The sequence below is a fragment of the Bartonella sp. AA168HLJHH genome (assembly GCF_042197365.1).
GTDB lineage: Bacteria > Pseudomonadota > Alphaproteobacteria > Rhizobiales > Rhizobiaceae > Bartonella.
Genome location: NZ_JBHIRS010000003.1, coordinates 115,343 through 173,013, shown reverse-complemented (window position 1 = coordinate 173,013; position 57,671 = coordinate 115,343). Strand labels below are relative to the sequence as shown.

Below are 57,671 nucleotides of genomic sequence, written 5' to 3'. Positions count from 1 at the left end.
AGTTGAAAAAGGTTCTTATGCAAGGTCGCTCAAATATGTGGCAATTGGAATATGAACGTGATGGTATGTATATTCGCCAATTTATTCGTTGAGGTTTTTTTTGAAGAAAGATTTTTTTACTTCGTCGTTTGATTTTCAAGTTAATAAAAATCAGCCACTTGCAGAAAGAATGCGTCCTTGTTCTCTCAATGATGTTGTGGGACAAAAGCATTTGATTGGAGAGGATGGTTTGCTTTCACGTATGGCGGCAACAGGCTCAATTGGATCGATGATTTTTTGGGGACCTCCAGGGACGGGAAAAACGACTGTTGCACGTTTGTTAGCCCTTGAAACAAATTTCGTGTTTGAACAGGTTTCTGCTATTTTTACAGGAGTTTCTGAACTTAAAAAGATTTTTGAAGTTGCGCAGAGGCGTTTTATATCTGGGGATAAAACACTTCTCTTTGTTGATGAAATTCATCGGTTTAATCGTGCACAGCAGGATAGTTTTCTTTCTGTAATGGAAGAGGGTACTGTGGTACTTATAGGTGCAACAACCGAAAATCCTTCTTTTGAGCTGAATGCTGCCCTTCTTTCGCGTGCACGTGTTTTAACATTTCTTTCTCATGATCATGAAAGTTTGGACATGCTTTTGAGGCGTGCTGAAGAAGTGGAGGGAAAAACTCTTCCCTTGGATAATGATGCCAGAGACGTTTTGATAGAGATGTCTGATGGTGATGCGCGGGTTGCGTTAACATTGGCAGAGGAAGTTTGGTCTATTGCACCATTGGGAGAGATTCTTGATGTTGTTGCTTTGCAAAAAGTTATTCAGCGTCGTGCGCCTATTTATGATAAAGGACGAGATGGGCATTATAATCTCATTTCAGCGTTGCATAAATCCGTTCGTGGATCTGATCCTGATGCTGCGCTTTATTATTTGGCACGTATGTTGGATGCTGGTGAAGATCCTCTCTATATTGGGCGAAGATTGGTTCGTATGGCCGTTGAAGATGTTGGTTTGGCGGATCCTCAAGCTCTTGTCATTTGTAATGCAGCAAAAGATGCCTATGATTATTTAGGATCACCAGAAGGAGAATTGGCCTTGGCGCAAGCATGTCTTTATGTTGCAACTGCGCCAAAGTCAAATGCAGCATATCTTGCGTATAAAGCAGCACTGCGTTGTGCGCGCAAAAATGGCTCTTTACCACCTCCTAAGCATATTCTTAATGCGCCTACGAAATTTATGAAGGAAGAAGGGTATGGAAGTGGTTATTGTTATGACCATGATGAACCAGACGCTTTTTCAGGACAAGAATATTTTCCCGAAAAACTTGGGCGTCAGAGTTATTATAAACCAGTTGAGCGTGGTTTTGAGCGTGAAATTGTGAAACGTCTTGAGTGGTGGCAACAGTTGCGCAAAAAACGTAAAGATCAAAATAAAATTTGAGTTGAAATACGTTTTTTATTGATCTTGGATTTATTATTTTATCTCTTATGTTATTGTATGAGAAATTTAGCTTATATTTTAAACATTTATTGCATTGCTTGTAGAGATTTTTTTTGATATTTTCAAAAGTGCATGTTTTTTCAAATTTAAATATGTCATTCAACTTTTAAGCTGCTGTATTTTTTTTGGTTTTTATTAAATAATATATTGACTTATAATGATGATTGACTGTTTCGTAAGTTGAATGAAAGTTTCAAATACCGTAAATTTCTCTCATCCCAAGTCTGTTATTTGTTGAAGCAATCAAGTTATTCGCTTGCATGTTACAAGCAGGATTAGCGTGTGATAAAAACTGTACAAGAAAAGACTAAAAATCCCTCTTATGAATTGTCTCAAGTGCCGAGAGCTGTTGCAATATTGGAGGATGATAAATAGTGTGATGGTGCCGGCTTGCTCCTTCTATAGAGTAAAGATGGTGGTGCCTAAAGGGTTTTGCAGTATACCACATTCATAGGTGTTGTCACAAAATGAGCTTGGAAGTTTTGAGAGATGTTTCTTAAATCAAGTGCATGAATATGCAACACAATAGCGTTTTGTTCTTCGATGCAATAGGGTATGAGGTTGATTGATGATGCGTTTTTTGTGTGATCAATAGCGGGAGAATTCTTAGTCTCTCAAGTATTTAATCAAAGGGATAAGCAGAAGGGTTGTAGAACATTGTGTTTAAAATTAAATTGTTCCTTTTCTAGAGAGATATAAATATGTTAACTATGCTCCCATAGAGATATTACTTTATTGGAGTTTATTATGTGTCATAAGATAAGCAATGCCAATTCTTTATTGTGATGGTCATGAATGTTTATGGACATAATGTGGAGATAGGAATGGAAATAGTCTGTGAAACTCTAAACTCAAACCTTTAGTTAAATTAAAAGTACAGTGTACACTAAAGTTTTAGGTTATTATGAATTCGGTCAAGGATATAATCGTGGATAAAACAAAAGCTCTCGATGCTGCTCTCTCACAAATTGAACGTTCTTTTGGTAAAGGCTCGATTATGCGTCTTGGGCAAAAAGAGCAAGTTGTTGAAATTGAAACAATTCCAACAGGATCGTTATCCTTGGATATTGCTTTAGGGATTGGTGGATTACCGAAGGGGCGTATTGTTGAGATTTATGGACCAGAAAGTTCTGGGAAAACGACATTGGCTCTCCATGCTATTGCTGAGGCACAGAAAGGTGGTGGGATTTGTGCTTTTATTGATGCAGAGCATGCGCTTGATCCTATTTATGCGCGTAAGCTTGGTGTTGATTTAGAAAACTTGTTCATTTCTCAGCCAGATACCGGTGAACAGGCATTGGAAATTACAGAAACGTTGGTTCGTTCTGGTGCCGTTGATGTGCTTGTTGTGGATTCTGTCGCAGCTTTAACACCGCGAGCAGAAATTGACGGTGAAATGGGTGATGCTTTGCCCGGATTGCAAGCTCGGTTAATGAGTAAAGCGTTACGAAAATTAACCGCAGCAATTTTTCGCTCTAACTGTATGGTTGTTTTTATTAATCAAATTCGCATGAAAATTGGTGTGATGTTTGGTTCTCCTGAAACGACAACGGGTGGAAACGCTTTAAAGTTTTATGCTTCTGTTCGTTTAGATATTCGTCGCATTGGATCCATTAAAGATAGGGATTCAATCGTTGGTAATCAGACGCGCGTTAAAGTGGTGAAAAATAAATTGGCACCTCCATTCAAACAGGTTGAGTTTGATATTATTTATGGTGAAGGTATTTCCAAAGTAGGTGAGTTGATTGATTTGGGTGTCAAGGTTGGTGTTGTGGAAAAATCTGGTGCATGGTTTTCTTATAATTCTCAGCGTTTAGGGCAGGGGCGTGAGAATGCAAAGCAGTTTTTACGTGAACATGTGGAAATAGCTACAGAGATTGAAGCAGCTTTGCGCCAAAATGCTGGTTTGATTGCGATTGAATTGTTAGAAAATGCAGGGTCAGAAAATATAGAAAGTGATGAAGCCATTTGATGGGGCGTTTTTTTCGTCTATAATTTTTTTTCTTTAAGATTTTCCTGTTTTTTTGTTTGAGTTTTTAAATACGCAGTCATTTTTTTCTCAATTTTTTAAAACAAATATTCCATTTTTGATTAAATTGACTCCATGCGTGGCGAAGAGGATTTAATGAGGGGGATTTTTCTTTTATGGTTTTGTGCTGTATTGAGCAGGTGTCAACATGAATAGTGTTAATAATATTCGGTCAACATTTTTGGATTATTTTCATCGTAATGGGCATAAAGTTCTTTCTTCTAGTCCGCTTGTTCCGCGGAATGATCCTACACTTATGTTTACAAATGCAGGGATGGTGCAGTTTAAAAATGTTTTTACTGGACTTGAACAACCTTCTTATACGCAGGCAACAACGGCACAAAAATGTGTTCGTGCGGGTGGAAAGCATAATGATCTTGATAATGTTGGTTATACGGCGCGCCATCATACATTTTTTGAAATGTTGGGTAATTTTTCTTTCGGTGATTATTTCAAAGAAGAAGCCATTTTTTTATCATGGAATCTTTTAACAAAGGAATTTTGCCTGCCAAAAGATAAATTGTTGGTGACAGTTTATCAGAGTGATGATGTTGCTGCTGAACTGTGGCGTAAAATTTCAGGTCTTCCAGATGAAAAAATTGTTCGTATTGCGACGGCTGATAATTTTTGGTCGATGGGAGAAACAGGACCTTGTGGGCCTTGTTCGGAGATTTTTTATGATCATGGTGATGAAATATGGGGCGGTCCTCCTGGAAGTGCTAATGAAGATGGGGATCGCTTTATTGAGATTTGGAATCTTGTTTTTATGCAGTATGAGCAAGTTTCCAAGGAAGAACGTGTTAACTTACCTCACCCTTCTATTGATACAGGCATGGGATTAGAGCGTATTGCTGCTGTTTTACAGGGCGTTCATGATAATTATGACATTGATCTTTTTCGTGCATTAATTGCTGCATCAGAAGAAATTACAGGGATTGAGGCAAAGGGTGATTTTATTGCCAGCCATCGTGTCATTGCTGATCATCTTCGCTCATCTGCATTTTTGATTGCTGATGGTGTGCTTCCTTCTAATGAAGGAAGAGGATATGTTTTACGTCGTATTATGCGTCGTGCTATGCGTCATGCGCATCTTCTTGGTGCTAAAGAGCCCTTAATGTGGCGACTTTTGACTGCTTTAATTCGCGAAATGGGACAAGCTTATCCTGAGTTGACACGTGCTGAATCTTTGATTTCAGAAACTTTAAGGTTAGAAGAAATACGTTTTCGTAAAACGCTTGAACGAGGACTTGGTTTGTTGAACGAAGCAAGTACCGATCTTAAAGAAGGAGACTATTTGAATGGTGAAGTTGCTTTCAAACTTTATGATACCTATGGTTTTCCGCTTGATTTGACGCAAGATGTTCTTCGTCGTCGCGGAATATCTGTTGACGTTGGTGCTTTTGATAAAGCGATGGAACGCCAAAAAGAGGAAGCACGTGCCAATTGGTCTGGTTCTGGAGAAGCTGTAACAGAGAAAATCTGGTTTTCTGTTCGTGATCAAGTGGGGGCCACAGAGTTTTTAGGTTATGAAACTGAGACAGCGAAAGGTATTCTTACAGCTCTTGTATGTGATGGTAAAATTGTTGATCATATTTCTTCAGATCAGAAAGCTATGCTTGTTGTTAATCAGACACCTTTTTATGGTGAATCTGGTGGGCAAATTGGTGATAGCGGTATCATTTCTGGTGAAAATTTTATTTTTAAGGTGCATGATACCCAAAGAAAGGGTGATGGTGTTTTTATCCATATTGGGGAGGTGAAATCTGGTCAGGCATCGAGGTCTGATTGTGTAGAATTAACGGTTGATATTGTTCGTCGTAAGAAAATTCGCGCGAATCACTCTGCTACTCATTTGTTACACGAAGCTTTACGCCAAACATTGGGGGATCATGTTACTCAAAAGGGTTCTCTTGTATCGCCAGATCGGTTGCGTTTTGATTTTTCCCATCCAAAATCCGTTTCACCAAAAGAGTTGAAAAAAATAGAAGATTTAGCAAATGAGATTATTTTGCAAAATAGTAAAGTAATAACGCGCCTCATGGCTGTAGATGATGCCATTTCTGAAGGAGCCATGGCATTGTTTGGTGAAAAATATGGTGATGAAGTTCGCGTTGTTTCTATGGGGGAGCCACTTGAACAGGAAAGATTAAAAAAGCGTTGGTCAATTGAGCTTTGTGGAGGGACACATGTGGAGCGAACAGGTGATATTGGTTTAATTCATATTGTTTCTGAAAGTTCTGTTTCAGCTGGAGTGCGGCGTATTGAAGCTTTAACAGGCAAAGAAGCACGTCTTTATCTTAGCCGCCAAGATGAACGTATTCATGAAATCGCTGATCTTTTAAAAACTTCTTCTGCTGGTGTGGAAGAACGGGTGCGAATTTTGCTTGATGATCGTCGTAAACTTGAAAAAGAATTGAATGATGTACGCAAGAAAATGATGTTGAGTGGTGGAGTAACAGAAAGGAGCCAAGATGATATTATCATCATCAATGGGTTTTCTTTTACCGGACGCGTTGTTAAAAATATTTTACCACGGGATCTTAAGGCGCTCGTCGATTCTGAGAAAAAACAAATTGGATCTGGAGTGGTTGCTTTTATTAGTGTCTCGGAGGATGGAAAAGGGAGTGCTGTTGTCGGTGTTACGGATGATTTAACGGATAAATTAAATGCTGTAGATCTCGTTCGTATTCTTTCAGCGATGCTTGGTGGTAAAGGTGGAGGTGGCCGTCCTGATATGGCGCAGGCTGGTGGTCCTGAGGGGAACAAAGCTGATGAGGCATTTGCGGCACTAAAAGATTTTCTTGAAAAAAATTAAAGAATGAAATTATTCTGCATAGGTATTTTTCACATTGTTATATTTGGTTGGCATCTATGTATCATGAATATCTGTCTGGTGTATTTCTGAAATGCAGATACAGCGTAATTGGGGAAAATACAATTGTAAAGATAAAGACAGTGTTTGTCTTTATCACCACTTTATCATTTGGCTTTATAGCTTCCAAGCGTTTCAGGAGTCACCTTTTTAAGATAAGATAGATTATGCAGCACTTCATGCTTTACTGTGTATTCTTTTACTAGGAAGACTAGTTATTGTGTTGCTCTTATAGATTTTTTGAAGAAACATCTCTTTTTATGAAAGGAAAAATACAAGATTTATTGCATACGATTATCCTTATAAAGTTATAAGCTATCATTATTCTATTAGTTTTCAAATGAATAAAATCTCTTTTCTTGAAAAGGCTTATAAAAGAGTTGTTGTATCTTAGAGCTATTGTGTTGTTTTTATTTTGCTTGTTATGTACAAGAAAACAGTTTTTTGGTTTATTATTAAAAGGTTTGGAAAAGAATATTCTCCTATCTTTATAAATCTTTATTTCAAGTTATAAAGTAATGAATTATCAATATAAATCAAATGAATATCACATAAATCTAAAGATTTAGATTAACATCTAATTTATTTATGATAAAATTGCTTTAATATATTGAATTATAATGATAATTTATCGTTTTATCTTTTGAATAAGAGCTACGAATATTCGTAGGGTTTTATTATTTCAAATTCTGTGTATGTTAAATTAATCAAAACCACTCACGAATGTCGTTGTGAAATGGGCTTAAGAGCATTGAGAAATGTTTCTTAAAAAAAGTTATATGAATGTGCAAAACAATGATGTTCTGTTCTTTATGAGAGGACTATAAAGAAAGTGATAAACAAAAGTGCAACGCAATACATAATATTCATTATTTAAAAGATATTACTTTAGTTCGTTTTGAAATTCGTAAAGCTGAGTGAAAGGAAGACGGTAAAACTGGAAATTGTTTTTACCTTTACATTTTCCCTAAATGAGAATGTATACTCGTCAGTATGCACAGATATAGGAAAATATTTTTGTTCTAATCTAGTAAAATTGCAATAGCAGAGAAAATACTAAACTGTTTTAATATTTTTCTTAAATACCTAAAATGGATTGTGGCATTTTTAGAAATCTTTTTACTTGTATCATATATAAGAACTCTTATTGTATTGAAGAGGCATTTTTTGCATAAGATCTATGAAGAGTATCGTTTTTATGAAGCTATGGCTTCATGTAAGGGAATAACATTTTCTCCTTCTCTTTCTGGTGGTTTGATTGTTAAACCACTTGCCTTTAAAAAATTAGAGAAACGTCCCCCTTTATCGATCAATTCTTGAAAGTTTCCTTTTTCCATTAAGTGACCATGATCCAGAAAGAGTATCACATCAGCATTGCGTACTGTTGAGAGGCGATGTGCTATAATAAAAGTAGTACGGTTATGGCTTATGCAATCGAGAGCATCTTTGACACGTGCTTCTGTTTCAACATCAAGAGCGCTTGTTGCTTCATCTAGAATGAGAATAGGGGCATTTTTTAAAACAGCGCGTGCAATTGCTAGTCGCTGTTTTTCTCCACCGGATAATTGAGATCCTCGTTCGCCCACCATTGTGTTATAACAATCAGCTTTTTTTAGAATAAAATCGTGAGCTTCTGCTATTTTTGCTGCTTCATAAAGTTCTTCATTCGTTGCGCTCGCTTTTCCTATTGAAATATTGTCATGAATAGTACGGTTAAAAAGACCCGAGTCTTGAAATACTGTTGCTAGAGATTTGCGTAAAGATTCGCGATTGATTGAGCATATATTTATTCCATCAATGGAGATATGCCCAAGGGTAGGGTCGTATACGCGCTGTAACAGATTGATCAATGTTGTTTTTCCAGCCCCTGTTGGTCCTACAATTGCAACAGTTTGTCCTGCTTTAACCTCAAAGGAAATATCAAAAACACCTTGAGAAGAATTTGGGAATTGATAGGTCACGTGATGAAATTGTATGGCGCCTTTAACATTTTGGAGGGAAGGAAGATTTTGCGGTTCGTTAATATGAAAGGTTGAGTCTTCCATTTCAAAAAATTCTTGCAGTTTTGCTTGTGAGGATATTGCACAATTAATAAAATTGCTCATTTGGTCTAGGCGGCTAATCATGAGTTGTGCAAATCCAACAAAAGCAACGACTTCACCTACTCGTAATTGATCTTTTGCAACAAAAAAAGCTCCAAGGAGAAGAACACAAACGATTGAAATTGTTGAAGCCATTCGATTTAAGCCACTGGCGAGCGCCCACCAATTGAGAACAGGATTTTGTGCTTTAAGCAGAGCATTTGTATGTTGATGTAGTGTAGAAGCTTCTTCTTTTATTCGGTTATAACTTTGTACAATGGAAACATTAGAGATTGAATCACTGACATGTTTAAAAAGGTTATGATGATAGCATTCTACAGCGGCTTGTCCGTCTTTTGTTTTTCGCATCACTAAACGTGCAATTAATACATAGGTGATGGCAAGCACAACCAAGACTATTGAAAGACGCCAATTCATATTAAACGCTATGGGGATGAGAACCAATAAGGCGACAAGCGTTGAGAGATGTTGGCGCATAAAATCAAGCCATATGGTTGACATGGAATCTATTGCGCGCAAAAGTGTATGGAGTGCGTTGGAAGTTCCACGTTGTTGATGCCAAATTAAAGGCATAGCAATGATACGTTCGAAAGATTCCGTTAAAACCGTTAAGCGGCGTCTATGGGCTAAGCGGTCAGCACCGCGAGCAACAAGGACATAAGCAATAATATGTGAAAGTCCAAAACAAACCCAAATGGTAAGAGTAGGAATGATAGCTGATTTTTCTGAAATAGAATCAATAACACGTCCGAATAAAATAGGTTCTGCAATAGTGATAATAGCTAACATAACATTAGCGGTACAGATTAAAAGGGATGCATTTTTTTCTCTATTTAGGTAAGTGAGAACACGTGCATAGGTTTTAAATAAGGACACGGTTAATTATCTCCATTCGCTATTAAGCGTAAAGGCTGTTGATTTTTACAACGCTTAGTTTTTAGCTAATAAAATTTGGACGTTAAGAAAAGGCAATTTTGGATACTAACTGTAATATGGTGTGATAAAACCAACTAAAATATGAATTTTTGTGTTTATAAAGGCGCAAAAATAGATCAATAAAATTATCAGGTAAGGGAATTTTCATGGCAGGCATAGAAATAAAAAAAGTTGAGGCAGATGAAAATGGAATGCGCTTAGATCGCTGGTTTAAAGTGCATTATCCAGGACTTGGTTTTGGAGCTTTGCAAAAATTGTTGCGTTCTGGTCAGATACGGGTTGATAGTGGACGTGTTAAAGCCGATACGCGTCTTTGTATAGGACAGGCTGTTCGTATTCCACCTCTCCCTATTAATGACAAGGAAAGTCTTTCAATAACGGATAAAACACTTCGTGGGCAGGATGATGGGACCGTTTTGAAAAAAATGCTGCTTTATGAAGATCCAAAGGTATTTGTTTTTAATAAACCAGCTGGGTTGGCTGTACAAGGAGGCTCTGGTTTAACTCGTCATATGGATAGTATGCTTGAGGTATGGCGCAATAAAAAAGGTGAAAAGCCGCGTTTGGTTCATCGTCTTGATCGTGAGACGTCGGGTGTGCTTATTGTTGCGCGATCAAGGGGAGCTGCTCAGTTCTTAACTGCTGCTTTTAGAGCGCGAGAAACAAAAAAGACTTATTGGGCGTTGGTTCGGGGTGTGCCTAAAAAAAAGCAAGACAAAATTTCAACGTGGATGGTTAAGGAAATGACTGCACAAGGTGACAAAATGCGTGTTTGTGAACATGGGGAGCCAGATTCACATCATGCGGTTTCCTACTATCGCGTTTTAGATACGCGAGGGCGGGCTCTTTCGTGGCTTGAAATGGAACCCTATACAGGGAGAACACATCAGCTTCGTGTGCATGCAGCCCATATGGATCATCCTATCATTGGCGATACAAAGTATTTTTTTTCTGATAGTAATTGGACATTACCAAGAGGAATTCAAAATCGTCTTCATCTTCATGCACGTCGTATTCGTATTCCGCATCCTTCAGGAGGAATATTGGACATTGTTGCACCTTTACCACCTCATATGGTCCAAAGTTTTAATCTTTTATCTTTTAATGAGAGTGATGCTGAAACCGACTAAACAAACTTCATTTGTTCTTTTTGATTGATACAAATTTTGTCTATAAATTTGATAAGATGAATAGGGCATCATTTGAAGAAAGTTTTTGATAAGTCAATCGCTATGAGAAAATTGTGTTTTTGAGTGATGAAATTTTCGAATATCATGGCTTTCTTTCTACAGTTCTTTATCCATAATTGATTGTATTGTTATTTTTGGATATGGTGTATCATTTAATAATCTGAGTTTATGAAGCTGCTTCTTTGAATTATCTATAGAGGTCATATATTGGGAAGGCGTGTCTGTTGAGGGAGATGAGTTAGATAAAATCTGAAAGATATTTACTAAAATAGAGAAAGCGATTTTAGTTTTTTCATGGGAGATAAAGGAGGCATTTTATAGTAATGCTGAGGAAAAGTAGCCTCTCAAAAATTCCTGTTGTCAAGGAAGTTTGTTTTATTATCAATGTGGTTTGATATGCTTATAGTATAGATTTATGCTTTTTGTATCTTTGCTTACACAATGAAGCTTTCTTAGCAAAGTTCTCCTTTCAATGAGCAATTATTTTTCTACTTACTTAGTTTATCCAAAAGACTATCTTTCATAAAAGAAGAAATAAGTTTTTAGTATCTTAATGCTGCATTGAAGTGAACTCATCACATTGAAAAAATATCTAGACAAAAATTGGAGATAAAACGTCAGGCGCGTTTTATTGCTCTAAGGAGGGCTTGAACACTTTTGTTTTTTTAGTGAACAAAACAGATATTTATTATGGAAACATTCAAAGGGGAGATAAGTTGAAATGAGGAGTGATTGATGGGATCATTATTGATTGACGTTAATAACGTCTCAAAAATATATCGCAACATTGACAGAGGAATTGGTTTTAAAAACAAGGTCTTTTCTCTCTTCAAGCCGGTTTATACAAATCATCATGTGTTAAAAGATATGAGTTTTACCCTCTTTTCAGGGCAATCGTTAGCAATTCTTGGCCCTAACGGAGCGGGTAAATCGACACTGATTAAAATACTTTCTGGTATACAATACGCTGATGAGGGATGTGTTAAAGTCCTTGGTGTTGATCCTTATAAAGCGAAGAAAAATCTGTTCAAGTCTTTGGGTGTGGTCTTTGGTCACAAGAATTGTTTATGGTGGGATTTGCCCTTACGCTACAGTTTGGATATGGTTCAACCATTATATGGTCTTGAACGCGCCTCTTTTACCCGTGATCTTAAAGAGATCGCTGAGTTGCTGGGTCTTGAGCATATTATGGATAAGCCAGTGCGGATGCTTAGTCTGGGTGAGAGAGTGAAAAGTGAATTGGCATTTAATCTCTCCTTTAAACCTAAACTGTTGTTTCTCGATGAGCCAAGTATTGGTCTTGATATTACATCTAAGCATGAAATCAGGGAGCTTCTTAAAAAACTGAAAAAGGAGCGTGGCACTGGGTATATCATCACAAGTCATGATATGGGAGATATTGATGGATACGTCGATGATATTATTCTTTTGCATAAAGGAAAGAAACAGTTTCATGGTAATCTTCATGCGCTTAAAAGTGTCATTCCTTCTTTGGTGAGAATGACACTTTTTTGTGAACATATGGCTGCACCTTCAGCTGTTGTAGAAAAAATTGATGAGATTGCGTTGAAATTATCTACTCCTTTAAAAGATAAGCACTTTAACGCTGAAGAATGCTCGCTGGAGGTTTCGCTGCCCCGTGAGGATTTTGTGCGTTTTGTACGCGAAATTACAACCGAATTGAACTGTACGTTCTCTGTATCCACTCCCTCGCTTGAAGAGATGCTCCGTGTTAAATTTAAAGAATTTATCTAACCACTGCTTTGGTATGTTTCTTTTTGCCAAGAATGGATTACTCACTGTTCTAAGTGATAGAGCAATGTTTTTTACCGATATTATCATTGGGACACTTTCGCCATTTGTTATTCAACTTCTATTATGGAATGCACTTTTCTCTGATACGGGCAACACCATCAATGGCTTTAGCTTTTATGATATGATGTATTATTATGCTTTTGCTTTAGTCCTAGGTCGCTTAAATAATGGTTATAATGTGATTAAGTTTTTCTCTCATCATGTTAAAGAAGGTCAATTAGAAGTATATCTTACAAAGCCCTTTAGTTATATGACACAAATGCTTTTTACTTTTTTAGGGGAGAGTGTATTATATAGCATCCCGTTATTGGCTCTTTTTGTTGTTAAGCTTGTTTTATCCTATGAAAATATTCTGGGATTGGTCATCGCTTTTCTGTTCTTTTTTCTGGTTGTTATTCTATCACAATTGCTTTGTTTTTTACTCTCTTTTGGAATTGCCTTATTAAGCTTTTGGGTGATTGAGTACAATATATTACTCTCTTTCAGTATTCTCAGTTCAACGCTTCTTGGGGGTGTTCTTTTACCACCATCTTTTTGGCCGGTGTGGCTTATTCCGCTTATGCAATTTAATCCCTATCGTTTCATGATATCAGCTCCTGCCGAGTTTTTCGCGACGCAAAATTTAGCGTTGTTTCAGCAGTTTATTTTCGGAAGTTTTACTTCTATTTTGTGTTTTTTATTCTTAATTTATATTGCTTGGAATAAAGGGATGAAAGCATATAATGGAGCAGGTGGTTGAGATGAAAATAATCCTTCATTTTATCATTTTGAATATCCGCCGACAGATTGTTTATGGTAAGAATTTGGCTGGGGAGTTTATTCTTTCTCTATGCTATTATTTTATTCAATTCATATTTATTGATAGAATATCTTCTTTTTCAGGAAAGATCGGTAACTATAGCAGAGATGAAATCCATTTTATCTTTGTTGTCTTTGTTCTACTTGGAATATTTTTGAATATTTTTACTAATTCTATTGAAACGTTTTTTGAAAAAGTAGCGGATGGTAAAATTGAACCATACTTGATAAAGCCTGTTTCAAGCTGGTTGTTGATGTTGTTTGGTTGGTGTAAATCTCTTAATTTGATCAAGCTCTTTGTTCTTTATGTTAGTGCCTATTTATTTGTATCATTACCGGATATTTCTGATCTTAAGCTCAGATGGATCTCTTTTGTTGTTGCAATATTTTGTGTTTTTATTGTCAATATTTGTTTTTTTCTGATGTTCAATTTTATAACATTTATTATTAGCCGTAAGATGCCTGTCGAATATTTTCATGAAATGATTTACGAGCTTTCATTTGTACCAATAGGAATTTATCCTTTAAGCATCGTAAAATGGCTTTTGTTTATGCTTCCTATGGCTTTTTCTGCTTCCTTGCCTGTGTCATTGTTGCTTGGTAAAGGCGAATGGAATATTGGATATCTTCTGTTGAGCGCTTTTCTTTCCATGGTCATGACTTTCATAAGTTATAAGAAAACAATGCGTAAATTTAATGGATTAGGGGGATGAGATGAAAGTCAGCATGATTATAAAAATAAAAAATTGAGTGAAAATTCTATCGTACTGTAAAATATCGTTATTTATGCTGGCGGTATAGGGTATGTAAAATTTACACATGAGGATTTTTATTAGACATATTCATGCATAAAATCGGTTGTATTTCTATAGCTATGAGCAAAGAATTTACAACAGAAATCATAGAGTTAAATTTCTTGGTTTTAGATCAGTTTTAGTTTGAGTTTGGATGGCTGCTTGATGACACAAGCCAATTGTAAGATGGTATACAATATTAGTAGTGCTTTTTCCTCCGAGCAAAATTTACTTTTGTTGCGTTTATAGTGCTAAAAAACTGTCAAAGATGGGTAATTTTTAGATGTGTAGAATGTGGTTATTCGTGCGGATTTTGTTGGTGCATTCAATATATTATTACGTGGATGAGTTTTTGCTTAAACAATAAGAAAATTGACAGAATAAAGCTTTTAAGTTGCCTGATAGAAAGCTAAGAGCTGCGCTAAACAACATAATAGCAATTATCAAGAAAACAATCACATAGAGATTTTTCAGCATGCTGAGCAGTCAAAGTTCAGTTAATAATTGCTTGGAAATAAAAGGATTCACCAATCCAAGCAGGCAAAAACGATGGCAACGCAACTGAGCTCAATAACATAATTAAATATATTTCTTTGTTGCACTTATAAACCAATAAAATTATACTTAATTTTATTATGAATTTCTTATTTCATGTTACGATTTTATTTAATAGAAAGATAATTATTATGTAATATTTTTATTATTATTATAAACATTATTATTTAATTGAAAATATACAATTTAAATACATACAATATAAACATAATATATTTATATTATTTTAAATAGGTTATTTTAAAAAGTAATTAAATAATATATTATTTTGTAAAAAAATATTTTCTATTTTTTAATTATTAATAAGATCATTTTTCAATTTTTCTTAACAAGGATAAGAGAAAAATGAAGTTTTACATCCTCTTTTACAATAAATAAAAATGATACTTTAATCTTGTGTTGCTCTTTAAGCTTAGAGCTATACAGATGTTATTTCTTATCATTAATAAAACTAATGTGATTGATGGCGTAGAGATTACAAAGGGCTAAATTTTTTTCATGTAATTCATATCTTTTACAAGACTTTAAAAATAACACAGAAAAAATGAGAGAGGAAGGAATAGTGAACAAGAGTGATAAGCTTTTTCATTTTCTAGTGTTATGATTACTTTTGTATTTTACGGTTCATTCATTGTATATATGATCAATTCCAAAATTTTTATTTTAAGCTTATAGTGAATCTATATTTTTTTCTGTTATTGAAGTGTTGTAGTGATTGAGATTAAAATATCACAATAGTGAACACTCTGATTTAATAGAGAAGATTGTTTGCTAGCAAATAATCTATCCATATCAACGTTATTTAAATTTTTTTCAAAATATATATCTACGCTAATTTTCGTGATTGATATCTTTTCTAAGATGAAAAGGGGCATGAGCTGATTTGAATATCGATAAATTTTTCGTATCAACTCAAAAAATATACGATCATATAATTTTATGGCTATTCTAGATTATCATTTTGATAAACTGAAGAAGTATAACGATTAGCATTACAAAGGTTTGTGCAAAAATGCTTTTATTGGACATTATTAAATTTTTTATGATTTATATTTTAATCATTTTATCTTGGTTAGAAAGAAGGTGGACTCATTTTTATTTCTCTATTTTATCTTAAAATCGTGGAATTATATTAATGTTAGAAAGTTATAATTGTGGAAGACAATGAACTTTATTAAAATTATTCCATGTTCTGGTAGAAACGCATGGCTGTGAAAACGTTGAAATGTGTAATAGCTTATGGTATTAGATTTAGCGCATTCACCAAAGTTATCCCTTATCTTATCTAATTTAGCTTTTTCAATCAAAGAGTTAAGCTGGTTCTTACGCTAATTGTAGCTGGGGCAAATATTTTTTCTCAATCTATACTAAAGAAAAATATTTTATAAAAATATTTATTTTAATATATTATACAAAAAATAAAAACATTGTATGTAACTAAAAAAACAACATATTGATATTTTTTATATTATAAAATCATAATAATAGTTATGATAATAAAGCTAAATTTATAATAAAAACAATAAAATAACTTTATTTTAATATATTTTTATCTTTAAATTACTCAATGTAAATTACAAATAAAATAATTGACAATCCTTAAATAAACATGTAACGGATATATTGTAAGTGTAATATAATATAAAAATAACAATTAAAATAAAATTATTAATTGAATTTTGTATTATATTTTTATTATCAGAAGATAAATATACTTTATATATAGATAACGGAATGTTTTCTATTTAGAGGGGGCGGTAAAGAAAATTTATTTTACTAAATATTGTAATTAGGTGGTTATGATGAAAATATTCAAGTATTGTATAGTATGTTTTGTTGCAGTAGCGATTTTCTTTTCACAGATTTTAAGAGCTAATGCTGATTCTTTAAATGGTAGATTTCAAAATGCTGGTTTTATTTCTGTAATGACACAGGAAAATAGAGTTATTAAAGCTGTTGATATGGTTATTAGCCAGTTTGGAGGACAAGGGGGTGAGAAAAATGTCCAAAAAGTCGCGGGTTTAATGGGGATGGAGACAGCGATTTTTGCTTTAATCGCATATTTTGTATATTTCTTTACTAGAAAGCCGCCCAGTCCTAACAGAGAGACAGGTGGAAGAACATTCGATGCTTTTGCTCATAGTTCATGGGCTTTGAATTAAAAGATATTATCATTGATCAAATTTGAATTATGCTGTTATTGAATGTTTATATTAAATAAACCGTGTTATTTAATCACGGTTTATTTATTTTTTACTCTTAATGACATTGATAAGTTTATCTTTTTATATCATTAAGATATTGTTTTGTGGATGCCAGTATATGGCGCATTAAATTCAGCTAATCAGTTGCTTTTTAAATTTACTTAAATTTTTTCCTCTTCAAAATACGCGTTTGAGCTAAGTTTGTGGTTGATATTTTTTTATGATGAAAACGCGAATGCATTAATTGAGATATCCATAAACTTTGTATATCAACTCAAAAAATACAAGGTCACACAATCTTACGACTATTTGTGGGTTTTATGTTGATGAACTGAATAAGTATAGCGATGCGTCTTACAAATATTTGCAAAAATGCTTTTATTGGAATCTTTTAATCTCTTTGTGGTTTACAATTCATTTTATCATTTTATCTTAAGCAAAGAGAATGTGGATTCATTTCTATTTCTCTATTTTATCTGAGAAGGGTGGAGTTATACGAATGTCAAAAAAAGTCATGATCGTGGAAGATAATGAGCTTAATATGAAGTTGTTTCGCGATCTTGTAGAAGCGAGTGGTTATGAAACCGTTGAAACGCGTAATGGTCTTATGGCATTAGATTTGGCGCGTTCATCAATGCCATCTCTTATCCTTGTGGATATCCAGTTGCCAGAGGTCTCTGGAATAGATGTTATTAAACAATTAAAAGAAGATGAAGAACTTCGATCAATCCCCGTTGTTGCTGTAACAGCTTTTGCTATGAAAGGCGATGAGGAGCGAATTCGTGCCAGTGGGTGTGAAGAATATATGTCAAAGCCTATTTCTGTCCCTCATTTTATCACAATGGTAAAGCATTTCTTGGACTAAAGCTTGTTAAGTAATGATAGAAAAAATATTGAAAAGCTTATAAGATTGCTAAAGTCGTCGCGTAAATATTTTTGTGCTTTAGCACGTCGATATATTACAAGTTAGTAAAACAGATTTAAAAAATTGAAACTGAAGTTTTGAATTTTTTCGGTCTATTTTTCTTGCCTTTTATCTTAAGAGAAGAGGTTGTTTTGCATTCTTGTTTTTTCTAATCGGTATAGATTTGTTCCTACATTCATCTAAAAGTCTGTTTTAGCAGTTTAAAAAAGCCCCGTTTTTGTCCGAGGCTTTATGCATTGCAAAATTGAAATTAACGCTTTGAGAATTGGAAAGAACGACGTGCTTTTGCTTTACCGTATTTTTTACGTTCAACAACACGACTATCACGGGTAAGAAACCCACCTTTTTTCAAGATTGAGCGAAGTTCTGGTTCGTAATAGGTTAAAGCTTTGGAAATGCCATGGCGTACTGCGCCGGCTTGTCCAGAAAGACCACCGCCTGCAACGGTTGCAATAATATCAAATTGGGTATCCCTATTTGTTGCAACAATTGGTTGACGAAGAATCATTCTAAGAACAGGACGAGCAAAATATTTGTCAAATTCCTTATTGTTGATCGTGATTTTTCCAGAACCTGGTTTAATCCATACACGCGCAACAGCGTCTTTACGCTTTCCTGTTGCGTAAGCACGTCCTTGTGAATCAAGCTTCTGCATGTGAACAGGAACAACATTTTCATGTGTTTCTGTAATACTTGTTACTATGCTAAGCTCAGAAAGAGAATTAATTTCAGCCATAATCAAGCAATCCTTTTGTTTTTGCGGTTTAAAGCACCAACGTCAAGAGATTCAGGCTGTTGTGCTTCATGTGGATGTTGGCTTCCAGCGTAAACACGTAGATTCTTCAATTGACGGCGACCAAGAGGTCCACGAGGAATCATACGCTCTACCGCTTTTTCAATAACGCGTTCGGGAAAACGCCCCTCAAGAAGTTGACGTGCTGTACGTTGTTTGATTCCACCAATATAGCCGGTATGCCAATAATATTTTTTATCCGTATATTTTTTGCCAGTGAGAGCTATTTTATCTGCATTAATGACAATAACGTTGTCACCATCATCAACATGTGGAGTAAATGTAGCTTTATGTTTGCCACGTAAGCGGTTAGCAACAAATGTGGCAAGACGACCTAAAACAAGGTTTTCTGCGTCAATAATAACCCATTTTTTCACCACTTCAGTTGGCTTTTGTGAAAAAGTTGCCATAGAAGTATCCTTTATTCGAACCCTTTTAATATAAGGGAATTTTTACTGTTTTGCGTTGAAAATTGTTACCATAGCGAAATATTTAACGCATACTACTTGCTCTGATATAATGTCTTTTGATTGACGTCAAGAGAAAATAAAAACTTTATAAAACAATATGTTACAAGAAAGGTATTATAATACCCCATTAAAAGAAGTTTGTAGACCATTTAAACTTAAAATGAATGTTGCAAAAGACTATTTTATCTTTAACGCATGATTGTATTTTATCGTTCTTCATTATAAAATAAGAAATAATGCAGTGGTCTCGTTATTTTCTCAATGTTGAATCTTCTGCTTGTGGTCAAGCTTGGTTAGATGCCCTTGATGTTCAAGGGATAAATAACGCGCGCGCTATTTCTCAAAAATTTGGCTTTCCAGATCAGTTAGCTCGAGTACTTTCAGCAAGAGATGTGGATGAAGCTGAGGCTGTTGCTTTTATTAATCCAACATTACGTACGCTTATGCCTGATCCAGAAAGTTTTAGGGATATGCAATGCGCTGCAGAGCGTATTGTTAAGGCTCTTTTCAATCAAGAACAGGTTGCTGTTTTTGGTGATTATGATGTTGATGGTGCTTGTTCATCGGCACTCATAGCGCGTTTTTTTCGTTATTTTGGTATTGAAGTCAAAATTTATATTCCTGATCGTATTGTTGAAGGCTATGGTCCGAATGAACAAGCAATGAGGATGCTTGTGCAAGAAGGCGCTCGGTTAATTATCACTGTTGATTGTGGCGCAAACAGTCCTGATGCCGTAAAAGCAGCGAGGCTTGCTGGTGCTGATGTTGTGATTTTAGATCATCATCAAATGTCAGAGATTCATCAAGAAGCTGTTGCTCTTGTCAATCCTAATCGTCCTGATGATTTTTCTAAACAGGGGCATTTATGTGCAGCTGGCGTTGTTTTTGTTACGTTAGCTTGGGTTCATCATTTGCTGCGGAAAAAACAATTCCAAGGACCGCTGCCTGATCTTTTAAGTATGCTTGATCTTGTTGCATTGGCAACCATATGTGATGTCGTTCCATTACAGGGGGTTAACCGTGCTTTTGTGTTAAAAGGGCTTCAAGTTGCTCGTTCTATGCATAATCTAGGAATAACAGCTTTAACAAAGGTTGCACGAATAGGGGAGCCGCTTAATAGTTTTCATTTAGGTTTTTTATTAGGTCCTAGAATTAATGCAGGAGGGCGCATTGGTGATCAAGCTTTGGGAGCACGTTTGCTTAGCTGTGAGAATAAAGATGAAGCGGACAGAATAGCAGAACAATTAGATCGGCTTAATCAAGAACGACAAGAAATGGAGAATATTCAATTAGCACAAGCGGAATCCTATATTGCTTCTCTTTATCAAGGTCAAGAAATACCATTGTCACTTGTAATTTCTCATAAAGAATGGCATCCGGGGATTATTGGTATTCTTGCTTCCCGCCTCAAAGAGCGTTTTTTTTGTCCTGTTTTTGCTATTGCTTTGAAAGAAGATGGAAATGGCGTAGGGTCGGGACGCTCAATTAATGGTATAGATTTAGGAGCAATCGTTCGTGAAGCTGTTACATTAAATTTATTAGAAAAAGGAGGGGGACATAGTATGGCAGCAGGAATTACAATTCAATCAACAAAAATTGAAATTTTTCGAAAATGGCTAGAAGAAAAAGTTTCTTTAATGGTTTCACAGTTGCGTGCAAAAAAATCTCTTAGTATAGATGGTTCTCTTTCTGCTTCTGGTGTTAATGAAGCGCTGTTTGAATTGCTTGAAAAAGCAGGGCCATTTGGGGCAGGGAATGCAACACCTGTTTTTGTTCTTCCCTCTCATCGACTGGTGAATCTATCTGAAGTTGGTAAAGGACATCTTCGCCTCATTGTATCTAATGTTGAAGGAAAAAAACTACAAGGAATAGCTTTTCGTGCTGTAGGGACATCACTTGGTGATTTTCTTTTTGAAAATATTGGTGAAATGATTCATTTAGCTGGTCATCTTAGTTTGAATTATTGGAATGGAACGATCAATCCGCAACTGCGCGTGATTGACGCAGCTGCAGTGGTTTGAAAGGGATATTTTTTATATTAGATGTCTAGATTAGAAGCAAAAGTAGAGTTTTCTTGTATGAAACGAAATCGTGCTTCTGGTTTTGTTCCCATGAGACTTTCTACAGTCTTTTTCGTTTCTTGCATTTCCACGGCATCAATAGAAACACGAAGCAATGTACGTTTTTGAGGATGCATAGTCGTTTCTTTAAGTTGTTCTGCGCGCATTTCACCCAGCCCTTTAAAACGCCCGATTTCGATTTTAGCTTTTCCAGTAAATTCAGTTTTGAGCAATTCATCCTTATGAATGTCGTCACGAGCATAAGCAACTTTTCCTCCTTGCGATATTCTATAAAGGGGAGGGACGGCAAGATATAAATGTCCCTGATGAATAAGGTCAGGCATTTCCTGAAAGAAGAAGGTAATGAGCAGTGACGCAATATGAGCACCATCAACATCAGCATCTGTCATGATGATAATACGTTCATATCTGAGATCTTTTTCACGATACTTGGAGCGTGTTCCACATCCAAGAGCAAGGATAAGATCGCTAATTGTTTGGCTTGAGTTCATTTTTTCATGTGCAGCACTGGCGACATTTAAGATTTTACCACGAAGAGGTAAAATTGCTTGGTTTGCTCTATTTCTTGCTTGTTTAGCAGATCCTCCTGCAGAATCCCCTTCAACAATGAATAGTTCAGCACCCAAAGCATGGTTCTGGCTACAATCTGCAAGTTTACCGGGCAGACGTAATTTACGGACAGCAGTTTTTCGACTTATTTCTCTATCTTGGCGTCGTCTAACACGTTCTTCAGCACGTTCGATAACCCAATCGAGAAGTTTTGTTGCTTCTTGTGGGGAATTTGCTAACCAATGATCAAAAGGATCCCGGATTGCATTCTCAACGATACGCTGTGCTTCAATGGTTGCTAATCGATCTTTTGTTTGTCCAACAAATTCAGGGTTACTGATAAAGACTGAAAGTATTGCGGCTGTTGAAATCATAATATCGTCAGACGTAATAATCGTTGCGCGCTTGTTTCCTATTAACTCAGCGTAGGATTTCAATCCACGCAAAAGAGCTTGACGTAATCCTATTTCATGTGTTCCGCCTTCTCCTGTAGGAATCGTATTGCAGTAAGATTGCACACAAGAATCACCACCATGCCAAGCGATAGCCCACTCAACGGAGCCATGGCCATTATTGTGTTGTGTTTTGCCAGAAAAAATTTCTGACGTTACTCGATATTCATCTTTTAGTGACGAAAGTAAATAGTCTTTAAGCCCATCGGGAAAATGAAAAACAGCTTTTTCAGGAATATTTTTTGCGCCTTCAAGTATGACGGGATCACAAGACCAGCGAATTTTTACGCCACCAAAAAGATAGGCTTTGGAGCATGTCATCTTATAGATTTTTTCTGGATCAAAAGCTGCTTTTTCACCAAAAATTTCATGATCAGGATGAAAACGAACGCGCGTACCACGACGATTATAAACATCTCCCAGATCTTCCAATCCAGATTGAGGAATACCGCGTGAGAAACGTTGGCGGTAAAGTTTTCGTTCTCGTGCAACTTCAACTTCCATATCATCAGAAAGAGCATTGACGACAGAAATTCCTACTCCATGAAGTCCACCTGCAGTTTGATAAGCCTTTCCATCAAATTTTCCCCCTGAGTGGAGTTGTGTCATAATAACTTCAAGAGTCGATTTCTCAGGCATTTGAGGATGATTTTCAACAGGAATACCGCGTCCATTATCTGTAACGGTTATATAACCGTTCCTATCTAATGAGACCTCAATAGAATCTGCATAACCCGCAACAGCTTCATCCATCGCGTTATCAATAATTTCGGCAAATAAATGATGAAGCGCTTTACTGTCTGTTCCACCAATATACATTCCAGGGCGTAAACGTACGGGCTCTAACCCCTCAAGAACTCGAATAGAGAGAGCATTATAGTCATCTTCTTGCGTATCTTTTGCACTTTTTCTTGAAATCATCGCGTTTGATTTCATTGGAGACTGCAGAGTGTTTTCTTTTGTATTTACCCGAGATTGGGCTTTATTTAAAACACTAAAAAGATCCTTTTTGTTATCGCTCATAGCGTTTAACTATCCACCTCATAAAATATTTCATTAAAATAAATTTTATGCCTGTTTTTTATTTAAAAATCAATGCACTTAGGAAACATCGATTGTTGGACCAAAAATTTTTTCAAAAGCGTGTTTGAGAGCAATATCAATATCATGCATTGCTACAGAGTACCCTAGATCAAGAAAGCTTGTTACACCGTGGTTTGTAATTCCACAAGGAACAATTCCTGAATAATGGGCTAAATTAGGATTAACATTGATAGAAACTCCATGAAAACTTATCCATTTGCGCACTCGAATGCCAATAGCTGCAATTTTATTTTCAGAAGAAAGATCATTTTGTTTTGATGGGCAATGAGGCTGTTTAATCCAGACACCAACGCGATCTTCTCGTCGTTCGCCTTTAATATTAAAATTTGCAAGCATCTGTATGATCCATTCTTCTAATGCACTAATGAAAGCACGAATGTCTTGTTTTCGGCGTTTAAGATCAAGCATGATATAAGCAATACGCTGTCCTGGACCGTGATATGTAAATTCACCTCCACGTCCTGCTTCATAAACAGGGAATAAATTAGGTGCCAAAAGATCTTTTTTATTTGCACTCGTTCCCGCTGTATAAAGGGAAGGGTGTTCAAGAAGCCAAACTTGTTCATGCGCGGTTTTTGCAAGAATTTTTTCTACACGTTCTTGCATATAACGCAGAGCTTCAGGATACTCAATCAGATGATCGCTTATTTTCCATTCGACGGGTGGATTTTCTAGAATTGCATTAAAATGATGTGATAAGTGATTACGATCTGTATGTTTCAATTCACATGTCATGGGTAATATTTATCTTGATGTTTGAGTTTGTATTGTAATCAATAAAAGTGATTACAGAGTAAGGTATAGAATTGTTGAATAAAAGAGAATACGTTCATAAAATTTTATCTTAAGAAGATTTGCTACGCTTAAAAATCCACGTTCCTTTTACCATCTTCCTGTTGCACCGCCACCACCTGATGATCCACCACCACCCCTAAATCCCCCTCCACCTCGAGGACCTCCGAACCTTCCACCAGGATATCTGCCACCGGCACTTAAGTTAAGAAACCAAGGTGTGAAGATGATCCCCAGCCAGAGATACTTTTGTGGCCCCACTTTTTTACCAAAAATCATTGCAAGAATAGGAAGACCAAACATTATAAAAAAGGCTAAAAACATAATTGCATTGATTACCATTTCTTCTTTTTCAGCTTGTTTACGTTGTTCTTCAACGATTTTAGCTTTTTCTTTGATGCGAAAAGTAAAATCAGAATCACTTTCTGTAATAACTTTGATAATTGCATCAACTGCTTCAGCAATTCCTTTTTGATAATTTCCTTCGCGAAAATTAGGAATCATGAAGCTATTAATAATGACAGAGGAAAGAGCATCTGTTAGCTCTCCTTCCAAACCATATCCAACTTCGATACGTGCTGTGCGTTCATTCGGTGCAATGACCAGTAATACACCATTATTGATCTTCTTTTGGCCTAATCCCCATGTACGAAAAAGAGAATTGCTGTACGTTTCTATATCGTTGCCCGAAAGAGTAGGGAGTGTTACAAGAACAATTTGATCTCCCGTTTTCTCTTCGAGTGCTGCCAGTTTTTTTGTTAAGTCTTCCTTGGTTGCATTATCGAGCAAATGAGCCACATCATTAACATAACCTGTTAAATGAGGAAATTTTATTTGCGAACAAGCGATACTTCCCAATGCAGCAACTAAATACAGAGAGCAGATAAAAGCCCATAATTTTGGAAATACAATACGTTGCAAAGAGTATCGAAATGATTTCATTAATTAAAATTAACCTTTGGTGTTTGTTGGCTATCTGTATCGATGGTAAAAGTTGGCATGGGTTTAGCATCGCGAAACCATAACTTTGCCCAAATCATCGTCGGCATTGTTTTGAGTGCAGTATTGTAGGCACGTACTGTTTCAATATAATCGCGGCGCGCAACGGAAATACGGTTTTCTGTTCCTTCTAATTGTGATTGAAGAGCAAGAAAGTTTTGGTTTGCTTTAAGATCCGGATAGTTTTCAACAACAGCCATAAGTCGCGAAAGTGCACTTGATAAATTTGCTTGATTTTTGAGATATTGCTGCATAATTTCTGGATTATTCAACATATCTGCATTAATGTTGACTTGTGTTGCTTTAGCACGTGCTTCAATTACATTTGTGAAAACACTTTGTTCATGAGCTGCGTAAGCTTTAACTGTTTCTACAAGATTGGGGATGAGATCTATACGACGTTGATATTGATTGAGCACTTCACTCCATGCTGCATGTGCTTTTTCTTCATTTGTTGGTATCGTATTAAATCCGCACCCACTTAAAAATGGCACTAACCATGCCAAAAGAATCACGATTGGAAATTTTTTTAATATTTTAAACATTGAAGAAGTTTGTACATTTAACATAAAGATGTCTCCACAGATATTTTATGTATTATATAGGGTTTATTTTCTTGGTGGAAAGTATTTTGAACTTTATAAACAGGCGTATTTATCAATAAATTGATATCTCTCTGCGTTTTAGGTACGCTTAAGTGACTTGTTGATATTAAAATAATAATAGTAATATAGATGTCATCTTATAAAAGATCAATAATATTAATATTAATTATTATTACAGAAAATTATATTATTTTCGTAGGAGTTTTGGGTTTCAAAATGTGCAGATAATAACTGGAAAAGAGAAAAATGTAAGGATCAATTTTATAGAAAAATAGAAGGTAAGGGCAGTTCCTATTTTCTTCCTTTAGAAGTTATGCTTAACGTATTGGATAAAAAGACTTTTAATTATGTATATCAGCAACTGTAAGGAGAGACAAAGTCCTATGATAGAAAGTGTTCAGCGGCAAAGTGAAAAGTTTGATGGATTGGCTAATGATTATGATCGTTATCGTCCTCGCTATCCCCTTACTTTATTTAAAACCATGCTCTTTCCTTTTAAGAACAAAAAGAATTTGTCCATCGTGGATATAGGCGCTGGGACAGGCATCGCATTAGAGGGGATTGTTAAATTTTTAGGCAACGAGCATCAATATCATGCTATTGATGTATCGGAAGATATGATTAAGCAGGGACGAAGAAAATTTCCGAACGTGCGGTGGTATCAGGGCCGAGCCGAAGATCTATTGCTTCAAATAGGCAAGGTAGATCTTATCGTTGCAGCGCAGGCATTTCAATGGATGGATCGCCCTAAATTGCTTTGCGTTATTTCAGATCAACTTCGGGTCAATGGTGTCATGGCGGTTATTCAAAATAATCGTGATTTCAAGCATAGCGAATTTCTAGAGGCTTATGAGACATTGTTAGAGAAGATGAGTCCAAATTATTCCCGTTATTATCGTAATTTTGATTTTTTACAGGAAATGAGTGATGGCTTTGGGGTAGATCCAGAAAAGATTTCTTTTCATACGCACAATTGGACGATGATGATCCCATCTGAAGCTTTTATTGGAATGAGCCGCTCTTCAACGCAAGTGCAACGCGCTATTGCTTGCTATGGGGAAGAATATTTGCGGCAATTGGTCGCATTGATAAAGAAATATGAAGTGCAAGGCAATTTGGAGCTTTTGTATCAAAGTGAGCTCTATATGTATGCAGGATAATCCGATATCGATGATTGCTTTTGCTCTTTTAACACATCAGAGTGGGCGGTATTCAGAAAATTAACGCCTTATTAAGTCAGACTTTGAGAGAGAAAGGTTTTTTCTTCTTCAGCATTCACATTGACATCTTATTACCGCTGATTTTCATTGTTCATTTAATATGAGAGAGTTTAAATAGAAAACTTATGCTCTGCATTATAGCATCGAAGCGCTTTCTTTACTGCAGTTTAACAACAGATTATTTTATAAAATGGAAAGAGGTAGATTGAATAGAAATGTTTGATAATTCTTTGTTTTTATGATTGCTTTTTATTATTAAATGAGAGTGTTTTTAATAAATTTTGACAAAAATAACTGAAAAAGTACAAAAAATTATCATAATCAGAAATTTGTAGTAAAAAAGGTAATGGCTTGGAAGAACCTTAAAAAAACAACTCATTTTGAAATTATCTCTAAATTTAGATTCAGTATAACAAAAAAGTAAAATATAAATATGCTATATGAAGCATTTCTCTGTTTAAAAGATATAATATAAAACAATATATTAATTATTTTTTTTTGATATAAGAAAACTTCTTTTATTTTCTATTTTAAATAACGGGTTAGGCCGATTCTTATGTGGTTTTATTGAAGATGTGTTTTTCAAGATTTAATCTGGCGCTTTAAATACAATTTTAGAAGTGGCAAATAAGCTCAATTTCTTCTCTGTTGTGATGTGTTGAATAAGTTTTTTAATTTTCTATAGAGTTTAATTTTTGCAATCATGATAGATTGTGACAGCTATCTATTTAAGATTTTTATAAGTTTAGTAGGAATAGCTTGATGATAAATCCATTGAGTTCTCCATCTTTACGCTTCATAAAAGAATAAGCCTGCACCATCACACACTTTGTCATTTCCCAATGTTGTGACAGCTCTTGACACGGCTCATAAGAGGAGTAGTCCTTTTTTGTACAGTTTATCCATACGCCAATTTCGCTTATGACGTGCAAGCGAATGGTTTTGATTGATTCAACATACACAGATTTGGAATGAGAGAGTCTAAAGATATTCCGCTCTCTCATTTAATATGAATCATGCTAGATTATAATTATAAATTAATGCGTTATCTATTTTTAAAATCCATGACCTTGGTTGTGTTTGTCAATATTTCATTTTCATTTTCATTTATCGTCAACTATTCTACTTTTGGATAATAACTCCATTGTAAGGAATACCTTTAAGAAAGCATTCTCGCTTTAAAGAGTCGTTATAGTTTTTTTTGTTTTATAGAAGGATCAATAATGCTAAACGTTATACTTTGATAAAAAAAAGAAAGTAAATTATGACTATTATACTGAAACCGAGCGAGGTGACGCTTAGTGAGCTTGCAGCTATTTATTTTAATGGTGAAGTAAGTAAACTTCATAATGACACGCATTTAGCTATCGAGAAAGGGGCTCAGCGCATTGCTGAAATTGCTGCTGGAAGTGAGCCTGTGTACGGTATTAATACTGGTTTTGGGAAGTTGGCTTCCATTAAAATTGATGCGGACGATGTCGCTGTTTTACAGAGAAACCTTATTTTGTCCCATTGTTGTGGGGTAGGAGAGCCTTTAGCTGAAAATATTGTGCGTTTGATAATGAGCTTAAAGCTTATCTCTTTAGGAAGAGGGGCTTCAGGAGTTCGTCTAGAATTGGTAAATTTGCTGGAAAATATGCTTGCAAAAGGCGTCATTCCTGTCATCCCTGAAAAAGGGTCTGTTGGCGCTTCCGGTGATCTCGCCCCACTTGCTCACATGGCGGCTGTTATGATGGGAGAGGGAGAAGCATTTTTTAAAAATATTCGTATGAGTGGAGCAGCTGCGTTAGAAAAAGCGGGATTGTCCCCTATTATTTTAAAGGCAAAGGAAGGTCTCGCTCTTATTAATGGGACTCAAACCTCAACAGCCCTTGCACTTGCCGGTCTTTTTCGAGGTTATCGGGCATTGTGTGGTGGATTGCTGGCAGGAGCTTTGACAACAGATGCCCTCATGGGGGCAACGGCGCCATTTCATCCTGATATCCATATTTTACGAGGACATTATGGGCAGATTGCCGTATCGAAAACATTAGAAAAACTTGTAGAGAATTCAGAAATTCGTGCAGCACATCTACGGGGTGATGAGCGTGTACAAGATCCTTACTGTATACGTTGCCAGCCACAGGTGATGGGGGCATGTTTTGATATTTTGCTGGCAGCAGCAAAAACACTGATTATTGAAGCAAATGCTGTTACAGATAATCCTTTGATTTTAAGGAATGGTGAAGTTGTATCAGGTGGGAATTTCCATGCAGAACCTGTAGCATTTGCTGCTGATCAGATCGCTCTTGCTTTATGTGAAATAGGATCTATTTCTCAGCGGCGTATTGCTCTTATGGTTGATCCAGCTGTTTCTTATGGACTTCCAGCTTTTTTAGCGCATAATCCAGGTCTTCATTCAGGTTTTATGATCGCTGAAGTAACAGCAGCAGCTTTAATGTCTGAAAATAAGCAAATGGCCTATCCTGCTTCCGTTGATTCAACACCTACTTCAGCTAATCAAGAAGATCATGTTTCAATGGCTTGCCATGGAGCGCGTCGGTTATTGGTCATGAGTGAAAACCTTTTTACACTTATTGGCATTGAAACGCTTGTTGCGGCACAAGGAATTGAATATCGTGCACCTTTAAAAACAAGTACTTTTTTGCAATCTGTTATGGAATGTTTACGAAAAAATGTTGCTTCTCTTAAGGAAGATCGCTATCTGGCTCCAGATCTTCATCAAGCACATATACTTGTGCGTGAAGGGCACTTATTATCTGTTTTACCAGAAACAATTTTTCCTTCATTAAGTTTTCAATAGTATTTGTTTTAAGGTCAATGCTGAAGGGGGGATATTGAATTTTGAAACTTCCTCATATGAAAATATAGAGGAGCAATACTATATTTGAATTATTTAATAAATTATATATTTATTACTGTATATATCTGATTTTTGTAGTTAACTAGATATTTTGTTATTTTATAGAAACTATAAAATTAAAGCACCTATATTTTCTGATTTATATCAGAAATTTTAATATAAGTTAAATAATATATACGAATTATATATTCGTGATATTGTATTTTTATAAATATAAATTATGATATATGTATTGTATCAAGTAAAAATAAAATTTTTATTTTATATTCTTCTTATTTTTTAATACTTTATGAATTTTATAGTTCATTTTTGATATTTAAAATAAAAAAGGAGAAAAGAATGTTTAAAAGTGCTAAATTATGTGTTTCAATAACAGTTCTTTTTTTCTCTCAAATTCTTGAGATTCATGCAAATTTTAGGAGAGCTAGCTTTCCAGAGGAAGTTTTCATTATGATAGTGGCTCAAGAGAAAGAGCCTCTTATTTCAGCGAAAAACAAAGATTTTATTGCTATCTCAGGGCAAATTCCCAGAGGTAATGAGAACGCTATCATCGGACCAACAATCAAAGATGCTCTTTTTATCGTATATTTTTTTTTCATTGGAAAGCTTGTCGTTAAGGCAGCTGGAGTCCTTAAAAGATGGGTTGTAGATAAATTTTCTCATGCTTTTGAAGAATTGCGAGATTCGTATTATCATTGATTGAGCTATTCAATTGGCATAAAAAGTTTGTTTTATGGGCTTAAAGAAAGTTTGCTTAAAGTAACAAAAAATTAATTTTATGCGTAGTTAATGTGTTTGTTATGAATTTTTAGGCTTCTATTTCAGTGCACCGAAATAGAAGCCTAAAAGTTTAGCTTACATTAAGGTTAATTTTCTCTGTAAAAAACTATAGAATACGAAATGAATTAAATGACAATTGTGAAAAAATTCATTATCACTTTATTTGAATAAAATAATACGAAATTGTAGGCTATAAAAGCTGAATAATTCGCAATAAAAGTATTTTTTCATTGTTTAGAGCAAAGTGTTGGACTGGCTGGTCTTCGATGTTTTTTGAAATATATTTGTGAAAGAAACATGAGGCTTTATTTATCATAGGGCTGTTATCGTGGTGTGGATTGTCAGCATTTCAAAAAGTAAGGAAAGAAATGGCAATAAATGAACTGAAACGGGGTATGAGTAAGCGCCAAGTTATTTTTTTAGCTCTTGGTTCTGCTATTGGAACAGGTCTTTTTTATGGGTCTGCACAGGCAATTAAGCTTGCGGGTCCCAGTGTTTTGATTGCCTATTGTATTGCTGGTTTAGCTATTTTTATGGTTATGCGGGCTCTAGGAGAGATGATACTTCATAATCCATTGCCTGGTTCTTTTGCTCGTTATGCGGCAAATTACATATCACCATTAGCAGGTTTTTTAACGGGATGGACATATGTATTTGAGATGATTCTTGTTGGTTTGGCTGATATTACAGCTTTTGCGACTTATATGGGGTTTTGGTATCCTGATGTTGCTCCTTGGGTATGGGCACTGAGTATTACATTAATCATCACAGGTATTAATTTAGCGGCTGTAGAAGTCTATGGTGAACTAGAGTTTTGGCTATCTTCTATTAAAGTTATCGCTATCATTGCGATGATTATTTTAGGAATAGCAATTATTTTTTGGGGGTGGGGTGAAGGTGCAGATTTTTCTACTGTTACTGTTCATAATTTATGGAAAAATGGTGGACTTTTTCCCAATGGTTGGTTTGGTTTTTTAGCTTGCTTTAGTGTTGTTGTTTTTGCTTTTGGTGGCATAGAAATCATTGGCATGGCAGTTATGGAAGTTCAAAACCCTCATCAAACGATTTCAAAGGCAATTAATTCTACTCCAGTTCGTATTTTGCTTTTTTATGTCATGACGTTAGCTATTTTAATGTCTCTTTATCCTTGGAATGAGATTGGTCTTATGGATAGCCCTTTTGTATCCATTTTTGAAAATCTTGGGATTTCGTATGCAGCAAATATTTTAAATATTGTTGTTGTTACAGCGGCTATTTCAGCAATGAATAGTGGAATGTATGGTGCTTGTCGTATGATCCATGGTTTATCGCAGGAAGGTTATGCTTTAAAAAAGTTTCAATATTTATCAAAAAATGGTATACCAGTTTTTGTTATTTTGATGATCTTCGGTATCTTTCTTCTTGGTGCTGTCCTTAATTATTTTTATCATGAAAAGCTTTTTTTTCTTATTGCCGCAATGGCAACATTTGCGACAGTTTTTGTTTGGATGATGATTCTACTGTCACAATTTTTTATGCGAATTAAGATGCCTAAAGAAGCTCAGAATGGTTTAAAATTTCCCATTCCATTTTGGCCAATAGGATCGATTTTTTCTATTTTATTTATGGTTTTTATTTTTATTCTCCTATGGTATTTTGATGAGACACGACCAGTTTTAATTATAGGTGTTATTTGGATTGCTTGGCTTGTTATTTGTTTCTATGCACTTAAACTTTATAATTTTAAGCAAAAGAAGCTGAATAAAATGTGAATAGAGAAAAAACTCAAAACAAATAGCTGATGTCATCAGGAGAACAGGTGTTTGATTGTTTTCTCTAAAGGTTAGAACAATCTAGATTGAAAAAATCTGCTCGTTATTATTTTGCTTTGGAAGTTTTTGTGAGCCATTGCTTACGGTAACGACCAAATCATATAAATATTAGACGTTTTTTGATGGTGAGCTGTGCCATCAATATAAGTCTTTCAGGTTAAAATGCCTAACAGCGCAAATAGATTTTACCAGATACAAGATTATAGGCAGATATCTTTTTCTAAACGTATTAATGAAGTTCTGTTTTACAAGAGAAGTTATTGTAAGAATTGTTTTTTAAGCTCTTTAAAAAATTGGTTGCTTAAATTTTGTTGTTTAGAAAATTACTATTGCTTTTAGAAACGAAGATAAAGTTCTTTATGTATTTTTTCTCAAAGAGGATTGGCGTTGGTAGAAAATAGTGGATAACAAAGTTACATGAGGCATTGTATCATTGTTTTTACAAAAACTTTAATAAACAGCAGCAAGGTATTACAATAAAATCTCATAGAAGAGTAAATTAAAGAGAACAATGAACGTGTGACAGTTTTACGATTCTTATTGCTTTCACAAGAGGAAGGATCAAACTTATTTTTTTAATATTGATACAAGAGTAATTTTTATCACAAGTGGAGGCGGACAAAATGCACTCCGCAACTGTATTTCGGTGCAAAATTATTCAATATTACCATAAAAGGTGCTCAAGAACACTACGATCAGCAAAAACAGTCGTCATCAAGTGGCTTTTTGCATGAGAAATCGTCCGATAGCTCTGAACACACACAACAACAATTCTCTCTATCCTTGAGGCAACAGGCAATGTTGATATGGATGTACAATGAGATGCTACGATTATTGCTTCTCATCTGATTTCTGGTCAAGATATCAATGTAATGGGGGAAAGTATGACGATTGTTGGCATGACAGACCATCATAGCAGCCATTCACAGACGCATGAAACAGGTTTTTGATGGGCATAGATTTGACTTTGTAAGCAGAATTATTGGCGGCAATGACTATACTTACGAGACAGCACCTGCTGATAGTAACTGGTGGACAGAATGGTGGAGAGTGATCATGAATCCCATAAGCTCCCATACCTGTCTTGGAGATGCGGGTCCGAAATGCCAAAAGTTTTATGGCACATCTCATTTAGAACAAAAGCCTTGAATTAAATCATGGAGGAAAAAATGAAACAAACCTTAAAATTATTAAGTGCGATAATTCTATTGGGTATAGCTGGGTGCCAGTTTAATAAACCTCCTCTAGGAGAGGTGGCTACGTGGGAGAAAAATGGTGTTACTGATTTTACAGAGATAGGAAAAGGCTTGTTAGAATGTGGTATGCCAACTCCTTATGATGTCGATCCAGAAAATAGAAAGCAGAGCATCAATGCAAAAGCAACAATTTATGCTTGCATGCTTCAATCAGGTTTCCGCTATAAAGATGAAGAGGTAGCAAGAGCGGGTGGGCCATGTTATACTTTTAGAGCCGAAAACTTGCCGATTTGTCGTTCAGGCGCTGTCATCCCGAGGCGCAGTGTCAAGAAGCGCTTGAACAGCCCTTTTTGTAAAAAATATAAAAATGCACCTGAATGCAAACCTTAAGTCTTGCTGTTTGTGACGATCACAATCCCTAGCTTCATGTTTCTCATACCCGTACGCGGGGGGGGCTTAATTCAGCATGTCAATGCTATTTATTTATGGGTACCACAACTGTTGGCGCAATAATATAAAATATCTATTTTGGTTGTAATCAAAATATTGATAATAATTATAAGCATATCGTTGATAGATAGATGATTTTAGTAATAATTTTACCGTATTTTTGATATAATAATTATGGCATAATCTTCGGAAAGATAAAATAATATAGGTTGATAATGTTCATCATTGTTTTGGAAATAAAAAACAGTATGTAAAATAATTTATAGATTGTTTCGTAATATCAAAATTACTCAAGGATAGGAAAATGAAGCAGATTTTAAAATTATTAAGCGGGATAACCTTATTTGTTATGGCTGGATGCTACCCTGAGCAGCCTTCTCGAACAGCTGTAGATGCATGGGAAAAATCCGGTGCTGATCAGCTTGAGATCAAAAAAGCTCTGTTAGAATGTGGAATACAGCATCTTGATGGTCGTCTTGATACAGAAACAAGTACTGATGAGAAATTCAATGCTGAGGAGTCTGTGAATGCATGTATGATCCAAGCAGGTTTCCAAGATAAATTGGGAAGAATGAAGTGGTGTGAGAAATATAAAAATCTTCCAATTTGTCAGCCTGATGCAGTTATTCCTCAGCGAAGTGTAGAGAGGCGTTTGAATAGTCCTCATTGTGAAGAGCATAAAGAACAACCTGAATGTCAACCTTAAGTATTGAGGCTGCTGTAATCAAAAATCCTTCCATTCTTGTTTTTGCATGGGGGGTGGGATTGTTTCTTCAATATCTATATGCTAACAAAAGTCATCTTGCGTGTGAGAAAATATTAGAAGATTTATCAGTCTTTCTATCGTAAATATTGACGGAGGGGGAAATGAAAAAAACATTGAAATTATTGATTGCTATAATTTTATTAAGCTCTGCTGGGTGTATTAGCAAACCTCCCCCATCGACGTTAGAATTATGGGAAAAGTCTGGTGTCAGTAAGTCTATGGTCCAACAAGCACTGTCAAAATGTGGTTGGAAACCAATCTACGCTTCTTCTAAAAATATGGATTCGCGTGCAAGTGATTTTGCAGCAGTTTATGAGTGCATGACTAAAGCAGGTTATCGGTACAAATTACAAGATTCAAAGTGAATCTATTTTTCATCAACGCCGCGAAGTGATTCATTTTTAGTCAATTTAATGGTAGCAGGGTATCAGCAGGTTATGGACAATGATACTTTTGGTGTAACCAATTCGACAAAACAAGAGCGAGATTTGATGTTACGTTTTGAAAATGATAAAAAGCGCCAGAAAATAAAAAAAGCTTTGCACAAGTGATCATCAACAGTAGAACGTTAATTTTTAAAGCAATAATTAAATAAACATATTAAACGGGAGAAGAGAGAAATATAGCTCTTTTGTCTCTAATGTAGTTATATTCATCAGCTACGAGATTGGCAATAGTGTTGTTGTCAGATGATGCTAGCCGAGGAGAGTGAGTTGTTGTTTAGAGAAATTTATTCAATATAAAGAATGGCAAATAATAGCTTTGCTAAAATATCTTCCTTAACGATAATAAACAGATAGCTTTCATAGAGCTAATTTTGATGAAATTTTATTTTGGTGTTTTTTAAGTTCAGAATGGTGAGTGTTTTACTGTATTTTAGATTTTATCAAAAGATCTAAAATATTACATTTATTAATTCAAATCATTGATGATAGGGTATTAGGAGAAGTTTTTTATTTATTCAAATTTCTTTGTTAGATATCTAGCATTTTTAATATAGAAATTGTGTACATCAGCTTATACATTAGTGTGCAATTTCTTGTTTTTTTGTTGTAGTTGAAGAGATGATGCGGTTATAGATTTCGTATACTGTATCTTTTTGTGCTGTGTTTTATTAAAACGTTTTAATCGTTTAATCTTAGAAGTTATTCTCATTTTGTTGTATTTTTATTTTTCGGTGGTGAGATAAATTGAATATTATATCTCTTCAAAATTCGCATTTTTTCACGTTTTTTTAAGATTGGTTTTTGGGCCTTTTGTAATTGCAGTTTTCAGCGGTTTTTGAGATGCCTTCTTTAGAGGGATTGTCCTCCTAAATGGTATTTTTAAACTTTTTGTTCTTTCTTTACATAAAACACAAAACATATTATTGAATGCTGTAATTTATCATAAAAATAAAATAATTTTGTTCGTTTTATTCTTGTTGTGTTTAATTTGTGGTTTATTTTTTTGCCAGCATTTTTTGTTTTTGTTGAAAAAAGAAAGTTTTGAAAAACAATGATAGTCAAGGTATCTAACAATCACTTGTATTCGTGCGTTTTTACAGCAGCTATTTTTTCTTTTTTGTTAAATATAAATATTGAGGCACATTCTCATTCATATACATCACTGTCATGTGACAAAAACAAATTACCTTATGAATGCAGTGATGGTTCAAAGCATACAATTAGTGATAAAGTATATAAATTCACGGCGCCTGTTAAAAAAAAGAATGGGGAGGATCGTTCTCTCATGTTACCTGCTGCTATAGTAGTACAGGAGCCAAATACAGTTATTGAGGCAATGCGTGTAGAGGTTGAAGGGACTGCAAGTATAGAAGATATTTATGGTGTTTTTGTATCACAAGGGGGAAAAATTGTTTTGAGCGATTCAGCTTTTAAAAATGTATCAATAGGTCTTAAAGCTGATAGTGGAATGATTGAGGTTAATCGTGGAACAATTGAGGCTTCTCAGATTGCTGCTTATGCAGAGAAGCGAGGAGCATCTGTTACGTTAACGAATACAAAAATTAAAGTGGAAGGTTTGGGTATCGGTCAAGAGAGTGCTCTTTTCGTTAGTGCTGATGCGGGTATTCAGATGAAAAGTGGATTTATTGATGTGAATGATGCTGCTGCGCTTTATGTGGGGAGAGGGGGGAGTGCGACTTTAGATGGTGTTACCATTGCTTCAAAATATCAAAAAACAGAAGACAAAGAAAATACAAATGAAAAAATTATACATACAGTTTTCAATGTAAAACATCAGGGTTCTGTTTATGTAAAAAATACGAATATTATTTCTACGGATGTTCATATTTTAACAGTTGGACAAGATTCTAACACGCCATCCAATAACGGCAGGGAAGGAAATATTTTAATTTCGCGGGTTAATATTGAAGATTCAACAATTAAAGCAATAGGTAACAAACAAGGTATGTATTTTGAGAGGGATGGGGAAAATGATGCGTATGAACAGGGGCTTGTCTTTTTGAAAAGGACGATTTTTGAGGTTCCAGATGGGACAGCTGTTCATAGCCATAACAGTCGTATTTATATTGGAGTAACAGAAGGTACAAAAATTTTTGGTGACTTATTATTAACAGCTGAAAAAGGGGGAAGTGTAGCGATTTTGGCTAATTCTTCTTCATTGATAGGAGGGACTCGTGTTGCCGATGATTCTATTGCTGAGCTTTATTTAACAAGGGGATCAAAATGGTTTTTGACAAAAAGAAGAGAGATCGATTTGCAAGTTGCAAACCGTACAAGTTCGTCTATTTCATTTGTGAAAGTTTCTGATAGTTTTATTGCTTTTGAGACTCCAATGTTTCAGGAGTATCAGACACTTCATATTGGGAAGGGAGAAAAAGAAGTTTATAGTGCGCAAGATAGGGCAGATATTTATCTCAATACGTATCTCAGTAGGGATGGTTTGCTTGATAATACAAAAACTGATCGGCTTTTAATACATGGTGATGTTTCTGGAAAAACAACAGTTTATGTGCAATTTGTTGCAGGAAATCAGGGTGAGATAGCAACCGGTGAAAATGCTCATAGTATTTCACTTATTCAGGTTTCTGGAAAAGCGGCAGAGGATTCTTTTCAGTTAAATCGTGCTTATATCGCATTAGAGGGTTTGCCTTACCAATATTATCTTCATGCTTATGGTCCAGCTTCTGCTCTTGGAAATGCACAAACTTCTCAAAGATTGGTTGAAGGAGATGGAGATTTTTGGGATTTTCGCCTTGAAAGTAAATATATTCAGCCTGTTTTAGAGGTGTCTGCTATTCCCCCTTCTGAGTTAAAGGTCAGAGAGGTTGTTCCACAAGTTCTGACCTATCTTTTGTTACCAAATGCTTTGTTTCATGTTGGGCTCATGGATATTAGTCATCAACAAAAGCAGTTGCAAGTTAGGCGGTCTATCCCTCGTAAATTATTAAAAGTTGAAGGGAACTTTGCTTTATCTGTCCACGGTTATGGTGGGAGTTATCGTTATGTCTCAGATCTTTCTACACTTAAATATGGGTACGATGGTCATGTTGATTATAACGCTATAAAAACAGATATTTTGCTCAAAACAATAGAGGGTGCATATAGTACGACATCTTTTGGGATTATGGGAACCTATGGAAAGCTTTCCTTACAACCTCATAACGTGGAACAAAGTCAAAAGAGTACATTTAATAAATGGTCATTTACGGCATATGCTAGTGTGAAACATTACACTGATTTTTACGTAGACGGTCTTTTATCTTATGGTTTGTTTAAAGGGGATGTGCGTAGCCGTGTTTGGGGTAAGACGGCGACATTAAAAGCAAATCCTTTGAACGTGTCGTTTTCTGCTGGTAAAGTGTCTATGACAGGATATAAAGATCTTATTTTTGATCCGCAACTTCAGCTTATTTATCAACATCTTCAATTTGATAAGTTTCGTGATATTGATGGATTTGATGTTGAGATGAAAAAAATAGATCAATGGTTTGTGCGTGTTGGTGGGCGTTTAAGTAAAACATTTACAGCCTCTGATAAGGATTGGATCACTTCTTTTTATGGCAATATTCATTTTGCTCATTGTTTTGATAAAGAACAATTTGTTCATTTTAAAGATGTTTTCCAGTTGGGTTCTTTCGGTTCTTCCTTAGAAACAGGTTTGGGTATCAATGCGCAGTTTTCTTCTAAAGTTACACTTCACAGTGATCTTAGCTATCAGCATAGGTTAACCAAGGCTGGTTTTTCTGGAGTTCATTTTTCTAGTGGTTTGCGCTATCATTTTTAATAAATCTTTTTAAAAATAATAAATGTGATTTTTAAAGTTTTGTTTTATTGTCGTGATTTAAACCATTGATGATGCAGAATTTTAATTGCTTCTTTTAATAATGGTATCATGTGTTTTAATAGGTATGGAAGGATCACGTTGATTTATTTTTTATCTGATTGATAGGGGAGCTTAAATGCTTCAAAAAAAATGATAATGAGACTGTAAATCTATTTGTGTTATTTTTGCTATAAATATTGGGGATGTGTTTGTCATCAGCTTTTTAAAATAGTAGCCTTATTATCCTATCATGTTGTAAAGACTGGCGTTTGAGGTCGCTGATATCAATCATGAAAGGCAGGGAGATATTGACTGTTGATTAAAAGCTTTTGCTGTTAAGCAAAGGAGGAGATATGTACAATATACAGCTCGATCGTTTCGTGGATGATGCGTATTTTTTTGCTTTAAAATTTTGCAAAAAGCGTTTTTGAAGCTGTTCGTATCGTTTGCATTGTTGTCGATGGATAATAAGAAAAGTGGTAAAGCATGATCACTTTTAACATCAAATTCAATATCTTCAGTTCTTAATAAAGATAAATCCTTTAAAAAAATTGTTCTAATGGCTGTATTGAATATATGAACAAGATCATTGTCTTATTTGTTAAATAGATATGAAATATAAGTTTTATATCAAAGTGGGGAGATAAGATTTTTTTTCTTCTTTTAAGACGTGGGGAGAAGAGGTTGATCGTATCAAAAAAATCGTTCATAAGTTCTTATTATTGTTTCAAATATAGAAACATTGAAGAGCTTTTATTAAAATGGGGTGTAAAAGTAGATTATATCTTCCTCAATTCCTGTTTTTTTTAAATATGCATCTTTAATGGAAAAACGTTTGCAAAGTTTTAGGCAATCGCATTCGCATTGTAATTTCGTTTGTATCGATAAGATTTATATCAAAGTTCAGGGACAGTAAAAATATCTTTATCGGGCTATTGATAAACATGGTGTTTCCATATGATGCTTAAGGTATCATCGAGCCATTTATGGTAATTGCGTGCTTCTTCGTTTGAGTTATGAACAGAGAAAATAAAACCAGGATATCCACCAAATGCTGGTGGAGGTGGTGAAATGTGATTGGTTTCAAAGAAAATGATAGTTCTGGCGGTTTGAGGATGCTGTGCAACCTTATCTAGACCTGAAAATCCAGAAAACCGTCCATACCCATGAAGAGGAATAATATAATTTGCCGCCACTTTTTTAGCTGGGAGTATATCGGGAAGGTCTAAGTTTTTTTCAGCTAAAGCGGCATTCATACATAGTTTTGCAAATGAAACTCCTGTGCCCTGCTCGACAATAAAATGGGAAACACCTGATCCACCTATACGAGCACCGATCTCAATTATATAGGGTAAGTTATTGGCATCTAAGCGTAGTTCTACATGAGCAGCTCCCATATTTATACCAAGAGCTTTAACTCCAGAGCATGCAGCCTCACATAAAGCAATAATTAAAGGATCATCTATATCACATCGTTGACGATAAATTGTTTCTTCAAACCATGGTCCCTCAGGCTGTCCCTTGTCTCCAACGGATAGAACGTGTACACCTGCTGTATCAACAAAGCATTCTACGACAAACTCTTTTCCTGGCAAATACTGTTCTACGACTAAGCCTACAGGTTTACTTTTATCATTAAAACGTGCCATGTCTTTATGCTGAACATTCCATACGGCTTTAATGAGATCAGGAAGTTCAGCGGAATTTTTAGCTAACATGACGCCTGCACTTGCCCATCCAGAGACAGGTTTAATAACGACTGGATAATCCAAGGCTTGTGTTTTTGATAGGTCTTCTGGATGATCTATATAAAAGAATCCTGGTGTTCTTAAGCCTGCTTTAGCGAAAGTTTGACGCATGAGATATTTATTTCTGGTTAATGCTGCTACTTCTGGTTCAATACTTGGAGTATTGATTTTTTTTGCAGCCAAAGCTGTCCATAGGATGGCTTCTTCGCGAAGGGTCATAACCCCAGCAATATTGCGTTCTTTTGCTCCTGTTGCAAAAGTGTCTAGAGCTGCCTCTGGGTTATCAAAAACAGGAAGTTGCCAAGTTGAAGTGACTGCTGCGGGGTGTTGAGTGGGAGCGCTTTCAGCGGTATCATAGATCATTATTAATTCGATATTAGCTGCTTGTGCTGCTTCAAATATAAATGGTAATTTTGCATTGCGCTGGCAAACTAACGCGAGTTTTTTCATTTTGTTTCCTCATTAAATTTGGAATTTTGGGCACGACGTTTCTGTTGCCATGTAGATACCTTTGATGCATCTATAAATAAGAGTGTCATCCCTATAACAACTACAATCATAGCAATTATTTTGATCATATTGAGGGAAGGGCTCGAGCCGATTATCCATTCACATACAACCACTGCAAAAGGGGATAATACGCCGATAGTGTTGGCGTATAATACGCCTCCTTCGGCTAAAACTTTTTGGTATAATACGTAAACTGGTGCCGAGCAAACAGTTCCTAAAATCAATATTTTAAATATATCTTCTAACTTAAGATAGAAGAGTGGGGCAGGATCAAAAATAAATAATGGCATAAATGATGCTGCAGAAATTGTCGTGATCCAAGCCAGTGAGGTGAGCAAAGGTAGATTTTTAAGATAACGTTTAGACAATAAGCCATAAGCAGAATAAGAAAGTGCTGCTGTTAAGGCAAGCACTACTCCTATCAGGTTATAATATCCACCTTCTCCACTATTTATATTGAATACTACAGCTGCTACACTGACAATTATCACTCCACTAAGCTTCAGCCATGAGAATTTAAGGACATTTGTCGATGCACCTAATATATAAGTAATTCCTGGAATAGTAGCGAGCACCATGGTTAAATCACTGGCTTTGAGCGATTTTAATGCACCAAAGCTGCATACAAAATACAGCGAAAATCCTAACACTGAGAGAATTAAAAAAGAAGGTATCATGGAAAGCAATGGTAGGGATCTGAAAACAGCTTTCTCACGAAATATTGCAATCAGCCATAAGGTGGCAGCGGTGGAAAACAACCTAAGTCCAACCGCATGCATGACGGGTATATTGCTAACCAAATTCTTAGATAATAACCAACTTATGGAAAACAATGCTAGAATAGCAAAAGTAAATAATAATAACCGTCCTTTTATAAAACTCAATGATTTAATCCTCTAATCACTCGCTGTGCATAATATGATGTTGAAAAATTAAATCGTGACTGTGAAGTTTGCGGCTTACCAAGATTATTTTGGATATAATCCTTAGCTCCTGCCAAATAAGCGTCATCATCTAATGCTTCAAGTGTTTCTATATCTGCTATCATCAATATTATTACTTTTTCAAGACGCTCCAAATCAAATTGAAGATAACTTTGATTTGTTTCAATCAATGCTTTGTTCCGCATCAATATTTCAAAAAGCAAGATCCCTGTACCAGCATCGAATGTCATATGCTGATCAGAATCTTGTGGATAACGGAATATGCGTTCTAATAGGACAAATTCAGTTATTTCTTTCCAAAATTTTGGATGATTTTGTAGCATAATACGCACTGTAATTAAATCAACTTTAGTTTCTTCTAGAAGACCTGTAAACCAATTTAATTTTATATACAGATTTTTATCCAATGGCCGCGGTCCGGTATGATGTGCATAGTCATGATAATAGCCCCACAAACAGCGAGCATCGTAAATGTCTTCTTTAGATAAGTTACGACTATGCAATTGACCGAACAGGAATTTACTATCTCGACCGAGTAAACGTTCAGCTTCCACAATTGTTTGCTTGTTGTAAATATCAAAGAATTTACTGAAAAAAAACAAAGCAAATGCTTGCTTATCAATTTTTTGAGCCGTCGCTACAGATTCTGGGAATAGAACTTGCCTTCTAAAAATCCCTTTGATGCTATTCCCATTTTTATACATTGAAATGGTGATAGATAATTCTTTGTATATTTCGAGGCGTCAGAAAGATAGGCCGTTTCATGACGATATCCTGTAACTAATTCCAGCTGGAATCCTTCTGGATCAGGTCCATTTGTTGCACGCATTGGAGCCAAGAAAAACAAGGGAGCATCTGGTAATGGGGCTTTGAAAGCAGCCAAAGTGTTATCAAATTGAGGAGGGGGCGTTAAACCGCTGAGCATCCACTGAAGAAGATCATCAGAAATGATCGCTAAAAGTTTTGGAGATAATCCATCAAGAATATTAGCATGGTGGTTCAGCAGAGTGATCAATTCATTGATCATATTACTATCTGCTGAAGTTGGTTCCTTAATGCTCCCATTTCGTTCTTGGCGCATACGGAATTTGTCAACTAAGTTAACAATGGAAAGAAGCACTTCAGATTTTTTCATGATTAGTTGACTTTAGTGAGTGGAGCAAAAAGGTCATTGGCATTTGTTCAAAATTTTCGATAATATTCAGCTTATAGCGATTTGCCGCAACCGATGTTGTGATACAAGCATCGGCTTTTTCAGCCTTACAAAGAACGGCTGCATCAGCATTGCTGTTGGCAAATACTTTGTCATATTGATGAGCTACCAGAGATTGCGGGGCAGGATGAGGCGCTATGGTTTTAATTTCATCAATGTTATTGCGTTTAGCTAAAACCATAGAGTGAGTAGGCATGATAAAGCTGTCAAATAATTGCATATCACCTAAACGGGTAAATATGAGTGTATGCAAATCAGGGGAAGCAGCACAACTTAAGAGATAAGCATCTTTTTTTTGAGCAAGTTCATTAAATGCTTCTTCAAGAGTTGCGTATAAGATAATACGGGATCTCGAGTCAGTGGACAAAATATTTTTATTGTGATTGTTAAGCCACTATTGTTCTGCTGCTGCACAGTTAGTATCTGCAGGGACAAGTGTATAGATAAAAGTATTATTTTCAGATTGCATGATCTCTATTCTTTATAAAAATATGCCTAAATTTAAAATAGTGTAATATGTAGAGTATATCAAGCACAATGCGTTAAATAATTTAGTGCTTTATAAAATAATGTATATATGAAAGAAAATTTACAATTATAATTTTGTCTGTTCATTATTCTATCATGCCGTAAAACATCGTCGTTTAGGGGAGTAATTGAGCAGGAAAAATTCTATCAGGGTATTTATTGGATATGTTAGAGAATTATTGGAATGGTTAAGCGAAGGTGAATGACACGTAAACCGCACTGCTCTATCATTTTTTGGATGAGCAGCGTTTTTGAATCTGTTCATATTGATAATACTATTATAGGTGAATAATAAGCAAATTGGTAAGGCGTGAACATCTTTGCCATAAAACTCAATATATTTAACTTCTTAATTAAGATAATACTTTTAGAAATTGTTTTACTATTATGATTGTATTAAATATATAAAAGGCAATCATCATTGTCTTGTTTGTAAAAGAAACATGAAATATAACTCTTAAATCAGATTGAGATTGGCAAGATTTTTTTCTTCTTTGGAATTGTTAAGAAGGTCAGATTAAACCTTATTGAAGCTACAGAACCTAAAGAAACAGTCGTTTTTTTGAAAAGATCAGAGGTAAACAAATATGCGTGAGATTTTGGATCATTTTGATATGCCATTGAATAAGAAGAGTTCTGTTCAAAAGATTCAAAATCTTTCATGCCAATCACACCCAAAACGGTTTTATAAGCAAGTGAAGATCGCTTGTGAGGAGGTCGGCTTTACGATTTTGTTGGATGAACGTCCCGTAAAAACGCCCGCAAGGCGTCATTTTCATGTGCCATCAGAAGTGTTTGCTGAATATGTTGCTCAGGAATTTGAGAACCAAAAGCACGTTGTTGATCCTGCAAAAATGCCGATGACGCGTTTGGTTAATACTGTTATTGATGGTATCGCTGATGATATGCAGGTGGTTTTTGAAGATTTATTGCGTTTCGTTGCATGTGATATGATCTTTTATCGTGCACAGACACCTAAAGAGTTGGTGCAAAAACAATCTGAGCAATGGGATCCTTTATTAGATTGGGCAGAAAAAAAACTGGGTGCAAGGTTTTATTTGACAGAAGGGCTGATGCATGTGGAACAATCACCAGAAGCACTTCAAGCTGTGAGTCATTATTTACGAAGCGTTGAGTCTGCTTATATGCTTGCTGCACTTCATATGATGACAACCTTAACGGGATCTGCTCTCATTGCTCTTGCCGTTGCTGCGGGAAACATTGATGCTGATCATGCTTGGTCTATTGCCCATTTAGATGAAGATTGGATGATGGAACAATGGGGAATAGATAAAGAAACAATAGCACGCCGTGCTCATAAAAAAGTTGAATTTAATGCTGCTGCTACAATTGTTACAACTTGTTTATAGGGGAAAATCTTTTATTTACGTGCATTCTTTTGGCTCAGAGTATTTTTGTGACTTTTTGAGGATTGGTTTTTACTTTATCAAGTCCAGGAAATAGTTCATTAGTTATGGTTAAGAGCGCTTCGTCATTGCCACGGATAAAATACCATTGGTTATCGTGAAGTAGGGCAATAATTTCAGTTTGAATAGAGCATTTTTTCCCAGCATTTGTTGTGGTTACAAGCTCCACGGGTATAACAAAATAAGGGGTACCATTATCAAGGGTACCTTCACGTTTTTGTTTTTGATCAATGTTGATCGTTTCAATCTTGTAACTTTCTGCCAACCGTTCTATTTGGCTTTTCATGATTTGTAGAAATTGTGATTGATTAAGATTTTTTTTGGCGGTTAAGCGGTTGATGACTTGGGGAGGAATAGCATTTAAGATGGCATTTGCATCGGCATTTTTAAGTGCTTTACTATAAGCAGATGTTGCTTTCTCAAGAGTTGTAAGTTTTTGGTTGGTTATTGTATGTGCTTTAGTTGTTGATGTGATAAAGACAATGCATAAAAGAACGGGAACGAGAAAACAAATTCGCGGCATTAGAAACCTTTGTTAATTCATTTGAAGAGATTCAATACATTATAAAGGAAAAGCGGACGAGCAAAAAGCCTCTTGCGCTTTTGCATGAGAAGAATATCCACAAAAATGGAGGCTTTTGCCTCCACTTTAAAAATCAAAAGAATGCGTATTGATTGTTTAAACAGAATAGTACATATCAAATTCAACAGGATGGGGTGTTGTTTCGTAACGCAAGACTTCTTGCATCTTTACTTGAATGAAGGAATTAATCTGATCATCATCAAAAACGTCGCCAGCTTTAAGAAAGCCACGATCTTTGTCAAGTGCTTCAAGCGCTTCACGCAGGCTTCCTGAAACAGTAGGGATTTCTTTAAGTTCCTTTAAGGGAAGATCATAAAGATCTTTATCCATAGCATGTCCGGGATGAATTTTGTTTTTGATACCGTCAAGACCAGCCATTAAAAGGGCTGCAAATGCCAAATAGGGATTTGCTGTTGGGTCTGGAAAACGAACTTCTACGCGTTTTGAATTTGGTGAGGAGCTCATAGGAATACGGCAAGATGCAGAACGATTACGTGCTGAATAGGCAAGAAGAACAGGAGCTTCATAACCAGGAACCAAACGTTTATAGGAGTTTGTGGATGGGTTTGTAAAAGCATTTATTGCTTTTGCGTGCTTAATAACACCACCGATAAAAAACAGACAGGTTTCTGATAGTCCAGCATATTCATTTCCTGCAAAAATGGGTTTGCCATCTTTCCAAATGGAAATGTGGACATGCATTCCAGAGCCGTTATCACCAAAAACTGGTTTTGGCATGAAGGTTGCTGTTTTCCCATAACTATTTGCTATTTGATGTACAACATATTTAAAAATTTGCATCTTGTCAGCCTCGCGAACAAGTGTATCAAAACGAATACCCAATTCATGTTGGCCTGCTGCTACTTCGTGATGGTGTTTTTCGACCTGTACGCCCATATCCTTGAGTGCTGTGAGCATTTCAGAACGCATATCTTGGCAGGAATCAATCGGCGGAACAGGAAGGTAGCCTCCCTTTATTCGTGGGCGATGCCCTAGATTTCCTGTTTCATATTCCGTATCATCATTAGAGGGAAGTTCACTTGAATCGAGTTTAAACCCTGTGTTGTAAGGGTCCGTTTTATAGCGCACATCATCAAAGATAAAAAACTCTGCTTCTGGACCCACATTGATTGTATCTCCAATGTTTAAAGATTTCATATACACCTCAGCCCTTTTGGCGATAGAACGAGGATCTCTACGATAAAACTCACCAGAGACAGGATCAAGTACATCACAAAATATGACCAAAGTAGATTGAGCAAAAAAAGGATCAATATGTGCTGTTGCTGGATCTGGCATTAAAACCATGTCAGATTCATTAATTGTTTTCCAACCAGCAATTGAAGAACCATCAAACATGACACCATCACTAAAAGTATCCTCGCTGATCTCTGCGATATCCATTGTAATGTGATGCAATTTTCCTCGTGGATCAGTAAAACGTAAATCAACAAAACGGATTTCGTTGTCTGTAATCTGTTTGATAATATCTGATGCGGTTGTCATATTCAATTTCCTTAATATGGCGTTGAGGTGGATAAAAAAGTGAATTTTCTCGTTATTTATTAAAGGGCATCGATACCGGTTTCGTCCGTGCCTATACGAATTGCATCATCAATGGAAAAGACAAATATCTTTCCATCCCCTATATGTTTGGTTTGAGCTGCTTTACGTATTGCATCAACAGTTTGTTCCAGTTTTTCATCGGACACAACAATTTCAATCTTTACTTTAGGTAGAAAGTCAACAACATATTTCGTACCACGATAAAGTTCTGTATGTTCCCTTTGACGACCAAAACCTTTCGCTTCTGTTACTGTAATACCATGTAACCCAATTTTTTGAAGCGCTTCTTTCACTTCATCAAGTTTGAAAGGTTTTATAATGGCTTCAATTTTTTTCATGCTGAAATTATCTCCAACGTTATTTTGTCTTTTTAGACTGCATCACATTATATTGACAACTGTAAGATGTCCAACAGATACTTTGTGCACAAAAAGTCGAAAATAATGACACTCTATGCTCTGTTAGGAGAGTTTCTTTTGTAGAATACAGCCAAATACTGTTTTTTGAGAAAAAAACTTACAATTCTTATACAAGAATTCAAATAATATAATAAAAGAGTTTTGTTTCTTTTTTATTAGATAATATCTTGACTTATAAGGATAATTAGACGCTCTCCACATTGAATGAGAAACTCTAATAGCGTAAGATTTTCTCATTTTAGATCCTTTTATCGTCAACCAATCAAAACGATACCTTTATATATCATAAATAGTTATGAGTGTGTGGATAACAACATTTGAAAAAAGAAATAAAATGCTTTTTATGAAAGCTTTCGATAATTAAAGGCTTTACAATATTAGGGAGTAGGGAAGACAAATATTGGAAAAGAGTGTGATGATGCCGATTCATAAATGTAAAGATGGTGGTGTACAATAATGAGTTTATCATTATAGCATTCATAGGAGCCGTCGTGAAATGGGCTTGAGAGCATTGAGAAATGTTTCTTTAAAACAGATGTGGGAATTGGCAACGCAAATATATTCCGTTTGGGGCGTTTTGTTCCTTCGTGAGGAATGTGATCTTCATTAAGGAACGCGATAAATAAAAGTGTGAAGCAATGGCAATCTTCATTATAAGATATTGCTGTGGATGCCTTGGAAAATCATAAAGATAAATTAAAAGGAAATGGAAATATAGAAATTTATTTATACCCTTAAAACTTCATATTCTTCCCAGTTTAGGTTGTCTGGTCGTTTCAGGTATAAACAAAACAGAGAATAAATACGCAATTATGTGCGCGTTCCTATTTGGCAATACGACAACTGAAACAGCTTATAAAGCGCTAAATTGTTTTTAGTCTTTGCTTCAAACTTGTTGCACCACTGGAATTAGGTGTTGGTTTACAGGTAATAATAAAAGTACAGGCTTTGTTAGTATGCTGTATTTTACAATAGAAAGCGTTTCTAAGAATTGGAATTATAGAGAGATGGGCGCAGTAAAACATCTTTTAGAAATTTTCCCGTATAGGAAGCGGGAACTTTAATGATGTCTTCAGGGCGTCCAATTGCAACAATTTTACCACCGCGATCTCCACCTTCTGGTCCTAAATCAATAATCCAGTCGGCTGTCTTTATAACATCAAGGTTATGTTCAATGACTATAACTGTGTTGCCTTGCTCGACTAGTTCGTGAAGCACTTCAAGAAGTTTGGAAATATCATGAAAATGTAAACCTGTTGTCGGTTCATCCAAAATATAGAGTGTACGTCCCGTTGTTTTACGAGAAAGTTCTTTCGCAAGTTTTACACGTTGTGCTTCCCCACCAGAAAGTGTGGTTGCTTGCTGTCCTACTTTTATGTAACCCAATCCTACTTTAATGAGAGTTTCCATTTTATTATGAATAGCGGGAATAGCTTGGAAAAATTCCTCTGCCTTTTCAATTGTCATATCCAAAATATCGGCTATAGACTGTCCTTTGAATTTTATTTCTAGTGTTTCTCGGTTATAGCGTTTTCCTTTACAGACATCGCAAGTAACATAGACATCAGGTAAAAAGTGCATTTCAATTTTGATGACTCCATCACCTTGACATGCTTCGCACCGTCCTCCTTTAACATTAAATGAAAAACGCCCAGCTTTGTAACCGCGGGCTTTTGATTCTGGAAGATCGGCAAACCACTCACGAATCGGTGTAAAAGCACCTGTATAGGTTGCGGGATTAGAGCGTGGGGTGCGTCCAATAGGAGACTGGTTGATATCGATGACTTTATCAAGAAATTCTAATCCTTCAATTTTGTCATAGCTGGCAGGGCTGTGATGAGAGCCCATGATATGATGTGATGCTGCTTTGAAAAGCGTTTCAATAAGAAATGTTGATTTTCCTCCTCCAGAAACACCAGTTATGCATGTGAAGGTTCCAAGAGGAATATTCGCATTGATATTTTTGAGGTTATTGCCTTTGGCGCCGATGATTTTAAGTGTTTTCGTTTTTGATATTTTGCGTCGCTCTGTAGGCATTTTAACAGCCATTTTTCCTGAAAGGTATTGGCCTGTGAGAGAGGCTGAATTTTCTATAATTTCCTGCGGTGTTCCTTGCGCTATGATTTCTCCACCATGAACGCCTGCGGCAGGCCCCATATCGACAACATAGTCTGCTGTGAGAATAGCATCTTCATCATGTTCAACAACAATAACTGTATTGCCAAGATTACGCAAGTGGCGCAGCATTTCCAACAGGCGTTCATTATCGCGTTGGTGTAAACCGATAGATGGTTCATCTAAAATATAAAGAACGCCTGTAAGACCAGAACCAATTTGGGATGCCAACCGAATGCGTTGGCTTTCTCCCCCTGAAAGCGTTCCTGAATTTCGAGACAAGGTAAGATATTCCAATCCTACATGATTTAAAAAAGCCAAGCGTTCACGAATTTCTTTTAAAATACGTACGGCGATATTACGTTGTTTTTTTGTGAGATATTGATGAACATTGGCAAACCAATCATCTGCCTTTAGAATAGAAAGATCTGATATTTGCCCAATATGCATTCCGTTTATTTTTACAGCAAGTGCCTCTGGTTTTAAACGATAACCGTGACAAGCCGAACAGGGCGAAGAAGACATATAACGTTCGATTTCTTCTCGAGACCAAGCAGAATCGGTTTCTTTCCAGCGTCTCTCCATATTAGGGATGATTCCTTCAAAAGGTTGGGCCGTTTTATGCGAACCAGAATTATTTTTATAGATAAAAGAAATTTCATCTCTTTTTGTACCGTAAAGAATAGCCTGTTGTGCTTCATTAGAGAGTTCACACCATTGATCTGTGAGTTTGAAACCGTAAGCTTTTCCTAATGCTTCTAAGGTTTGTTTATAGTAAAGTGAATCTGACTTAGCCCAAGGGGCAATGGCGCCATTCTTTAGGGTAATATTTTTATTGGGCACAATTTTCAGTGGATCCATTGCTTTTTTTATGCCCAGTCCATCGCAGAGAGGACAGGCGCCAAAAGGATTATTGAACGAAAAAAGGCGTGGTTCAATTTCAGGAATAGAAAAACCCGATACAGGGCAGGAAAACTTTTCTGAAAAAATGAGCCGTTTATGTGTATCATTTTTTGATTTATGAGCAGATTCCTTTGTCGTTTCTTTTTGTGCTAAGGGTTGGTCTGCCATTTCAGCAATGGCAAGCCCATTTGCTAGCTGTAAACAGGTTTCTATACTATCAGCCAAGCGAGAGGTGATATCCTTTTGTACAACAATGCGGTCTACCACGACATCGATGTCGTGTTTATATTTTTTATCAAGAGGTGGAATATCAGCGATTTCATAGAATTTTCCATCAACTTTAGCGCGTTGAAATCCTCTTTTTAAAAGATCTGTTAGCTCTTTTTTATATTCTCCCTTTCGTCCTCGCACCAAAGGGGCCATAATAAAAATTCGCGTTCCTTCTGGTAAGGACATAATTTGATCCACCATTTGGCTTACTGTCTGGCTTTCAATAGGAAGTCCTGTCACAGGAGAATGAGGAATGCCAATACGGGCAAAGAGAAGGCGCATGTAGTCGTGGATTTCAGTAACGGTCCCTACCGTTGAACGAGGATTGCGACTGGTTGTTTTTTGTTCAATGGAGATAGCGGGAGAGAGACCGTCTATGCGGTCGACATCGGGTTTTTGCATGACTTCCAAAAATTGGCGTGCATAGGCTGAAAGGCTTTCGACATAGCGACGTTGTCCTTCAGCGTAAATTGTATCAAACGCTAAGGATGATTTCCCTGATCCAGAAAGTCCTGTTATAACAATGAGTTTATCACGAGGCAGATCGAGATCAATATTTTTAAGGTTATGCTCACGTGCACCGCGAATGGAGATATATTTTTGATGAGTCATACTTTATCCTTGGCATATGTGGCAAAAATTGAGCACCTAAAATGGAATAAAACTGTTTTTTTAGAATTACAATGTGTTTAACTGCTTTAATGCAAAAGGAAGGTATAAGTTTTGTGAAAAAAATACAAATGAGTAGCTTTTTATTCTCTCGTGGTGGAATAAACTATGCGTTTTTATCATCTTTTGTTATAATTACACTGAATACAATATTGGTAAAGGATAGCAATACCTATATTGATGGTCAATTGCGACATGTAAATTGAAGGTCAAGATGGTTATAACTGTTATAGAACAGAGTATTTTACAAATTAAAATTTTGGAGTTTATGCGATGGCTGGTAGCCTTAATAAAGTTATTTTAATTGGTAATCTTGGTGCGGATCCTGAAATCCGCCGTTTGAATTCTGGTGATCAAGTGGCAAATCTGCGTATTGCTACTTCAGAAAGTTGGCGCGATCGGAATACAAATGAGCGAAAAGAACGCACTGAGTGGCATAGTATTGTTATTTTTAATGAAAACCTTGTCAAAGTTGCAGAGCAATATTTAAAAAAGGGGAGCAAAATTTATATTGAGGGGCAGTTACAGACACGAAAATGGCAAGATCAAAATGGAAATGACCGTTATACGACAGAGGTTGTTTTGCAAAAATACCGTGGTGAATTACAAATGCTTGATGGGCGCGGAGCAGCGGGTGGAGAGCAGGGAGCAAGTCAAGGGGGGAGTTACAGTGGTGACTTTGCTAATAGTAGTTCAAATCAAAGAAATACTTTTGGTCAAAATAATAACCAATTAGGAGAAAGTTTTTCACACAAATTAGATGATGATGTTCCTTTTTAAGAGGCTTTAAAGTTGCAGTATTATGATTGCTTTATGGTTTGTTTGTTTTAGATTTTTGAAGTTTAGCAAAGTGAAAGTTGTTAATTATTATTGGTAATTTAAAATATAAATTAATAACATCTTGAAAAATATTGTTAAATTTCTTTTTTGTTATGGGAGAGAAATTAGCATTTTTGTGTATTTTTCGATATAAACCGATATAAATAAAGTGAAATGATTCTTTTTTGAAAGTTTTTAAATTGTGACCGATCTTACTCCACACCCAGAACGTGATGTGCTGACCGGTATTGAACCAATCAGTATTATTGATGAAATGCAACGCTCCTATCTCGATTATGCGATGAGCGTGATTGTTTCGCGTGCACTCCCTGATGTCCGTGATGGTCTTAAGCCTGTTCATCGACGTATCCTTCATGCTATGAATGAGATGGGGCTTTCTTTCAATAAGTCGTATCGTAAATCTGCTGGTGTTGTTGGTGAGGTTATGGGGAAATTTCATCCCCATGGTGATGCTTCAATTTACGATGCATTAGTGCGTATGGCGCAGGACTTCTCTTTAAGAAATCCATTGATTGATGGTCAGGGGAATTTTGGTTCCGTTGATGGTGATCCACCTGCAGCTATGCGCTATACTGAGTGTCGTTTAGAAAAAGTTTCAGAAGAACTTTTAGCTGATATTGATAAAGATACTGTTGATTTTCAGGATAATTACGATGGGCGTGAGCGTGAGCCGGTTGTCTTGCCAGCACGTTTTCCCAATCTTTTGGTTAATGGGTCAGGGGGAATTGCTGTAGGAATGGCAACCAATATTCCTCCCCATAATCTTGGTGAAGTCGTTGATGGTTGTATTGCTTTGATTGATAATCCTGATATCACACTCGATAAAATAATTGAAATTATTCCTGGTCCGGATTTTCCTACAGGGGGTATTATCCTTGGCCACTCTGGTGTCCGTTCAGCTTATGAAACAGGGCGGGGTTCAATTATTATGCGTGCTAAAGTTGATATTGAAGAAATTCGTAGTGGTCGGCAGGCAATTATTGTGAGTGAGATCCCTTATCAAGTTAATAAGGCCACAATGATTGAGAAAATGGCCGAATTGGTGCGCGATAAACGCATTGAGGGAATCTCTGATTTGCGTGACGAATCGGATCGTGATGGATATCGCGTTGTTATTGAGTTGAAAAAAGATGTTGTTGCGGAAGTTGTTTTAAACCAATTATATCGTTATACGCCGCTGCAAACTTCCTTTGGTTGTAATATGGTTGCTTTGAATGGGGGAAAACCCGAACAGATGACGTTGCTTGATATGCTTCGTGCATTTGTTTCTTTTCGGGAAGAAGTTGTCAGTCGGCGAACAAAATATCTTTTGCGTAAAGCGCGTGAGCGAGCACATGTTTTGGTTGGCCTTGCCCTTGCTGTTGCCAATATTGATGAAATTATAGCGCTTATTCGCAAAGCTCCTGATCCGCAGACAGCACGTGCACAGTTAATGGAGCGACGCTGGCCAGCGATGGATGTCGCGCCTTTGATTAAACTTATTGATGATCCTCGTCATATTATTCATGAGGATGGTACTTATAATCTCTCTGAAGAACAGGCGCGTGCTATTTTAGAATTGCGTTTGCAACGATTGACAGCCCTTGGGCGTGATGAAATCGCTGATGAATTGAATAAAATTGGCGTGGATATCGCTGACTATCTTGAGATCTTGGCATCACGCGTACGCATTATGTCTATTGTTAAGGATGAGTTGAGTGCTCTTCGTGAGGAATTTGCAACGCCGCGACGTACCGTATTTGGTTTTGGTAGCGCTGAGATGGAGAGTGAAGATCTGATCGCACCAGAGGATATGGTGGTAACGGTAAGCCATAGTGGCTATATTAAGCGCGTACCTCTTAATACCTATCGTGCACAGCGACGTGGTGGTAAGGGGCGTTCTGGTATGTCCACGAAGGATGAGGATTTTGTAACGCGGTTGTTTGTTGCCAATACGCATACTCCGGTTCTTTTCTTTTCATCACGTGGGATTGTTTATAAGGAAAAAGTTTGGCGACTGCCGCTGGGGACACCCCAATCGCGTGGGCGGGCTTTGATCAATATGCTTCCCTTACAACAAGGTGAGCGTATTACAACGATTATGCCTTTGCCTGAAGATGAAGCGAGCTGGAGTGCATTAGATATTATGTTCGCGACAACACGTGGAACTGTGCGTCGCAATAAATTATCAGATTTCGTTCAGGTTAATCGTAATGGTAAAATTGCAATGAAACTTGATGAAGAAGATGAAATTCTTTCTGTTGAAACCTGTACAGAACATGATGATGTTGTTCTAACAACAGCCAATGGACAATGTATCCGTTTTCCAGTTGTTGATGTTCGTGTCTTTGCTGGGCGTAATTCTGTGGGAGTTCGTGGTATCAATTTAGCTAAAGGCGATAAAGTCATTTCGATGACAATTTTAGAGCATGTCGAGGCGACGTCCATTGAGCGTTCTGCTTATATTAAACGTGTCATGAATGAACGGCGTGCTTCTGGTGCAGATGCTGATGTTGAAGATATTGTCATTCTGGATGATGAGGATGGGGGGGCTGAAACAGAGTTAACAGATGAACGTTATGCAGAACTTCATGCACGTGAACAAATGCTTTTGACGGTGAGTGAGTTTGGTTATGGTAAACGCTCTTCTTCCTATGAGTTCCGGATTTCGGGACGTGGCGGAAAAGGGATTCGCGCAACAGATCCATCTAAAACAGCTGAAATTGGTAAATTAGTAGCGGCTTTTCCGGTGAAGGCGCAAGATCAAATTATGTTGGTATCAGATGGGGGGCAGCTTATTCGTGTCCCTGTTGAGGGAATTCGTACTGCTGGGCGCTCAACTAAGGGAGTCACAATTTTTAATACAGCCAAAGGTGAAAGAGTCGTATCGGTTGAACGTATTTCTGAACCTGAAGATGATACGAGTTCATTAGATGATGAAGGTGAGAAGCATTCTGATACAGTTGATATGAGCGAAGAAAAATAATTTTTAAGAGGAAGGAGTAAAGTCATGAAAATTGCTCTTTACGCGGGTTCTTTTGATCCTCTTACAAATGGTCATCTTGATGTTTTGAAAGGGTGTTTTGTGTTAGCTGATAAGGTGGTCGTCGCTATAGGGATACAGGCTGACAAAAAAACACTCTTTAGCTTCGAAGAGCGTGTTGATTTCATTACGCAGGTAGGGAAAGACTTATTTGGTGCAGATTCTAATCGATTGCAGGTTCTTTCATTTAGCAACCTTCTCATTGAGAAGGCGCGTGAAGTTGGTGCTTCATTTCTCATTCGTGGATTGCGTGATGGTACTGATCTTGATTATGAAATGCAAATGGCAGGAATGAATGGTGTTATGGCTCCTGAATTGCAAACTGTTTTTTTGCCGGCAAGTGTTTCTGGGCGCGCGATAACTTCTACATTGGTACGCCAAATTGCCTCTATGGGAGGTGATGTGACACCATTTGTACCGCCCAATGTTGCACAAGCTTTAAGCTCGAAATACCAATCTTTTAGGGGAGAATAATTGTGTCTCGTAGAATTTTTGCTGTTTTGATATGTGTGTTTTGTTTTTTTTCATTGTCTGCAGTCGCTGGTAATTCTAGCCCAGCAAGTGATGCAAGCCTTCTTGTTTTATCTCTCAAAGATGGTGATGTCATTATTCGTCTGCGTCCTGATTTGGCGCCAAAGCATGTTGCGCAAATCAAAAGATTAACAGAGGAGGGGGCCTATAATAATGTTGTGTTTCATCGCGTTATTCCTAATTTCATGGCGCAAACTGGTGATGTAGAATTTGGAAAAAAAGGCAGTAGAGATTTTGATCTGAAACGCGTTGGTATGGGTAGTTCAAATTATCCCAATATACCGGCGGAGTTTTCAAAACAGCCGTTTAAGCGTGGCACAGTTGGGATGGCACGATCACAAGATCCGGATTCCGCGAATTCTCAATTCTTCATTTGTTTTGATGATGCTGATTTTTTAAACGGTCAGTATACGGTTATTGGAGAGGTTATAAAGGGGATGGATGTTGTTGATAAAATAAAAAAAGGTACGACAAGTAATAATGGATCTGTAAAAAATCCTGATGTTATTAATGCTGCTACTTTACAAGTTGAGAAATGAATCAAGGGAGCTTTCCATATGGCTGAGAATAAAAATCCAGAGAATACTTTAATTCTTGAAACAACAAAGGGCAGAGTTGTTATTGAGCTTTTTGCTGATTTGGCACCTTGTCATGTTACACGTATTAAAGAACTGGTACGGGAAGGTGCTTATGATAATGTTATTTTCCATCGCGTTATTGATGGTTTTATGGCGCAAACAGGGGATGTGCAATTTGGAAAGAAGGATAGTGAAAAATTCAATTTATCACGTGCTGGTATGGGAGGGGCAGAAAAACCAAATTTAACAGCAGAGTTTTCAAATCTTTCTCATAAGCGTGGTACAGTTTCTATGGCACGGAGTCAGAATCCAAATTCTGCTAACTCTCAGTTTTTTATTTGTTTTGCAGATGCTCCGTGGCTTGATCGTCAATATTCCATATGGGGGCAGGTTGTTGAAGGTATGGAAAATGTTGATAAAATTAAACGTGGTGAACCTGTTGCAGATCCAGATTCAATTACCAAAGCCATTATTGCTGCGGATGTAGAATAGTATAAACTATACTGATTTCAATTGTAAGTTTCTAAGAAAAAATACTCTTTTCTGATCAATAAAGGCACACGAAACTCTTTTGTAGTATCACGCTTACCTTTTATAATTTCGAGCTAAGCATTGTCCATATATTTTCTTCAATCGGATCTTCCTGAAGAATATAACGCAACGGATTTGTACAAACACCTGTCAGAATAAGAAAACGCAAAGTCTGTTGTATTATGGTTGTTGTTTGGCAAAGTGTTTTATAAAAAATTCGGCATTTCTCTTCAATCCATTGTCGGTCTTAATGGTTTTATGATGTTACTTTCCTAAGAGAGCGTGTGCTTTTGTTTCTGCTCGTAAATCAACATCCAATCCTAATGCAGAAGCATGTTTGAAACACA

Annotated in this window: 40 protein-coding genes and 3 pseudogenes (1 of these 43 cut by a window edge); 27 read left to right on the top strand and 16 right to left on the bottom strand. The window is 36.2% G+C overall.

Annotated features, from left to right (window positions below; all coding sequences use genetic code 11):
- The 4 genes from ACFINM_RS03720 to alaS all read left to right on the top strand — a co-directional run.
- Nucleotides 1-92, top strand: the end of a protein-coding gene (locus tag ACFINM_RS03720) for a DegQ family serine endoprotease (protein ID WP_375621432.1). 1,303 nt of this gene lie to the left of the window's left edge; the window shows 92 of its 1,395 coding nt (coding positions 1,304-1,395); the start codon falls outside the window, past its left edge; the stop codon is at nt 90-92.
- 8 nt (nt 93-100) lie between these two features.
- Nucleotides 101-1,426 (top strand): replication-associated recombination protein A, encoded by a 1,326-nt coding sequence (locus tag ACFINM_RS03715; protein ID WP_375630110.1) that lies wholly within the window; start codon nt 101-103, stop codon nt 1,424-1,426.
- 988 nt (nt 1,427-2,414) lie between these two features.
- Entirely contained in the window at nt 2,415-3,458 is a 1,044-nt protein-coding gene (recA, locus tag ACFINM_RS03710; protein ID WP_273791424.1) for a recombinase RecA, read from the top strand.
- Between the two features lie 205 nt (nt 3,459-3,663).
- The gene (alaS, locus tag ACFINM_RS03705) at nt 3,664-6,330 is read left to right on the top strand and encodes an alanine--tRNA ligase (RefSeq protein WP_375621430.1); all 2,667 of its coding nucleotides are present in this window, start codon (nt 3,664-3,666) and stop codon (nt 6,328-6,330) included.
- 1,253 nt (nt 6,331-7,583) lie between these two features.
- Here alaS and ACFINM_RS03700 read toward each other — a convergent pair.
- Nucleotides 7,584-9,365 carry a glucan ABC transporter ATP-binding protein/ permease gene (locus ACFINM_RS03700; RefSeq protein ID WP_375621429.1) on the bottom strand — a complete coding sequence of 594 codons (1,782 nt, stop codon included), beginning with the start codon at nt 9,363-9,365 and terminating at the stop codon, nt 7,584-7,586.
- Nucleotides 9,366-9,571: 206 nt separating this feature from the next.
- Here ACFINM_RS03700 and ACFINM_RS03695 point away from each other — a divergent pair, with 206 nt between their 5' ends.
- The 6 genes from ACFINM_RS03695 (at nt 9,572) to ACFINM_RS03670 (ending at nt 17,646) form a co-directional block, all read left to right on the top strand.
- A complete protein-coding gene (locus ACFINM_RS03695) occupies nt 9,572-10,555 on the top strand; it encodes an RluA family pseudouridine synthase (protein WP_375640506.1) in 984 nt (327 codons plus the stop codon).
- Nucleotides 10,556-11,350: 795 nt separating this feature from the next.
- Nucleotides 11,351-12,370, top strand: coding sequence for an ATP-binding cassette domain-containing protein (locus tag ACFINM_RS03690; RefSeq protein WP_375621427.1), 1,020 nt, complete (start codon nt 11,351-11,353; stop codon nt 12,368-12,370).
- The gene (locus ACFINM_RS03685) at nt 12,345-13,169 is read left to right on the top strand and encodes an ABC-2 family transporter protein (RefSeq protein ID WP_375621426.1); all 825 of its coding nucleotides are present in this window, start codon (nt 12,345-12,347) and stop codon (nt 13,167-13,169) included. The genes ACFINM_RS03690 and ACFINM_RS03685 overlap by 26 nt, the downstream gene beginning before the upstream one ends.
- A complete protein-coding gene (locus ACFINM_RS03680; RefSeq protein ID WP_375630113.1) occupies nt 13,153-13,941 on the top strand; it encodes an ABC-2 family transporter protein in 789 nt (262 codons plus the stop codon). The genes ACFINM_RS03685 and ACFINM_RS03680 overlap by 17 nt, the downstream gene beginning before the upstream one ends.
- Nucleotides 13,942-16,379: 2,438 nt before the next feature.
- A complete protein-coding gene (locus ACFINM_RS03675) occupies nt 16,380-16,739 on the top strand; it encodes a hypothetical protein (protein ID WP_375630137.1) in 360 nt (119 codons plus the stop codon).
- Between the two features lie 541 nt (nt 16,740-17,280).
- On the top strand, nt 17,281-17,646 hold the full coding sequence (locus ACFINM_RS03670) for a response regulator (RefSeq protein ID WP_273724078.1): 366 nt from the start codon (nt 17,281-17,283) through the stop codon (nt 17,644-17,646).
- A 310-nt stretch (nt 17,647-17,956) separates the two neighbouring features.
- On the opposite strand, the gene rpsI is transcribed toward ACFINM_RS03670, so the two are convergent.
- Nucleotides 17,957-18,442 (bottom strand): 30S ribosomal protein S9, encoded by a 486-nt coding sequence (gene rpsI / locus ACFINM_RS03665; RefSeq protein ID WP_375630114.1) that lies wholly within the window; start codon nt 18,440-18,442, stop codon nt 17,957-17,959.
- Nucleotides 18,443-18,444: 2 nt separating this feature from the next.
- Nucleotides 18,445-18,909, bottom strand: a complete 465-nt coding sequence (gene rplM / locus ACFINM_RS03660) for a 50S ribosomal protein L13 (protein WP_015856544.1) — start codon at nt 18,907-18,909, stop codon at nt 18,445-18,447.
- Between the two features lie 296 nt (nt 18,910-19,205).
- Between rplM and recJ the strand changes: the two genes are divergently transcribed.
- Nucleotides 19,206-20,990 (top strand): single-stranded-DNA-specific exonuclease RecJ, encoded by a 1,785-nt coding sequence (recJ, locus tag ACFINM_RS03655; protein WP_375640501.1) that lies wholly within the window; start codon nt 19,206-19,208, stop codon nt 20,988-20,990.
- A gap of 17 nt (nt 20,991-21,007) precedes the next feature.
- Here the strand turns inward: recJ and parE are convergent, their stop codons facing one another.
- The 4 genes from parE to ACFINM_RS03635 all read right to left on the bottom strand — a co-directional run bounded on the left by parE (nt 21,008) and on the right by ACFINM_RS03635 (nt 25,515).
- The gene (parE, locus tag ACFINM_RS03650) at nt 21,008-23,074 is read right to left on the bottom strand and encodes a DNA topoisomerase IV subunit B (protein WP_375632404.1); all 2,067 of its coding nucleotides are present in this window, start codon (nt 23,072-23,074) and stop codon (nt 21,008-21,010) included.
- Between the two features lie 78 nt (nt 23,075-23,152).
- Entirely contained in the window at nt 23,153-23,890 is a 738-nt protein-coding gene (lipB, locus tag ACFINM_RS03645; protein WP_375630117.1) for a lipoyl(octanoyl) transferase LipB, read from the bottom strand.
- Nucleotides 23,891-24,037: 147 nt separating this feature from the next.
- Complete coding sequence (locus tag ACFINM_RS03640; protein WP_375611497.1) at nt 24,038-24,889, bottom strand: TPM domain-containing protein; 852 nt, start codon at nt 24,887-24,889, stop codon at nt 24,038-24,040.
- The gene (locus ACFINM_RS03635; RefSeq protein WP_375621420.1) at nt 24,889-25,515 is read right to left on the bottom strand and encodes a LemA family protein; all 627 of its coding nucleotides are present in this window, start codon (nt 25,513-25,515) and stop codon (nt 24,889-24,891) included. Before ACFINM_RS03635 ends, ACFINM_RS03640 begins: the two co-directional genes overlap by 1 nt.
- Nucleotides 25,516-25,934: 419 nt before the next feature.
- Here ACFINM_RS03635 and ACFINM_RS03630 point away from each other — a divergent pair, with 419 nt between their 5' ends.
- The 10 genes and pseudogenes from ACFINM_RS03630 to ACFINM_RS03585 all read left to right on the top strand — a co-directional run bounded on the left by ACFINM_RS03630 (nt 25,935) and on the right by ACFINM_RS03585 (nt 38,888).
- Nucleotides 25,935-26,711: a class I SAM-dependent methyltransferase gene (locus ACFINM_RS03630; RefSeq protein WP_375640495.1), complete on the top strand. Its 777-nt coding sequence runs from the start codon at nt 25,935-25,937 to the stop codon at nt 26,709-26,711.
- 1,324 nt (nt 26,712-28,035) lie between these two features.
- The gene (gene hutH, locus ACFINM_RS03625; RefSeq protein WP_375640491.1) at nt 28,036-29,574 is read left to right on the top strand and encodes a histidine ammonia-lyase; all 1,539 of its coding nucleotides are present in this window, start codon (nt 28,036-28,038) and stop codon (nt 29,572-29,574) included.
- A 399-nt stretch (nt 29,575-29,973) separates the two neighbouring features.
- The gene (locus ACFINM_RS03620; protein WP_375630121.1) at nt 29,974-30,333 is read left to right on the top strand and encodes a hypothetical protein; all 360 of its coding nucleotides are present in this window, start codon (nt 29,974-29,976) and stop codon (nt 30,331-30,333) included.
- Between the two features lie 449 nt (nt 30,334-30,782).
- Nucleotides 30,783-32,165, top strand: a complete 1,383-nt coding sequence (locus ACFINM_RS03615) for an amino acid permease (RefSeq protein WP_375613124.1) — start codon at nt 30,783-30,785, stop codon at nt 32,163-32,165.
- Between the two features lie 720 nt (nt 32,166-32,885).
- Nucleotides 32,886-33,172, top strand: a pseudogene (locus tag ACFINM_RS03610) (hypothetical protein); the annotation flags it as partial.
- Entirely contained in the window at nt 33,159-33,374 is a 216-nt protein-coding gene (locus ACFINM_RS03605; protein WP_375621416.1) for a hypothetical protein, read from the top strand. The pseudogene ACFINM_RS03610 and the gene ACFINM_RS03605, both read left to right, overlap by 14 nt.
- A gap of 20 nt (nt 33,375-33,394) precedes the next feature.
- Nucleotides 33,395-33,811, top strand: a complete 417-nt coding sequence (locus ACFINM_RS03600; protein WP_375640487.1) for a hypothetical protein — start codon at nt 33,395-33,397, stop codon at nt 33,809-33,811.
- A gap of 364 nt (nt 33,812-34,175) precedes the next feature.
- On the top strand, nt 34,176-34,577 hold the full coding sequence (locus ACFINM_RS03595; RefSeq protein WP_375613121.1) for a hypothetical protein: 402 nt from the start codon (nt 34,176-34,178) through the stop codon (nt 34,575-34,577).
- A gap of 161 nt (nt 34,578-34,738) precedes the next feature.
- Nucleotides 34,739-35,188 (top strand): annotated as a pseudogene (locus ACFINM_RS03590) (hypothetical protein).
- A 946-nt stretch (nt 35,189-36,134) separates the two neighbouring features.
- Nucleotides 36,135-38,888: an autotransporter outer membrane beta-barrel domain-containing protein gene (locus ACFINM_RS03585; protein ID WP_375640483.1), complete on the top strand. Its 2,754-nt coding sequence runs from the start codon at nt 36,135-36,137 to the stop codon at nt 38,886-38,888.
- Nucleotides 38,889-39,859: 971 nt separating this feature from the next.
- Here ACFINM_RS03585 and ACFINM_RS03580 read toward each other — a convergent pair.
- The 5 genes from ACFINM_RS03580 to ACFINM_RS03560 form a co-directional block, all read right to left on the bottom strand.
- Nucleotides 39,860-41,125 carry an acetyl-CoA carboxylase biotin carboxylase subunit family protein gene (locus tag ACFINM_RS03580; protein WP_375640479.1) on the bottom strand — a complete coding sequence of 422 codons (1,266 nt, stop codon included), beginning with the start codon at nt 41,123-41,125 and terminating at the stop codon, nt 39,860-39,862.
- Entirely contained in the window at nt 41,122-41,985 is an 864-nt protein-coding gene (locus ACFINM_RS03575) for a DMT family transporter (protein ID WP_375640551.1), read from the bottom strand. The genes ACFINM_RS03580 and ACFINM_RS03575 overlap by 4 nt, the downstream gene beginning before the upstream one ends.
- A gap of 80 nt (nt 41,986-42,065) precedes the next feature.
- The gene (locus ACFINM_RS03570; protein WP_375640474.1) at nt 42,066-42,833 is read right to left on the bottom strand and encodes a DUF6421 family protein; all 768 of its coding nucleotides are present in this window, start codon (nt 42,831-42,833) and stop codon (nt 42,066-42,068) included.
- Nucleotides 42,767-43,264: a hypothetical protein gene (locus ACFINM_RS03565; protein WP_375621410.1), complete on the bottom strand. Its 498-nt coding sequence runs from the start codon at nt 43,262-43,264 to the stop codon at nt 42,767-42,769. Before ACFINM_RS03565 ends, ACFINM_RS03570 begins: the two co-directional genes overlap by 67 nt.
- Nucleotides 43,251-43,709 carry a prephenate dehydratase domain-containing protein gene (locus ACFINM_RS03560; RefSeq protein ID WP_375621409.1) on the bottom strand — a complete coding sequence of 153 codons (459 nt, stop codon included), beginning with the start codon at nt 43,707-43,709 and terminating at the stop codon, nt 43,251-43,253. The genes ACFINM_RS03565 and ACFINM_RS03560 overlap by 14 nt, the downstream gene beginning before the upstream one ends.
- A 748-nt stretch (nt 43,710-44,457) precedes the next feature.
- On the opposite strand from ACFINM_RS03560, the gene ACFINM_RS03555 reads away from it, so the two are divergent.
- Nucleotides 44,458-45,240, top strand: a complete 783-nt coding sequence (locus tag ACFINM_RS03555; RefSeq protein ID WP_375630128.1) for an ATP12 family chaperone protein — start codon at nt 44,458-44,460, stop codon at nt 45,238-45,240.
- Between the two features lie 34 nt (nt 45,241-45,274).
- Here ACFINM_RS03555 and ACFINM_RS03550 read toward each other — a convergent pair whose 3' ends face one another.
- The 4 genes from ACFINM_RS03550 to uvrA form a co-directional block, all read right to left on the bottom strand.
- Nucleotides 45,275-45,820, bottom strand: a complete 546-nt coding sequence (locus ACFINM_RS03550; protein WP_375621407.1) for a hypothetical protein — start codon at nt 45,818-45,820, stop codon at nt 45,275-45,277.
- 156 nt (nt 45,821-45,976) lie between these two features.
- Entirely contained in the window at nt 45,977-47,386 is a 1,410-nt protein-coding gene (glnA, locus tag ACFINM_RS03545; RefSeq protein ID WP_375611514.1) for a type I glutamate--ammonia ligase, read from the bottom strand.
- A 59-nt stretch (nt 47,387-47,445) separates the two neighbouring features.
- Nucleotides 47,446-47,784, bottom strand: coding sequence for a P-II family nitrogen regulator (locus ACFINM_RS03540; protein WP_015856528.1), 339 nt, complete (start codon nt 47,782-47,784; stop codon nt 47,446-47,448).
- Between the two features lie 1,065 nt (nt 47,785-48,849).
- A complete protein-coding gene (uvrA, locus tag ACFINM_RS03535) occupies nt 48,850-51,765 on the bottom strand; it encodes an excinuclease ABC subunit UvrA (protein ID WP_375630129.1) in 2,916 nt (971 codons plus the stop codon).
- Nucleotides 51,766-52,095: 330 nt separating this feature from the next.
- On the opposite strand from uvrA, the gene ssb reads away from it, so the two are divergent.
- From ssb to ACFINM_RS03510, 5 genes and pseudogenes are all read left to right on the top strand, one after another.
- A complete protein-coding gene (gene ssb, locus ACFINM_RS03530; protein ID WP_375606669.1) occupies nt 52,096-52,602 on the top strand; it encodes a single-stranded DNA-binding protein in 507 nt (168 codons plus the stop codon).
- Nucleotides 52,603-52,843: 241 nt separating this feature from the next.
- Nucleotides 52,844-55,627: a DNA gyrase subunit A gene (gene gyrA, locus ACFINM_RS03525; RefSeq protein WP_375640469.1), complete on the top strand. Its 2,784-nt coding sequence runs from the start codon at nt 52,844-52,846 to the stop codon at nt 55,625-55,627.
- Nucleotides 55,628-55,651: 24 nt separating this feature from the next.
- Nucleotides 55,652-56,171 (top strand): annotated as a pseudogene (gene coaD / locus ACFINM_RS03520) (pantetheine-phosphate adenylyltransferase).
- Nucleotides 56,161-56,754, top strand: coding sequence for a peptidylprolyl isomerase (locus tag ACFINM_RS03515; RefSeq protein WP_375640464.1), 594 nt, complete (start codon nt 56,161-56,163; stop codon nt 56,752-56,754). The pseudogene coaD and the gene ACFINM_RS03515 overlap by 11 nt, the downstream one beginning before the upstream one ends.
- 18 nt (nt 56,755-56,772) lie before the next feature.
- On the top strand, nt 56,773-57,285 hold the full coding sequence (locus ACFINM_RS03510) for a peptidylprolyl isomerase (protein WP_375613107.1): 513 nt from the start codon (nt 56,773-56,775) through the stop codon (nt 57,283-57,285).
- The last annotated feature ends 386 nt before the right edge of the window (nt 57,286-57,671 follow it).

What these genes read in the sequence shown, in the direction of transcription:
- alaS (WP_375621430.1), top strand. Translation starts at nt 3,664, where the DNA reads ATGAATAGTGTTAATAATATTCGGTCAACATTTTTGGATTATTTTCAT.
- ACFINM_RS03695 (WP_375640506.1), top strand. Translation starts at nt 9,572, where the DNA reads ATGGCAGGCATAGAAATAAAAAAAGTTGAGGCAGATGAAAATGGAATG.
- ACFINM_RS03690 (WP_375621427.1), top strand. Translation starts at nt 11,351, where the DNA reads ATGGGATCATTATTGATTGACGTTAATAACGTCTCAAAAATATATCGC.
- ACFINM_RS03680 (WP_375630113.1), top strand. Translation starts at nt 13,153, where the DNA reads ATGGAGCAGGTGGTTGAGATGAAAATAATCCTTCATTTTATCATTTTG.
- ACFINM_RS03675 (WP_375630137.1), top strand. Translation starts at nt 16,380, where the DNA reads ATGAAAATATTCAAGTATTGTATAGTATGTTTTGTTGCAGTAGCGATT.
- ACFINM_RS03670 (WP_273724078.1), top strand. Translation starts at nt 17,281, where the DNA reads ATGTCAAAAAAAGTCATGATCGTGGAAGATAATGAGCTTAATATGAAG.
- rpsI (WP_375630114.1), bottom strand. Translation starts at nt 18,442, where the DNA reads ATGGCTGAAATTAATTCTCTTTCTGAGCTTAGCATAGTAACAAGTATT.
- rplM (WP_015856544.1), bottom strand. Translation starts at nt 18,909, where the DNA reads ATGGCAACTTTTTCACAAAAGCCAACTGAAGTGGTGAAAAAATGGGTT.
- recJ (WP_375640501.1), top strand. Translation starts at nt 19,206, where the DNA reads ATGCAGTGGTCTCGTTATTTTCTCAATGTTGAATCTTCTGCTTGTGGT.
- parE (WP_375632404.1), bottom strand. Translation starts at nt 23,074, where the DNA reads ATGAGCGATAACAAAAAGGATCTTTTTAGTGTTTTAAATAAAGCCCAA.
- lipB (WP_375630117.1), bottom strand. Translation starts at nt 23,890, where the DNA reads ATGACATGTGAATTGAAACATACAGATCGTAATCACTTATCACATCAT.
- ACFINM_RS03640 (WP_375611497.1), bottom strand. Translation starts at nt 24,889, where the DNA reads ATGAAATCATTTCGATACTCTTTGCAACGTATTGTATTTCCAAAATTA.
- ACFINM_RS03635 (WP_375621420.1), bottom strand. Translation starts at nt 25,515, where the DNA reads ATGTTAAATGTACAAACTTCTTCAATGTTTAAAATATTAAAAAAATTT.
- ACFINM_RS03630 (WP_375640495.1), top strand. Translation starts at nt 25,935, where the DNA reads ATGATAGAAAGTGTTCAGCGGCAAAGTGAAAAGTTTGATGGATTGGCT.
- hutH (WP_375640491.1), top strand. Translation starts at nt 28,036, where the DNA reads ATGACTATTATACTGAAACCGAGCGAGGTGACGCTTAGTGAGCTTGCA.
- ACFINM_RS03620 (WP_375630121.1), top strand. Translation starts at nt 29,974, where the DNA reads ATGTTTAAAAGTGCTAAATTATGTGTTTCAATAACAGTTCTTTTTTTC.
- ACFINM_RS03615 (WP_375613124.1), top strand. Translation starts at nt 30,783, where the DNA reads ATGGCAATAAATGAACTGAAACGGGGTATGAGTAAGCGCCAAGTTATT.
- ACFINM_RS03605 (WP_375621416.1), top strand. Translation starts at nt 33,159, where the DNA reads ATGAAACAGGTTTTTGATGGGCATAGATTTGACTTTGTAAGCAGAATT.
- ACFINM_RS03600 (WP_375640487.1), top strand. Translation starts at nt 33,395, where the DNA reads ATGAAACAAACCTTAAAATTATTAAGTGCGATAATTCTATTGGGTATA.
- ACFINM_RS03595 (WP_375613121.1), top strand. Translation starts at nt 34,176, where the DNA reads ATGAAGCAGATTTTAAAATTATTAAGCGGGATAACCTTATTTGTTATG.
- ACFINM_RS03585 (WP_375640483.1), top strand. Translation starts at nt 36,135, where the DNA reads ATGATAGTCAAGGTATCTAACAATCACTTGTATTCGTGCGTTTTTACA.
- ACFINM_RS03580 (WP_375640479.1), bottom strand. Translation starts at nt 41,125, where the DNA reads ATGAAAAAACTCGCGTTAGTTTGCCAGCGCAATGCAAAATTACCATTT.
- ACFINM_RS03570 (WP_375640474.1), bottom strand. Translation starts at nt 42,833, where the DNA reads ATGTATAAAAATGGGAATAGCATCAAAGGGATTTTTAGAAGGCAAGTT.
- ACFINM_RS03565 (WP_375621410.1), bottom strand. Translation starts at nt 43,264, where the DNA reads ATGAAAAAATCTGAAGTGCTTCTTTCCATTGTTAACTTAGTTGACAAA.
- ACFINM_RS03555 (WP_375630128.1), top strand. Translation starts at nt 44,458, where the DNA reads ATGCGTGAGATTTTGGATCATTTTGATATGCCATTGAATAAGAAGAGT.
- ACFINM_RS03550 (WP_375621407.1), bottom strand. Translation starts at nt 45,820, where the DNA reads ATGCCGCGAATTTGTTTTCTCGTTCCCGTTCTTTTATGCATTGTCTTT.
- glnA (WP_375611514.1), bottom strand. Translation starts at nt 47,386, where the DNA reads ATGACAACCGCATCAGATATTATCAAACAGATTACAGACAACGAAATC.
- ACFINM_RS03540 (WP_015856528.1), bottom strand. Translation starts at nt 47,784, where the DNA reads ATGAAAAAAATTGAAGCCATTATAAAACCTTTCAAACTTGATGAAGTG.
- uvrA (WP_375630129.1), bottom strand. Translation starts at nt 51,765, where the DNA reads ATGACTCATCAAAAATATATCTCCATTCGCGGTGCACGTGAGCATAAC.
- ssb (WP_375606669.1), top strand. Translation starts at nt 52,096, where the DNA reads ATGGCTGGTAGCCTTAATAAAGTTATTTTAATTGGTAATCTTGGTGCG.
- ACFINM_RS03510 (WP_375613107.1), top strand. Translation starts at nt 56,773, where the DNA reads ATGGCTGAGAATAAAAATCCAGAGAATACTTTAATTCTTGAAACAACA.